Origin of the sequence: Amycolatopsis sp. NPDC049688, from assembly GCF_040674975.1 — a bacterium.
Classification (GTDB): Bacteria; Actinomycetota; Actinomycetes; order Mycobacteriales; family Pseudonocardiaceae; genus Amycolatopsis.
Genome location: NZ_JBFANY010000008.1, coordinates 204,174 through 261,844, shown reverse-complemented (window position 1 = coordinate 261,844; position 57,671 = coordinate 204,174). Strand labels below are relative to the sequence as shown.

Sequence of the window (57,671 nt, the reverse complement as noted above, 5' to 3'; positions counted from 1 at the left end):
CGTCGAGGGTGCGGGCTGCGGCCATCGCGGCCGGGCCGAGCACGGTGTTCTTGAGCACGAAGTCGTACGCCCAGACGGTCGCGGCCAGCGGCAAGGCGACGCGCAGCGCCCGCCGTCCCCCGGCCGCCGCGGCGATGCCCAGCCCGCCCGCGGTCAGCCCGGTGGCGACGCCGAGCGCCGTGCCCGGGGCGACCCGGCCGGACGGGATGGGCCGCTCGGGCCGCTCGATCGCGTCGAGCCGGCGGTCGGCGTAGTCGTTGAGCGCCATGCCTGCCCAGTAGATGCAGACGGACGCGCCGGTCAGGGCGAGCGTGCGGCGGCCGAACGGCCAGCCCGCCGCGGCGGCCCCGGCGACGGCGTCCCCGGGCACGGTCAGCGCGGCGGGCGCGCGGACGAGTTCGACGAGCGCCTTCACCGGTGCGCCCACTCGCGCAGGGCCGCGTACTGCGACGCCAGGTCGTGCGGGCCGTCGCCGACGGGGTCCTTGAAGAAGAACCCGAATTCGGCGACCGGGCCGGCCACGCCGTCGCGGCACGCCTTGGCGGTCAGCCGGGCCAGGTCGAGCACGAGCGGCGCGGCGAGTGCCGAGTCGCAGCCCTGCCAGGTCAGCTGCAGCGTCATGCGCGCGCCGAGGAACCCTTCGAACAGCACGTGGTCCCAGGCGGTCTTCCAGTCGCCGAGCGCCGGCACGTAGTCGATGTGCACCTCGCCGTCGACGTCCCGGCCGAGGTTGCGCGCGAGCACCTGCTGCTTCGACGCGTTCTTGCTCGACGCCGCCCCGGGGTCGGCCAGCGTGGCGCCGTCGCCGCCGCCGAGCAGGTTCGTGCCCGACCAGGCCAGCACGTTCAGCCCGCGCTGGGCGAACATCGGCGCGAGCACCGACCGCAGCAGCGTCTCGCCGGTCTTGCCGTCCCGGCCCGCGTACGGCTGCCCGGTGACGCGCGCCAGCTCGTCGAGCGCGGGCAGCCGAGCCCCCGTGGACGGCGTGAAGTCGACAAAGCCACAACCCGCGCGGAAGGCGGCGTAGGCGTACAACGCACTCGGCGGCAGCACGTCCAGCTCCTCCTCCAAGGCGGCCAGCGACGCGTGGGCCGGGTGCGGCTCGCACGGCGGCTCGGTCGACGAAACGTTGACCACGACGACGTGGTCCAGCCCCGCGCGGAACTCGGTCAGATCCGCGACGATCCGGTCGATCGCCGCGCGCCCGCCCCCGGACGGCGCCGGGCGCAGCCGGGACTCGGCCGCCTCCAGCTCGGCCGTCACCGGGCCGGGCAGCGCGGCGGGCAGCACCCCCGCCGCCGCCAGCTGCTCCGCCCGCTTGACCAGCGGTGTGTCCACGACGTCGTGGCCCCCGAAGACCAGGTCCCCCCAGCCGGGCAGTGCCGCCCCGGCGAAGTCCGGCAGCTCGGTCACGCAGCCCGTGCGCGCGGCGAGTCCCGCACGCAGGGCGGCGGCCCCGGCGATGGCCGTGGTGGCCACCGATCCCCGGGCGCCGGCCAGCCAGACACCGATCTTCCCCATGTTTCCCCTCCTGTTGGTTCAGCCCGTGCCGTGTGCTCCGACGCGGGTCCAGACACTGCTCGCCGCGGCGCTTTCCTCGACCGCGGCGAGCACCCGCTGCACCTGCAGCCCGTCCGCGAAGGACGGTTCCGGGTCCTCGCCCGCGGCCAGCGCGGCGAGCAGATCACGCACCTCGTGGGTGAACGTGTGCTCGTAGCCGAGCCCGTGCCCCGGCGGCCACCAGGCGCCGACGTACGGGTGTCCGGGCTCGGTGACCTGGATCCGGCGGAAGCCGCCGAGCTCCGGGTCCTCGGTGTGGTCGTGGAAGGCCAGCTCGTTCATCGCCTCGAAGTCGAACGCGAGGCTGCCCGCGGCGCCGTTGACCTCCAGGCGCAGCGCGTTCTTGCGGCCGCTCGCGAACCGCGTCGCCTCGAAGGTGCCGACGGCGCCATCGTCGAACCGGGCCAGGAACAACGCGGTGTCGTCGACCGTCACCGGGCCACGCCCGCCCCCGCCGGGCAGCGGCCGTTCGCCGACGAACGTTTCGGTCAGGCCCGAAACGCCGGTGATCGCCGATCCGGTGACGAACTGCGCGAGGTCGATCGCGTGCGCGCCGATGTCCCCCAGCGCGCCCGACCCCGCCTTGTCCTTGCGCAGCCGCCAGACCAGCGGGAACTCCGGGTCGGCGATCCAGTCCTGGAGGTACTGGGCGCGCACGTGCCGGATCTCCCCCAGCCTGCCCGCGGCGACGAGTTTCCGTGCCAAGGCGACCGCGGGCACCCGCCGGTAGTTGAAGCCGACCATCGACCCGACGCCACGGGTCGCCGCCTCGGCCGCCGCGGCGGCCATGGCCTCCGCTTCGGCCACGGTGTTGGCCAGCGGTTTCTCGCACAGCACGTGCTTGCCCGCGGCGAGCGCGGCCAGCGCTATCTCCGCGTGCGAGTCGCCGGGCGTGCAGATGTCCACCAGATCTACATCGCGGGACTCGATCAGGTGTTTCCACTCCGTCTCCACCGAAGCCCAGCCGAGCTTCGCCGCGGCGGCTTCCGCGGCCGCCCGGTCGCGGCCGCAGAGCACCGCCATCCGGGGCGTCAGCGGGAGGTCGAAGGCCCGGTGCACGGTCCGCCACGCCTGGGAGTGGGCCGCCCCCATGAAGGCGTACCCGACCATGCCGATCCCGATCGTCGCGCCGCTCATTCGAACGACACCGGCAGGTAGCGGTCCACGTTCTCCTTGGTGACGACGGCGGAGAACAGCGTCACGGTCGCCGGCACCTCCTGTTCGGCCAGGTCGCCGAGGCCCTTCGCCTGCCCGAGCAGCCGGGCCAGCTTGATCGCCGACGCGGCCATCGTCGGCGGGTAGAGCACCGTCGCCTTGAGCACCGAGGAGTCCGCCTTGATCTGGTCCATCGCCGCCTTCGACCCGGCGCCGCCGACCATCAGGAAGTCCGTCCGGCCCGCCTGCTTCACCGCCTGCAGCGCCCCGGTCCCCTGGTCGTCGTCGTGGTTCCAGATGGCGTCGAACTTCGGGTGGGCCTGCAGCAGCTCGGCCATCCGGGCCTGCCCGGTCGGCACGGTGAACTCCGCGGCCGCGCGGCCGATCTTCCGGATGCCGGGGAAGTTGGCGAGGGCGTCGTCGAATCCCTGCGTGCGCTGCCGCGTGAGTTCCAGGGTGTCGATCCCGGCCAGCTCCAGGACCGTGCCCTTCCCACCGAGTTTCTGCCCGATGAAGTTCCCGGCGTTGACGCCCATCCGGTAGTTGTCGCCGCCGATCCAGGTGCGGTAGCTCTGCGGCGAATCGAAGATCCGGTCCAGGTTGATCACCGGGATCCCGGCGTCCATCGCCTTGCGCCCGGCCGGGGTGAGCTGCTTGCCGTCGGCGGGCAGCACGACCAGGACGTCGACCTTGCGGTTGATCAGCGCGTCCACCTGCGCCGACTGGGTGGCCGCGTCGTTGGAGCCCTCGGCGACGACGAGCTCGACGTCCGGGTGGCGGCCGGCTTCGGCCTTGGCGTTGACGGTGATCGCGTTGAGCCAGCCGTGGTCGGCCTGCGGCCCGGCGAACCCGACCGTCACCTTCTTGCCCGGCGCGTCGGCCGCGCCCTGGGTGACGGTCGCGGCGGCGGGTTCGTCGGAGTTGCCCGTGCACGCGGCGAGCGCGCCGGCGCCGAGGGCCGAAGCGCCCGCCAGGAACGCGCGTCTCCGGAGGGTGCTGTCGGTGTTCTTCACTGGGAGTTCCTCTCGGTCGAATACCGGCGCTGGACGAGGACGGCGAGCACGATGAGCACGCCCTTGGCGAGCTGCTGCACCGCGGTGGGCAGGTTGTTGAGGGTGAACAGGACGCTGATGGTGGTGAAGACGAGGACTCCGAGGACCGAGCCGGCGAGCGTGCCGCGGCCGCCGGAGAGCAGCGTGCCGCCGATGATCACCGCGGCGATCGCGTCGAGTTCGTAGAGGTTGCCGTTGCCGCTGGTGCCCGAGCTGGTCAGGATGATCAGCAGGACGCTGGCGATGCCGCAGCACAGGCCGGACAGGACGTAGAGCAGGCAGGTGTGCAGCCGGACGTTGATCCCGGCCAGCCGCGCGGCTTCGAGGTTGCCGCCGATCGCGTAGGTGCGGCGGCCGAACGTCGTGCGGTTGAGCACGATCCAGCCGGCGACGGCGACCGCGGCGAAGACCAGCACCAGCGGCGGGATGCCGAGCACGTAGCTGTCCTGGTAGCCGAGGTCGACCAGGGCCTGGTTCTTCGGCGTCACCGTCTGCGTGCGGCCCTGGGAGATCTGGATCGCCAGCCCGCGCGCGGAGGCGAGCATGGCGAGGGTCCCGATGAACGCGACCAGCCGCCCGTAGGCGATGAGCAGCCCGGTCACCAGCCCGCAGCCGAGGCCGACGGCGAGGGCGCAGAACACGATCCCGCCGACGCCGAAGGACTGCGTGGCCTTCGTCGTCGCCCAGACCGTGGCGAGCGCGACCACCGCGCCCACCGACAGGTCGATGCCGCCGCCGATGATCACGAACGTCATGCCGACGGTGATCACGCCGATCACCGACGCCTGGGTCAGCAGCAGCACCAGGGTGCCGGTGGTGAGGAACTGCCCGGGCTGGGTGAGCGCGCCGACCACGACGAGGAGCACCAGGACCCCCACCAGGCCGAGGTTGCGGATTTCGGCGAGTCTTCGCCGCTCGGGTACCGCTCGGGGCACCACCTGTTCAGTCATGGACGGGCTCCTCCAGGATGAGATCCAGCACGCGGCGCTCGTCGAGCTCGCGGGCGTCGGCTTCGGCGACGACGTGGCCTTCGCGCAGCACCAGCACCCGGTCGGCCAGCCCGAGCACCTCCGGCAGTTCGCTGGAAACCAGCAGGATCGCGACGCCGGAATCGGCGAGCTCGCGGATCACGCGGTACAGCTCGGCCCGCGCGCCGACGTCGACACCGCGGGTGGGCTCGTCGAGCAGCAGCACCCGGCAGCCCTTGAGCAGCCAGCGCGCGAGGACGGCCTTCTGCTGGTTGCCGCCGGACAGCTTGCCGGCGACGCGGCGGACGTCGGCCGGGCGCAGGTCCAGGGCCTCGGTGTGCCGGCGCACGGCGGCCGTCTCGGCCTTGGCGCTGAACCAGCCGAAGCGCGCGTACCGCCGCAGCGACGGCAGGGACACGTTGCGGGCCACGGACTCGTGCAGCAGCAGCGCCTGGCTCTTGCGTTCCTCAGGCGCCAGGCCGAGCCCGCCGCGGACGGCGGCGCCGACGCCGGTTCCCAGCGGCTTCCCGGCGAGGCGGATCTCCCCGGCCGTCGCCTTGCGGGCGCCGTAGACGGTTTCCAGGATCTCCGACCGGCCCGAGCCGACCAGCCCGGCGAGGCCCAGGATCTCCCCTTCCCGCAGCGAGAACGTGACGTCCTCGAACGCGCCGGCCAGGCCGAGGCCGGTGACGCCGAGGATCTCCGACCTGCCTTCGTGGGCGTCGGTTTCCGGGCGCGGCGGGAACGGGAACTCGACGCGGCGGCCGGTCATCCGGGCCACCAGGTCGCCGGTCGGGGTGGTCCGGGCGGGCAGCCCGGCGGCGACGGTCCGGCCGTCCTTGAGCACGCTCACGCGGTCGCCGATTTCGCGGATTTCGGCCAGCCGGTGGGAGATGTAGAGCACCGCGACCCCGCGCGCGGTGAGGCCGCGGATGACCCGGAACAGGTTCGCCACCTCGTCGGCGGCGAGCGCCGCGGACGGTTCGTCGAGCACGATCAGCCGGGCCTCCAGCGAGAGCGCGCGGGCGAGGCTGACGATCTGCTTCCCCGCCGCCGGGAGCGTGCCGACCTCCCGTTCGACGCGGATTTCCCGGTGTCCCAGCCGGTCGAGGAGCCGGCGCGCCTCGGCCCGCATGGCCGAACGGCGGACGAAGCCGCCCCGGGCCTGTTCGTGGCCGAGGAAGACGTTCTCCGCCACGGAAAGGCCGTCGACGAGGTCGAGTTCCTGGTACAGCGTCGCGATGCCGTGACGGATCGCCGCGGTCGGGTTCGGCAGCCGCACCGGCGTGCCGTCGATCCGGATCTCGCCGGTGTCCGGCCGGTGCGCACCCGCCAGCACCTTGATCAGGGTGGACTTCCCGGCGCCGTTCTGCCCGAGCAGGCAGTGCACCTCGCCGGCCTCGACGCTCAGCTCGACGTCGTCGAGCGCGCGCACCCCCGGGAACCGCTTGCCGATCCCGGTCATCTCCACGAGCGTCATCCGCTGTCCCTTTCCGCCCGCACCGGCACCAGCGCCGGGTCGTCGAACACCGCCTGCAGGGCGACGTGCGCGCCGCCTCGGGAAGCCGCGGAGAACCCGAGCCAGGACAGCTCGACGCGGCAGCCGCCGATGCCCGGGGCGACCACCCTGGCCTCGAGCTCGGCCAGCATCGGGCCGAGCAGGTACGGGCCCAGCTGGGCGAAGTAGCCGCCCAGCAGCACCACCCGCGGGTTGAAGACGTTGACCAGCACCGCCGCGCCGACCCCGAGCGCGGCGCCGACCTGCGCGAGCGCGTCGAGCGTCCGTCTGTCCTTGAGCTGGGCGCGGCGGCGGACGATGTCGAGCCGCTGTTCGAGGTCGAGCGACGGGTCGTGCACCGGATCGGCGGGCGAGGCGGCCAGCCGCAGCATCCCGGCCAGCCCGACGAGCGTCTCCCAGCAGCCGCGGCGGCCGCAGCCGCAGACCCGCCCGGCCGGGTCGAGCTGGATGTGCCCGATCTCGCCGGAAAACCCCTCGGCGCCGCCGAGCAGCCTGCCGCCGGAGATCACCCCGCCGCCGACCCCGATTTCGCCGGTCAGGTACACGAGGTCGGCGGTGCCGGCGACGCTGCCCATCGCGTACTCGCCGAGCGCGCCGAGGTTGGCGTCGTTGGCCGTGCGCACCGGGAACGACGGCGGCCCGAGCCGCCGGGTCAGCCGGTCGGTGAGGCCGCGGACCACCGGGACGTCGGTCCAGTGCAGGTTCGGCGCGAGCGCGACGGTCCCGCTCGCGGCGTCGACGAGAGCCGGGACGCCGACGGTCACCCCGGCGGGCCGGACCCCGAGCCGTCGGCATTCGCGTAGCGCTCGCGCGGTGAGTTCCGCGCCGGCGTCGAGCACCTTGGCCACCGGCAGGGCCTGGACGTCGAGGGCCACGCGTTGTTCGAACAGCACGGTGCCGGTGAGGTCGAGGGCGAGCGCGGTCAGGTAGTCGACGTTGATCTCGACGCCGACCCCGCCGACGCCCCGCCCGTCCAGCTCGACGATCGTGCCCGGCCGCCCGACGGCGCCGGCGCGTTCCCGGTCGCCCTCGCGCGCCAGCCCGCGTCCGACGAGTTCGGCGACGAGGCTGGACACGGTCCCCTTGTTCAGCCCGGTGTCCGCGGCGATGCCGGCCCGCGACCGCGGCCCCGCGTCCCGCAGGTGCCGGAGCACCAGCGAAAGGTTGCTGCGCCGGACGGCCGCCTGGTCCGCCGGCTTGCGCGAGAAGGAGGAGTCCACACCGACACCGCCCCAGTTCGTCTGGTGGGACAACAAATTAGGTCCGGCGGAACGAACGGGTCAACGAAGTTGCGCGCGGGGCGAACCGGGACGAAAGCCACCGAAACCGACCTGACCAGCGAAACTGTCGAAGCTCGGCCCCGCGGCCGGTCCCACGGATGGAGCACGGGTTAGGGCGCGCGGCCGCCGTAATCCCGCCGCCGAACGAGACCTCCGGAAGCCCGTGTGGCGCAGCGGTTCCCGGCGGGGGGCGCGAAAGTTTCCGCCGCGCGCGGAAACTTTCGCCAGCTTGCGTCCGGTGCGGCGCAAGTCATGCGCACCCAACACCACATTGGGGCGCTTGGGGTCAGGCCGAGGCGCCGCGGAAGCTGAGCGTGCCGAGGGCGGCGACGAGCGGCGAGAGTTCCGGCAGGGTCTCCGCCTCGGCCAGGGCTTCCGCCAACGCGGTGTCGTGCGTCGGGCGGGCCGCCGTCAGGAGGGCCTGGCCCGCCGGCGTCACCTCCGTGTAGATGCCGCGGCGGTCGTCCGCGCACAGGTAGCGGGCCAGCAGCCCGCGGCCCTCCAGCCGGGTCACCAGGCGCGTGGTCGCCGACTGGCTGAGGACCACCGCGTTGGCGAGCTGGTTCATCCGGAGGTGGAAGCCGTCCTGGCGGGCCAGCACGTCCAGCACCGTGTACTCGCTCACCGACAGCTCGTGGTCGCGTTCGAGCGCGCGCTGCAGCCGGTCCTCGATCCGCGCGTGGAGCGCGGCCAGCGTCCGCCAGCCCTGCGCGCGGGCTTCGACGGCGTCGTCGTCCAGTGACACGGTTCACCCCTTCCCGGCTTGCGCGGGGAGCCCGCCAAGTCGCAAGCTTGTGCAATATACGGCGTCTGCAACTATCTCGGACGCTTGTAGTTGCTGACGCTCTTCAGTCTACCCCGGAAAGAAGGAACTCCATGCCCGCCGCTCTGCTCGCACTGGCGATCAGCGCTTTCGGGATCGGCACCACCGAGTTCGTGATCATGGGCCTGCTGCCCGAGGTCGCAGCCGGCTTCGGCGTGTCGATCCCGTCCGCAGGCCTGCTCATCTCCGGCTACGCGCTCGGTGTCGTCGTCGGTGCTCCCCTGCTCACCGCGCTCGCTTCGCGCGTGCCGCGCAAGACCGTCCTGGTCGCCCTGATGGGCCTGTTCATCGCCGGAAACGTGCTCTCGGCGCTGGCGCCGACCTACGGCCTGCTGATGACCGGCCGGGTCGTCGCCGCGCTGAGCCACGGCGCCTTCTTCGGCGTCGGCTCGGTCGTCGCCGCGTCGCTGGTCGCGCCGGCCAAGCAGGCCGGCGCGATCGCGCTGATGTTCACCGGCCTGACCGTGGCGAACGTCCTCGGCGTGCCCGCCGGCACCGCGCTCGGCCAGGCGTTCGGCTGGCGGTCGACGTTCTGGGTGGTCAGCGCGCTCGGGGTCGCCGGGGCGATCGGCATCCTCGCGCTGGTGCCGCACCAGGCCCCGGAGCCGGGCGCCGGCCTGCGCGGCGAGCTCGCCGTGTTCCGCCGCCCGCAGGTGTGGCTCGCGCTGGCCATGACCGCGCTCGGCTTCGCCGGCGTGTTCGCGTCCTTCACCTACATCGCGCCGATGATGACCGAGGTCGCCGGCTTCTCCGACGGCGCCGTCACCTGGCTGCTCGTGCTGTTCGGCGCCGGCCTGTTCGCCGGCAACCTGCTCGGCGGGAAGGCCGCGGACCGCAACCTTATGCCGAGCCTGTACGTCATCCTCGCCGCGCTGGCGCTCGTGCTGGTGGCGTTCGTGTTCACCGCGCACGCCCGCGTGCCGGCCGCGATCACCATCGCGCTGTTCGGCGCGGCCGGGTTCGCCACCGTGCCGCCGCTGCAGGCCCGCGTGCTGGCCAAGGCCGAAGGCGCGCCCGCGCTGGCGTCGGCGGCGAACATCGCCGCGTTCAACCTCGGCAACGCCGGCGGCGCGTGGCTCGGCGGCCAGGCGATCGACGCCGGCCTCGGCTACACCGCCCCCAACTGGATCGGCGCCGTGCTCGCCGCGGCCGGCCTCGCCGTGGCGCTCGTCTCCGGACTGCTCGACCGCAAGGCCCCGGCTAGTTTCGCAGCCGGGGAACGGGTACCCGCCCGATGAACCACCCACCGAAAGGAACCCTCGTGACCAGCGTGCCCGTGATCGAACTCAACAACGGCGTGCGGATGCCGCAACTCGGCTACGGCGTGTTCCAGGTCCCGGACGACGAGACCGCCACCGCCGTGAAGACCGCCATCGAAGCGGGTTACCGCAGCATCGACACCGCCGCCGTCTACGGCAACGAAAAGGGGGTCGGCCAGGCGATCGCCGAGTCCGGCGTCGCCCGCGACGAGCTGTTCGTCACGACCAAGCTGTGGAACTCCGCCCAGGGCTACGACTCGACGCTGAAGGCGTTCGACGACAGCATGGCCAGGCTCGGCTTGGAGCAGCTGGACCTCTACCTGATCCACTGGCCGACGCCGAAGCGCGACAAGTTCCTCGACACGTGGAAGGCGTTCGAGAAGCTGTACGCCGACGGCCGCGTCCGCGCGATCGGCGTGTCCAACTTCCAGCCCGCACACCTCGAACGGCTGATGGACGCGGCGAACGTCGTCCCGGCGGTCAACCAGGTCGAGCTGCACCCGTACCTGCAGCAGGCGGAGCTGCGCGAGTTCGACACGAAGAACGGCATCGCGACGGAGGCGTGGAGCCCGCTCGCCAAGGGCGGGAGCCTGCTCGGCGACCCGGTGGTCGCCGAGCTCGCGGTGAAGCACAGCCGCACGCCCGCGCAGATCGTCCTGCGCTGGCATTTGCAGCTGGGCAACGTCGTGATCCCGAAGTCGGTGACCCCGTCCCGGATCGAGGAAAACTTCGACCTGTTCGGGTTCACCCTCACGGAGGAGGAAGTGGACTCGCTGACGCCGCTGGACCGCGGCGAGCGCACCGGCCCCGACCCGGACACCTTCAACGCCGCCTGATCCCGGGCCTCGGCGGGGTCACTGCTTGCGGGCGACTCCGCCGAGGGTCAGGAAGTTCAGTTCACCCAGCTGGTGCAGGCGGGGGCCGTCCGGCCACCACTCGTGCAGGTACACCAGCCCCGGCCGCAGCAGCTCGGTGCCTTCGAAGAAGCCGGCGATCTGCTCGCGCGTGCGGTAGACGCTGCCCAGCCCGGTGCCTTGGAAGCTGGTCTCCAGCAGCCGCGCCAGCTCCTGGCGCGGGGAGTCCTCTTCCGGGTCGAAGTTGTGCGTGAGCAGCAGGTACGACCCGGGGGCGAGGGCCGCGACGTACTCCGCGACGATCGCCCGCGCGCGGTCGTAGTCGTCGATGTGGTGGACGATCGAGGTGAGGATCAGCGCCACCGGACGGGTGAAGTCGAGGTATTCCTTGACGACCTCGTCGGCGAGCGTCTCGGCCGGGCGTGTCAGGTCGGCGCCCGTCACGTGGGTCAAGTAGTTCTCCTCGAGCAGCGCCCGGCCGTGCACCTGCACCACCGGGTCGTTGTCGACGTACACGACCTGGGCGTCCGGGTTGTACCGCTGCGCCACCTCGTGGGTGTTTTCCGCGGTCGGCATGCCGGAACCGAGATCGAGGAACTGGTCGATGCCGCGTTTGCCGGCCAGGAACCGCACCGCGCGCACCAGCCAGTCGCGGTGTTCCTTCGCCATCGCGCGGGCGCCGGGCGCGATGGCCAGCAACCGCCGCATCGCTTCGCGGTCGACCTCGTAGTGGTCGTGGCCGCCGAGCAGTGCGTCGGACAGCCGCGCCAGGCTCGCCTTGCTGAAATCGAGAGCGGCCGCACCACCCTCGGTTCCGGACCGCAGGTCGCCAGGCGTCATCGGCTGTTCTCCCACTCGTCGGTGGCGGACGCCGCCCCTGCCCGGGCTCGCCCGCCTGTCCGGCAACGGACAGTGCTCAGCCTACGACATGCGGTGCACCAAGTGAACCGGGCCGAAGGGCCTTACCTGCCAGGGAGAACTACCTGAAACGCAGCTCCCGCCAGGTGTGTCCCCCATCCGTGGTCCGGTACACCGCGGAACCACCGTCGGCGTCCGGCTGACCGTCGACGACGACGCCGGTGTCCCGGCCGGGGAAGTCGAGATCGGTGAGCGCGAGGCCGCGGTCGGACAGCGCGAGCGTCGTCCAGGTGCGACCACCGTCGGCCGTGTGGTGCAGGAACCCGACGCCCCCGCCGACGGCCGCGACCGTCGCGGAGGACGGCGAGGCGGCGGCGAAGCCCTGGTTGATCCCGGTGAAGGGGGCGGCAGCGGTCCCGCTGAACGTCCCGCCGAGCTGCGGCGCGTGCCGCAGCTGCCGCTCGGTCGAGCCGGGCTGCGGCGTGCCGGGGCTGCTGCTGCACAGGGCCACGACCTGCCGGTCCCGGACGCCGGCGAGCGAGGCGACCTCCCCGCCGGGGCACGGCGGAGCGGCCGGGGTGAACCGGACGCCGTCGGGCGAGGTCCAGTACTTCTCGGTGCCGTAGTCGGCGCCGAGCGCAACCTGCAGGCCACCGCCGACGGCCAGGTCCCCGTAGGTGAGCCCACCGGTGGCGGCGAACCCGGGCACCGGCAGCAGCGCCGGCGAGCCGGCGGTCGCCGAGTACAGCCGCGTGGAGCCACGGCCCTCGCCGTAGGTGGTCAGCACGGCGAAGACGCGACCGCCGGTTTCGGCGATCTTGGAGAGGTAATACGGCTCCCGCGCACCGGCCAGGGTGACCGGGTACCAGGTGGCACCGCCGTCGCGGGTGGCACGCACGTGGACACCATCGCTGACGTAGGCGACCCGATCGCCGACGGCGGTCAGCGCGACGTGGTTGTGGTTGTCGGGCAGGGGCATGGACGGCGTCCCCAGCCGGCGCCAGTGCTGTCCGCCGTCGGTGGTGCCGAGCAGCGCGGGGCACCACGCCTTGGCACAGGGCCAATACCCGAGGACGTAGCCGGTGGCGGGGCCGGTCCAGCTGGTCGAGGCGGGCCGGAAGCCGGCCGGGACACCGGTACCGGCGGCCGCGGGCGAGGCGAACGCGGCCAGGAGGGCGAGGACGGACACCAGCAGCGCACAGCGCCGGGGAGTTGTCATGATCACCTGGACGTCCTGCCCGGGGCGGGGTTGCTGCGGTCCGCGGGAGTTGCCCCGCGTGGCTCAGCGCGGTGCGGCCGGCCGGGGCCGGGCTTCACCGGATCGGCCGCACCCAGGCGCGCACCAGCCCCGCCGGATCCGGACTCGGCCGAGCCGGCCGCCAACTCGGTGGGCGCGCCCACCCTCGCCAGGCGCACCCCGCGACTCAACCGACCCCGGACTTCGCCGACCGGCCACCGGCCAGGTGGGCTCGCCCAGCCCTCAACCAGGCGCCCCGCGACTCAACCGACCCCGGACTTCGCCGACCGGCCACCGGCCGGGTGGGCTCGCCCAGCCCTCAACCAGGCGCCCCGCGACTCAACCGACCCCGGACTCCGGCGGGCCGGCTACCAACTCGGCGGGCTCGTCCCCCACATGCGCACCCTCAGCCCTTCGGATCCGGACTTCGCCGACCGGCCACCAACCCGGCACCGGCTCCGATCGGGCCGTGGTCAGCTCAGGTTCTCGGCAACCGAGGCGACCCGGCGCAGCAGATCGGCTCCGGCGGCCAAATCGCCGAGCACGATGATCTTCATCGTCGCGCGCTCCCCGTCATGGATGGTCTCCACGCGCAACGGCCCGCTCGAACCCGCGACCATGGCCGCGAGCCGGTCGGCCGCCGGCCGGTCGATGCCCGCGATCTCGACCACCCCCGAGAGCTCAGCCGCGGGCCCTCCCGCGATCGGCAGGCCCGTGAACGCCTCGAAATCGGCCGCGGTGATCCGGTACTGCTTGCCGATCCGGACCGCCTGCAACCGCCCGTCCCGCACGTACTTCCGGACCGTCCGGACGTGCAAACCGAGCTTCGCGGCGACCTGCTCCACCGAGAACACGTCCTGCGCCATATTCCCCAAAATACCCCATAACGCCCCAGCTCAGGGAAGTTTACGGAACACCCGGTTCGCTCACCCGGGTGACGGGTATTCCCCGGCATTGCCCCTGTTCGCCCAGATACGTCCACATCGGACAGTCGAAAGGACGGCGCCGACGATGCCGTATCCCCCGCCCCCGGAGCCGTACGGCACGCCGTACGAGCCCGCACCCACCGAAGAGATCGTGGAGCGCACCCACCCGCGGATCCGGGTCGTGCGCACGATCAACGCCCTCATCCACCTCGTCTGCGCCGTGTTCGCGCTGGTCCTGGCCGTGCACATCGTGCTGGTGCTGGGCGGGGCGAACTCGGCGAACGGGTTCGCGCACCTGATTTCGGAGTGGTCGGCGGGCGTGTCGCTCGGCCTGCGGAACCTCTTCACGCCGGACTCGGCGGGGCTGCGGACGTTCCTCAACGACGGCCTCGCCGCCGTCCTGTGGCTCATCATCGGCGCCATCCTGACCGACGTCATCACGCGCATCGGCATCCCCGGCCCGCGGCGGGTCTGGTACCGGCGCAGCTACCGCTGACCCACGAAGAAGGCCTCCCCGGCGAACCGGGGAGGCCTTCTTCGTGGGTCTGTCAGAGCCGGGGCTGTTCGGCGACCGGCTGGACGGGCTCCGGCTCGGGTTCGGGCAGGGCCTGCTCGGCGGGCTCGCCGCCCCGGGGTGCCGGAACGCCCTCGGCGGCGATCGCGTCGAAGTGTTCACGGCACCAGCGGCCGTAGCGCCTTGCGTGCACAGTCATCGCGTCCACCTCCTCTCCACGGGCGATCCTGGTCACACCCTCAGCGTCCTCCGCGGCGACGCCGAACGCCAACAGATTTAAGCGGGACTTAAGACACGGACGAGTGAACGTCCACAGAGGACGCGGGGGTCAGCCCGCGAACTCCCGCACGACCGCCTGGCAGAAGGCAGGCAGGTCGTCCGGATTGCGGCTGGAAACCAGTCCGTTGTCCACTACCACCTCTTCGTCGACGACCGTGGCGCCGGCGTTACGCAGGTCCGTCCGGATGCTCGGGTACGACGTCAGCGTGCGGCCACGCACGACATCCGCCTCGACGAGCGTCCACGGACCGTGGCAGATCACCCCGACCGGCTTGCCGGCCCGCACGAAGTCGCCGGCGAACTTGACCGCGGCGGGGTCCGTGCGCAGGTTGTCGGGGTTCATCGTGCCGCCGGGCAGCAGCAGCGCGTCGAAGTCGCCGATTTCGACGTCGGCGACCTTCCGGTCCACCGGGAACCGGTCGCCCTTGTCGATGTCGCCGTTCATCGCCTGGATTTCGCCGGTGTCCAGGGACACCAGCTCGACCGTCGCGCCCTCGTCGAGGACGGCCTGGCGCGGCTTCTCCAGCTCGACCTGTTCGACGCCGTCCGCGGCCAGGATCGCGACCCGGCGTCCTTGCAGTGCGTTCGCCATGGGGCTCCTCCGTCGGAAAACCGATTGCACGGGGGTAATTACCCCCTCGGCCCGGCGTCAAACCAAGTCTACAAAGGACAGTCCACGAAGGCAGCGCGATTCGTTCCCGCCGTCGCCGGGAATGCAGTACCGGTGAGACCGGACGAGCCGGGGGTGACGCCGATGTTCCACCGTCGCGTGAGGCTGGACGAACTGGCCGAGGACCAGGATCCCGGCGCCTTCCCGTCGGAAGGCGCGAGACGCCGGGGCATCGTGCTCGACCGCTGGTCGGGCCGGCACCGGGTGCTGGTCACGGTGCTGACCGGAGTGCTGGCGGCCGCCGCGGCGTACTTCGCCTGGCGGCGCACCGGCAACGGGAGCATCGGCTGGCTCGTCGGCGACGAGCTGCTGATCGTGACGGCCTTCACGACCGGCTGCTGGCGGGTGTGCACGAAGGCACGGGAGCGGTACCGCCGGCGCTGACCGGTCATTCTCCACATTCCACGGCGAGCACGGCGATATCGTCGTGCGCCGAGCTGCCGAGCCAGTCGCGCACGGCCTGGCGCAGCCGCCGCACGATCTCCCGCGCCGGCTCCCCCGCGGCGGCGGTGAGCACGGCGCGCAACCGGTCGTCTCCGAAGAGTTCCGTCGGGTCGTGGCGGTTGCGGGCTTCGGTGATGCCGTCGGTGTACAGCAGGCAGACGTCACCGCGCTCGAGCCGCACCTCCGCCTCGGCGAACCGGGCCTGCGGCGAGATGCCGACCAGCGTGCCCGGCACCGTGACCTCCTCGACCACGCCCGACCGCCGGACGATCAGCGGCGCCGGGTGGCCGCCCGAAGCCAGCGTCAGGCCGACCCCGCCGTCCGACGGCCGGGCCGTGCCCAGGACGAGGGTGGCGAACCGGCTGCTGCCGCCGGCGATGAGCAGCTCGTTGAGCAGCCGCAGCAGCGTGCGGCCGTCGCGTTCGACCATGGCGAGCGCGGTCAGCGCGTGCCGGACCCGGCCGGTGAGCGCGGCGGCCTCGGGGCCCTTGCCGCAGACGTCGCCGAGCACCAGGAACGCGCTGCCGTCGTCGTGGGGCAGGACGTCGAAGAAGTCGCCGCCGACCGCGAGGACCCCGCCCGCCGGCTCGTACCAGGTCTCGAAGCGGGCCCCGTCGAGCTCCGGCGGGTCGGCCGGGCGCAGCGTCGTCTCCAGACCGCGGGTGGCCTCCTCCTGGCGGGCGTAGCGCTGGGCGTTGGCCAGCGCTACGCCGGCCGCGTGCGCGAACTCCGCCACCGCGCGCGCCTGCTCGGCGCCGAACTCCGGGTCGCCGCGGCGGCCCAGCAGCAGCGCACCGGTGACGCCGGCGCCCGCGCTCGGCCCGAGCGAGACGACCGAGACGTCGGCGTGCCCGGCGAACCGGTCGGCGACCACCGACGGCAGGGTGGCGACCTCGGCCGCGGGCACCGGGGCCAGCTGCGGCGGCCCGGCGGTGCCGAACGTCGCCGCCAGCACCGGCGCGACCTGGGCGGGTACCCGCCGGATCCGGCCGTGGCCCGGCGCGGCCGGGCGCTCGCAGCTCCACCACTCCCACCGGCCGCGGGTGGTCGGCAGCAGCACGAACACGGTCTCGGCCAGCGCGGACGCGGCCAGCTCGGCGATCACCCGCGCGGTGCCGTGCCGCCCGCGCGCGGCGGCCAGCCGGGGCCCGGCCTCGGCCAGGAAGTCGCCGACGCGCCGATGCGGGACGTCCTCCGCGGGGACGGTCCAGGCGTGCCAGCCGCCGGGCAGGGCGCGGATCCGCGCCGGATGGCGGTGGCCGGTCACCTCGACCTGGCCCGAAGTCTCCGACAAGGAGTGCAGCTGCGGCTCGGCGTCACCGGTCAGGGCCCGCGCCGCCGGGTTCGCCCAGCGCACCACCCCGGCGGCGTCCTGCAGGAACACCGCGTCCCGGACGTCTTCGAGGGCCGCCCGTGTGAAGGCGTCGATGCCCGGCGGCCCGCCGTCACCGGCCATCGGCGGCAGGGCCGTCGAGGCCGGGGCCGGACGTGACACCATGCACGGACCTCCTGCCTCCGGACTGCTGTCGCACGGCTACCGCGTGAGCGGGCGGGCTGGCTCGAAGTGTAGGGCGAAGCATGGCACGCTGGGTCGACGACCATGGCTGGCGCATGCGTGGTGGAGAGGGTCGGCACACATGACAACGGAATCCCAGAGCGAAGCGGCCGCGCTGGAGCGGGTGCTCGTGGCGGTGCGGGATCTCGGGGACGGCAACTTCCGCCGGCGGCTCGTCCCGCACGGCGACGGCATCTCGGCGCAGCTCGCCGTCGCCTTCAACGACATCGCCGAGCGCAACCAGCGGCTGGTCAGCGAGCTGCTGCGGGTCCGCGCGGCCGTCGGCCAGGAAGGCAGGCTCAGCGAACGCCTCGAAGGCCAGGTCGGCCCCGGGGGCTGGACCACCGCCGTCGACGCGGTGAACGGCCTGGTCGACGACCTCACGCGGCCGGCGATCGAGCTGGAGCGCGTGCTCGGCGGGGTCGCCGACGGCGACCTGTCCCAGCCGATGACGCTGACCTTGGACGGGCGCCCGCTGCAGGGCGCGTACGCCACGCTGGCGAAGACGGTCAACGGCCTCATCGCGCAGCTGTCGCGCTTCGCCGCCGAAGTGACGAGGCTCTCCCGCGAGATCGCGGGTGAGGGACGTCTCGGCGGCCAGGCGGTCGTCCCGGGCGTGTCGGGCACCTGGCGCGACCTGACCGACTCGGTCAATTTCATGGCCGACAACCTCACCGAGCAGGTCCGCAACATCGCCCAGGTCACCACGGCCGTCGCGCGCGGCGACCTGACCCAGAAGATCAACGTCGACGCCCGCGGCGAGATCCTCGAGCTCAAGAACACCATCAACACGATGGTCGACCAGCTCTCGGCGTTCGCCGACGAGGTCACCCGCGTCTCGCGCGAGGTCGGCTCGGACGGCAAGCTCGGCGGCCAGGCCCAGGTGCCGGGCGTCGCCGGGACGTGGCGCGACCTGACCGACTCGGTCAACCTGATGGCCGACAACCTGACCGACCAGGTCCGCGGGATTTCGCAGGTCGCGACGGCGGTGGCCAGCGGCGACCTGACGAAGAAGATCGACGTCGACGCCCGTGGTGAGATCCTGCAGCTGAAGAACACGCTGAACACGATGGTCGACCAGCTCTCGGCGTTCGCCGGCGAAGTCACCCGGGTGGCGCGCGAGGTCGGCAGCGAGGGCAAGCTGGGCGGGCAGGCCGAGGTGCCCGGCGCGGCGGGGACGTGGCGCAGCCTCACCGACTCGGTCAACCAGATGGCCGACAACCTCACCGACCAGGTCCGCAACATCTCGCACGTGACCACGGCCGTGGCGAAGGGCGACCTGACCCAGAAGATCACCGTCGACGCCCGCGGCGAGTTCTTCGAGCTCAAGACGACCATGAACACCATGGTGGACCAGCTTTCGGCGTTCGCCGACGAAGTCACCCGGGTGGCGCGCGAGGTGGGCACGGAGGGTCAGCTGGGTGGCCAGGCGCAGGTCCCCGGCGTCGCCGGCACCTGGCGCGACCTGACCGGGTCGGTGAACTTCATGGCGAACAACCTGACCACCCAGGTCCGCAACATCGCCCAGGTCGCGACGGCGGTCGCGCGCGGCGACCTGACCCAGAAGATCGCGGTCGACGCCCGCGGCGAGATCCTGGAACTCAAGACCACGCTGAACACGATGGTGGACCAGCTGTCCGCCTTCGCGGACGAGGTCACCCGAGTGGCACGCGAAGTCGGCACCGAAGGCAAGCTCGGCGGCCAGGCCACCGTGCCCGGCGTCGCCGGGACCTGGAAGGACCTCACCGACAACGTCAACTCGATGGCGAACAACCTGACCGACCAGGTCCGGAACATCGCCACGGTGACCGCGGCGGTCGCGAAGGGCGACCTGACCCAGAAGATCACCGTCGACGCCCGCGGCGAGATCCTGGAACTCAAGACCACGCTGAACACGATGGTGGACCAGCTGTCCGCCTTCGCGGACGAGGTCACCCGAGTGGCACGCGAAGTCGGCACCGAAGGCATCCTCGGCGGCCAGGCGCGCGTCCGCGGCGTCGCGGGCACCTGGAAGGACCTCACCGACAACGTCAACGTCATGGCCGACAACCTGACCGACCAGGTCCGGAACATCGCCACAGTGGCGAGCGCGGTGGCCAACGGCGACCTGTCGAAGAAGATCCGGATCGAGGCCCAGGGCGAGGTCGCGGCGCTGGCCGAGACGCTGAACGGGATGGTCGAGACGCTGCGCGCGTTCGCCGACGAGGTCACCCGCGTCGCCCGCGAGGTCGGCACCGAAGGCATCCTCGGCGGCCAGGCGCGCGTCCCCGGCGTCGCCGGGACCTGGAAGGACCTGACCGAGAACGTCAACTTCATGGCGCACAACCTGACCAGCCAGGTGCGCAACATCTCGCAGGTGACGACGGCGGTCGCGAAGGGCGATCTGACCAAGAAGATCGACGTCGACGCCCGGGGCGAGATCCTCGAGCTCAAGACCACGATGAACACGATGGTCGACCAGCTCTCGGCGTTCGCCTCCGAGGTCACCCGCGTCGCGCGCGAGGTCGGCACCGAGGGCAAGCTGGGCGGCCAGGCCGAGGTCGACGGCGTGTCGGGCACCTGGCAGCGGCTCACCGAAAGCGTGAACCAGCTGGCCGGGAACCTGACCACTCAGGTCCGCGCGATCGCACAGGTGGCGACCGCGGTGACGGCGGGCGACCTGACCCGGCACATCACGGTCGACGCGTCCGGCGAGGTCGCGGACCTCAAGGACAACATCAACCAGATGATCGCGAACCTCAAGGAGACGACGAGGACCAACCGCGAGCAGGACTGGCTGAAGACCAACCTCGCGCAGCTGTCGGGACGGATGCAGGGCCACCGCGACCTGGCGTCGGTCGCGGCGCTGATCCTGTCCGAGCTGGCTCCCCTGGTCCGGGCGCAGCAGGGCGCGTTCTTCCTGGCCCGCGACGACGACCGCGACGGCACGGTGCTGGAGTGCATCGCCGCGTACGGGCTCGCGCAGTCGCGCGCGGGGCTGCGGTTCGCGATGGGCGAGTCGCTGATCGGCCAGGCCGCCGTCGACCAGCGCACGATCCTGGTCCACAACGCGCCGCCGGAGTACGCGCTGATCTCGTCCGGGCTCGGCTCGGCCGCGCCGGTGAACCTGATCGTGCTGCCGGTGCTGTTCCAGGGCGAGGTGCTCGGGGTGCTGGAGCTGGCCTCGGTGAACGAGTTCAGCACCGTCCACCAGGACCTGCTGGAACAGCTGCGGCACACCATCGGCGTCAACGTGAACACGATCCTGTCGAACTCGCGGACGGAGGCGCTCCTCACGGAGTCGCAGCGGCTGGCCCAGGAGCTGCGGGCCCGGTCGGAGCAGCTGCAGGCTCAGCAGGGCGAGCTGCGGCGGTCCAACACCGAGCTGGCCGAGAAGGCGGCGCTGCTGGCCCAGCAGAACCGCGATATCGAGGTCAAGAACAGCGAGATCGAGCAGGCCCGCCAGGAGCTGGAGGAGCGCGCCGGGCAGCTGACGGTGGCGTCGCAGTACAAGACCGAGTTCATGGCGAACATGTCGCACGAGCTGCGGACGCCGCTGAACAGCGCGTTGATCCTGGCGAAGCTGCTGTCGGAGAACCCGGAAGGGAACCTGACGGAGAAGCAGATCCAGTTCGCGAAGACGATCTACGCGGCCGGGTCGGACCTGCAGCAGCTGATCAACGACATCCTCGACCTGGCGAAGGTCGAGGCGGGCCGGCTCGACCTGCAGATGACCGACATCACGCTGCCGGAGCTGGTGGACTACGTCGAGTCGCTGTGCCGGCCGCTGACCGCGGACAAGGGCCTGGAGTTCGCCGTCCACATCGACCCGCCGGTGCCCGGCAGCGTCCACACCGACGAGCACCGCCTGCAGCAGATCCTGCGCAACCTGCTGTCGAACGCGGCGAAGTTCACCGACGAGGGTGGCGTCCGCCTGCACATCCGGGCGGCGGACCCGGCGGAGGTCGAGCAGGAGGCGCTGCGGAACGCGCCGGGCATCATCGCCTTCGCGGTCGAGGACACCGGGATCGGCATCCCGGAGGAGAAGCTGGCGGTGATCTTCGAGGCGTTCCGCCAGGCGGACGGCACGACGAGCCGCAAGTACGGCGGCACGGGCCTGGGGCTGAACATCAGCCAGCAGCTCACCGAGCTCCTCGGGGGCGAGCTCCGGGTGGTGAGCGAGCCGGGCGTCGGCTCGACGTTCACGCTGTACCTGCCGGTGGCGGCGGCCAACCTGGTGGACCCGGCCCTGACGGCCCTGTCCTCCCCGCGGCTGCCCGCGGTGCCGAGCACGGTGCTGGTGGCAGCCCCGGACGTGACGCCGAAGCGCTTCCACGGCGAGAAGGTCCTGATCGTGGACGACGACCTTCGCAACGTGTTCGCCCTGGCGGCGGTCCTGGAACAGGCGGGCCTGGAGGTGATCTACGCGGAGACGGGCGTGGACGGAATCCGGGCCTTGGAGCGCAACGAGGACACGGCGCTGGTCCTGATGGACGTGATGATGCCGGAGCTGGACGGCAACGCCACGATCGCGGCGATCAGGGCGGAAGCGGCCAACGCGGACCTGCCGGTGATCGCGGTCACCGCCAAGGCGACGGCGGAGGACCGGGCCCGCACGCTGGCCAGCGGCGCTGACGACTACATCACGAAGCCGGTGGACACGGACAAGCTGCTGGACGTGATCGCGGCGAAGCTGGAGGCCGACGCCGCTTCGACGCGCGACGCCGCCTCTTCGGCCGGTTGAGGCGGCCCGGCGAGCGCCTGCTCACCGGGCCTGGGGTCCTTCTGGTCGGGATGACAGGATTTGAACCTGCGACCCTCCGCTCCCAAAGCGGATGCGCTACCAAGCTGCGCCACATCCCGGCACCCCCAGGGGGGTGTGTGACCAGCCTAGCGGGTCACGCTAAGCTAGCGACGCACCCGGGTACTTCCGGGGGCGCGCGGGTGTAGCTCAATGGTAGAGCCCTAGTCTTCCAAACTAGCTACGCGGGTTCGATTCCCGTCACCCGCTCCACAGTTCGGGCCCGGCGGCCAGGCGTGCGTATGGAATACGAGAACGCCGCCTGGCGCAGGCCGGGGACTACTTGGCCGAGCTGCGCTCGTCGTAGCTGCGCCGGGCCGCGTCGACCTTTTCGAGGTTGCCCGACCACTCGGAAAGGGACGCGAACAGCGGGCCCAGGCTGCGCCCCAGCTCGCTGATCTCGTACTCCACCCGCGGCGGCACCTCGGCGTGGTAGGTCCGCACGACCAGTCCGTCCCGCTCCAGCTGCCGCAGCCGCTGGGTGAGCACCTTCGGCGTGATCGTCGTGATGCGGCGCTGCAGCTCGACGAAGCGCTGGCGGCCGTACTCGTGGAGGGCCCACAGGATCGGCGTGGTCCAGCGGCTGAACACGATGTCCACCACCGGGGCGATCGGGCAGGCCTGCTCGGGTGTGGTCTCGGTCACTTTCCCGCCTCCAGCCAATACTTTCCTCTAGGTACCTACTATACCGCGGAAGGTACCGTCGATTCCATGATCATGGTTGTGGGAGCGACGGGGAACGTCGGAGCACCGCTGGTGCGAATGCTGGCCGAGGCGGGCGAAAAGGTGACGGCGGTGTCCCGCCGGATCACCGCGGCGCCGCCGGGAGTCGTTGTGCGGCAGGGAGATCTGTCTTCAGTGTCCTTTTCGGACGTCTCGTCGGTGTTCCTGATGGTGCCGCCGGGATTCGAGGGCTCCCTGGAGCCGGTGCTGGCCCGGGCGGCCGGGGCCGGACGGGTGGTGCTGTTGTCCTCGCAGGGCGTCGGAACGGGGCGTCACCCGGCGGCGCACGAAGCGGCGGTGCAGGCATCAGGTCTGAAGTGGACAGTGCTGCGCCCGGCGGGGTTCGCGTCGAACGCCTTCCAGTGGGCGGAAAGCGTGCGGACCCGGCGCGAGGTCGCGGCGCCGTTCGCGGACGTGGCCCTGCCGGTGATCGACCCGGAGGACATCGCTTCGGTTGCGGCCGCGGCGTTGCTGGACCCGTCGCACGAAGGCAGGACCTACGAGCTGACCGGCCCGGCGGCGATCTCACCGCGCGAGCAGGCCGCAGCGATCGGCGAGGCGGTGGGTGAGCCCGTGCGGTTCGTGCCGCAGACGCGGGAGGAGGCCCGCGCGGCGATGCTGGGCTTCATGCCGCCGCACGTGGCCGAAGCGACGCTGGACATCCTGGGCGCACCGACACCGGAAGAGCAACGGGTGAGCCCGGACGTCGAGCGGGTGCTCGGCCGCCCGCCGCGGCCGTTCGCGGAGTGGGCGTCGCGGTTCGCGGGGGCGTTCAAGTGACGACCCTCGCCTACCGTTCGGCCGGCAGCGGGCCGCCGGTGGTTCTGCTGCACGGCAACCCGACGTCGTCGGCCCTCTGGCGCAACGTGATGCCGTTCCTGCCGGGCCGCCTGCTGGCCCCGGACCTGATCGGCATGGGCGACTCGCCCAGGCCGGACATCGGGTACACCTTCGACGACCACGCGCGTCACCTCGACGAGTGGTTCGACACCCTCGGCCTGGACGACGTGGTCCTGATCGGCCACGACTGGGGTGGCGCCCTGGCGGCGGACTGGGCGTCCCGCCACCCGTCGCGGGTCCGCGCCCTGGCGTTCACGGAAGCGGTCCTGAAGCCGATGACGTGGGAGGAGTTCCCGCCGGCGGGGGCGGAGGTGTTCCGCGCGATCAAGGCAGCGGACGAGCTTCCGGCCGGGTTCCTCGCCGGGCTCCCGCCGGAGTACGCGACGACGTTCCACCGCCCGCTGCTGCAGTTCGCCCGCTCGCTGCCCCTGGGTGGCGAGCCGCCGGAGGTGGTGGCGCGGATCGAGGCGTCCGGCCGCTGGCTGGCGTCCTCGCCGGAGGTCCCGAAGTTGCTGGTGACGTTCGAGCCGGGCTTCGACACGATGCTGACGCCGTCGATGATCGACTGGTGCGCCGCGGAATTCGCCTCCCTGGAGGTGGTGCGGCGGCCGGAGAAGGCGGGCCACCACACACCGGAAGAGCAGCCTGAAGCGCTCGCGGAGGCGTTGGCGAACTGGCTGACGTCCATGGCCGGCGCGTAGGGGCCCCGGGGTGGGCATCGCCCTCATCTGCCCACCCCGGCGCCGCCTACGGGGAAACGTCCAGGTAGTCCAGGTTCGCCGGGCCGTCCGCCGTCGTCGCGGTGACGCGGACCGTGTGCGCTCCCGCCGCCAAGGCGAGGGGGCGGCTCACCGTGCTCCACGTCGTCCACGCGCCCGTGGCCGGGAACGGCACTGCCGCGGCCACCACCGTTCCGTCGACCGAGATGTCCACCGGGCGGTCGGCCGCCGTGCCGTTCGCGTAGCCGAACGCCAGCGACGTCGCCGGTCCCGTCACCTGCCACTCGACGTAGCTGCCGACCGCGTTGGCGCCGTTCGCGAAGCCGGTTCCGGAGAAGCCCGCGTGGTTCGAATCCACCGTGCCGCCCGCCGACAACGAGGCCGACTCGGCTTCGTAGCGCGTCGAGCCACCCGCGCGCGACACGCGGTACAGCACCGTCGCGTGCGAAGGCACCGACGCGCTGATCGTCCCCGAAGTGCTTCGGACGGCCTTGCTCCACAGGTCCTTCAGCGTGTACGACGACGCACTGCCGATCCCGGTCGCGGAGGCAGTGGTGCTGATCGTCGCCGTCGCGGCCGTTTCGTTGGACAAAGCCACCGCGCGGTCGCCGTTCGACAGCACCTTGCTGTACACCACCAGGCCCGAGTTCGCGCTCAGCACCGTGGCCTGCTTGCCCAGCGGGTCCTGGTCGAGCGCGATGACGTCGGTGTTCTTGAGGATCGCGAAGTTGTCGTCCGACACCTTGCGCAGGTCGCTGCCGATCAGCAGCGGGGCCGCCATCATCGCCCACAGGCTGAAGTGCGTGCGGTACTCCGCCGCCGTCATGCCGCCGTTGCCGACCTCCAGCATGTCCGGGTCGTTCCAGTGCCCCGGGCCCGCGTACTGGGCCAGGCCGCGGTTGGTCTGGGCCTTCGAGATCATGCTCGACCACTTGTCGGAGATGTCCCCGGTGGTGCGCCACAGGTTCCCGACCGGCGCGGCCCACGTCCACGGCTGGTTCTGGCCCCACTCGCAGATCGAGTACGCGATCGCGCGGCCGGACTTCGCGAGCGCGTCGCGCATCGCCTTGTAGCGCTGCTGCGCGTCGACACCCTGGTTGTTGCAGTTGTCGTACTTCAGGTAGTCGACCCCCCAGGAGGCGAACAGGTTCGCGTCCTGCTGCTCGTGGTTCAGCGCGCCGGGGAACCCGGCCTTGTTGCACGTCTTCGTGCCGGCGCTGGTGTAGATGCCGAACTTCAGGCCCTTCGAGTGCACGTAGTCGGCGAGTGCCTTGATCCCGTCGGGGAACCGCGCCGGGTCCGGCACCAGGTTGCCCGCCGAGTTGCGGGACGGCAGTGCCCAGCAGTCGTCGATGTTGACGTAGGTGTAGCCCGCGTCCTTCAGGCCCTTGCTGACGAAGATGTCCGCGATGCCCTTGATCATCGCCTCGTTGAACTCGGCACGGCACTGCGTCGAGTTCCAGTTGTTGAAGCCCATCGGCGGTGTGCGCAGCAGGCCGTTTTCGAGGGCCGACGCCGTGGGCGCACCCAGGACGAGACCGCTGGCCGCGATCGCGAACGCGGCGGCCGCGCTCGCGATGCGCCGGAGTGAGGACATGCGTGCTCCCGGAGGTGAGGTGGAGGACCTCCGGTTAGTAAAAGTTCCTTCCAATCGGGCCGTCAAGGTCTCGTGCACGAAACATCAGATATGACACCGGATCATCCCGGTCACCGGCACGCCGCGGGCAGCTCTTCGACCAGCCACGCGTGGATCTGCCGGGCCGCGTCCGCCACGTCCTCCCCCGTCTTCAGGGCCAGGACCGGCACCCGCGGCTCGCCGGCCGGCGTGCCGAACAGCCGCAGGTACGCGCCGACGGCCGTCAGCTCGGCGTCGCTCGCCGTCTCGGGCAGCTCGTCGAACTCCACCTCCGCCGGGTCGGCCAGCACGACGCCGGTCGCGCCGGCCGCGTCCGCCACCGCGGCGGCGAACAGCGCCCCCGAGCCGGCCCCGAGCACGACGAACGGCTCGCCGTCCGCCTGGGCGCGAACGGCCTCCGCCGCCGCCGCGACCAGCGTGTCCAGGTCGGCGGGCGGCGAGGTCTCGCCGTCGAACCCGGGGGCGGGCAGCAGCCACGTCTCGCGGACGCCGTCGAACCGCGTGGTGACGTCTTCGCACCACCGGGTCGAGCCGGCGAGCGTCCCGGCCGCGAACAGCAGCGGCCGGGACGCCCCCGTCGTCGCGCGCCGGAGCCGGGGCGTCCACGGGGACGCGGGCAGGAACTGTGCTGCCGTGCCGAGGAACGCCCGGAACTCGTCCGTGCGGCCGGTGGCCCTGGCCGTCCGGAGCAGCGTGCCCAGGGAACCGGCCGGAGCGGCCGCCGTCAGGGTGACGTTGGCCAGGACGTGCTCGGCGAGTTCGGCGACCGTCGGGTAGTCCCAGACGAGCGCCGCGGGCAGCTCGAGGCCGGTCGCCGCGCTGATCCGGTTGCGCAGTTCCACGACACCCAAGGACGTGAAGCCCAGATCGGCGAACGCGGATTCCGGCTCGACCGCGTCGGCGGACGGGTGCCCGAGCGTCGCCGCCACCTCCGCCCGGATCCACCCGAGGAGCCACGCGGGGCGGTCGGCGGCCGGGAGCTCCGCCAGGCGCCCGGTGATCGGCTCGGCCTCCGGCGCGTCGGCCGCTTCCGGGACCAGTGTCTCCGGCAGGACCATGTCCAGCCAGTAACGGCTGCGCTGGAAGGGGTAGGTGGGCAGGTCGACGCGGGTGGCTCCGGGGAAGAAGGGCGTCCAGCCGACGTCGGTGCCGTGGACGTGAGCAGTGCTCAACGCCGAGATCAGTGCTCTTTCTTCGGAGCGGTCTCGCCGCAAGGCCGGGACAGCGACGCAGCTCCCGCCGAGGGTTTCCCTGGTCATCGCGCTGAGCACGCCGTCCGGGCCCAGCTCCAAAAACGTCATCACGCCCTCGGCTTCGAGGGTCCGGACGGTGTCGGCGAACCGGACGGCCTCGCGCACGTGCCGCACCCAGTAGTCCGCGGTGAACGGCTCGGCGAGAGCACCGCTCACATTCGAGAGCACCGGTATCTGCGCTGGGTGGTAGGTGAGGGTCTCGGCCACTGCGCGGAACTGCTCCAGCATCGGATCCATCAACGGCGAGTGGAACGCGTGGCTCACTTTCAGGCGCTTGGTCTTGGGGAATTGCGCCGCGATGGCCAGCACCGCGGCTTCCTCACCCGAGATGACCACCGACGCCGGGCCGTTGACGGCCGCGATGGAGACCCCGTCGGTCAGCTCGATCTCGGACTCCGGGGCGGCGATGGACACCATCGCGCCCCCGGTGGGCAGGGCCTGCATCAGCGACGCGCGGGCGGCCACCAGACGGCAAGCGTCCTCAAGGGACAACACCCCAGCCACGTGCGCGGCCGAGAGCTCCCCGATCGAATGCCCGGCCACGAAATCCGGGCGCACACCGAACGCCTCGACCAGCCGGAACAACGCCACCTCGACCGCGAACAACGCAGGCTGGGTGAACTCGGTCCGGTCAAGGCGTTCGGCGTCGTCGAAGGCCTCCCGCAGCCCCGGGCCGAAATGCGCGCACACCTGGTCGAAAGCCGACGCGTACACCGGGAACCGCTCGTACAGCTCTCGGCCCATGCCCGCCCGCTGCGCGCCTTGGCCGGTGAACAACGCCGCGAGCCGGCCGGGCCGTTCGCGTCCGGTGAGGACGTTCGGCGCGGACCGGCCGTCCGCCACTGCCGAAACCCCGCTCAGCAGCTCGCCGGCGGTGGCGCCGTGGACCACTGCCCGGTGCGCGAACCGGCTCCGCGAAGAGACCAGCGACCAGCCGACGTCGGCCGGATGCTCCGTGACGGCCAGCAACTGCGCGGCCTGCGCGCGCAACGCGGCCTCGCTGCGTCCGGACAACACCCACGGCACCAGGCCGGTTTCACCGCGGTCCGGCACCACCGGCTGGAGAACGGGCGCCTGTTCGAGGATGGCGTGCGCGTTCGTCCCGCTGACCCCGAACGACGAGACACCGGCCCGCCGCGGCCGGTCCACGGCCCACTCCCGGGTCTCCGTCAGCAGTTCCACCGCTCCCGCGGACCAGTCCACATGGGACGACGGCCGGTCCACGTGCAGGGTCGGCGGCAGCACGCCGTGCCGCATCGCCATGATCATCTTGATCACGCCCGCCACCCCGGCCGCGGCCTGCGTGTGCCCGATGTTCGACTTCAGCGAGCCGAGCCACAGCGGCGTCGTGCGATCCTGGCCGTAGGTGGCCAGGATCGCCTGTGCCTCGATCGGGTCACCCAGCGTCGTGCCGGTGCCGTGGCCTTCCACGACGTCCACTTCGGACGGTTCCAGGCCCGCCCCGGCCAGCGCGGCACGGATGACCCGCTGTTGCGACGGGCCGTTGGGCGCGGTCAGGCCGTTGGAAGCGCCGTCGGAGTTGACCGCCGTGCCGCGGACCACCGCGAGCACCGGGTGGCCGAGCCGCCGGGCGTCGGAAAGCCGTTCCACGGCGAGGATCCCGGCGCCTTCGCCCCAGCCGGTGCCGTCGGCGGCGTCGGCGAACGACTTGCACCGGCCGTCGGCGGCAAGGCCGCGCTGCCGGCTGAAGTCGATGAACACCCCCGGTGTCGAAAGGACGGTCACCCCACCGGCAAGAGCAAGGTCGCACTCGCCCTGCCGCAGCGACTGGCACGCCAGGTGCAGCGCCACCAGCGACGACGAACACGCCGTGTCCACCGTGATCGCCGGGCCTTCGAAACCGAACGCGTACGCGACGCGCCCGGACGCCACGCTCGCCGAGCTGCCGGTGCCGAGGAACCCCTCGACACCCTCGGGCACGGCGAGCGGCCGGGACGCGTAGTCGGAGTACATCACGCCGGTGAAGACGCCGGTCCGGCTGCCGCGCAGCGATTCCGGGTCGATGCCCGCGCGTTCCAGGGCTTCCCACGACGTCTCCAGCAGCAGCCGCTGCTGCGGGTCCATGGCCAGGGCCTCGCGGGGCGAGATGCCGAAGAAGCCCGCGTCGAAGGCGGCGGCGTCGTAGAGGAACCCGCCTTCCTTGGCGTAGCTGGTGCCCGGGTGGTCCGGGTCGGGGTCGTAGAGCGCGCCGGTGTCCCAGCCGCGGTCGTCGGGGAGGCCGCCTACGGCGTCGCGGCCGGCGGCGACGAGGTCCCACAGGTCCTCCGGGCCGCGGACCCCGCCGGGGTAGCGGCAGCCGATGCCGACGACCACGACCGGGTCGCCGTCCACCCGCCGCTCCCGCGCCACCACCGGCGCCGCCGTCCCGGACACGCGCTCGACCACGTACCGGGTGAGGGCCTGCGGGGTCGGATGGTCGAAGACGAGCGTCGCCGGCAGCCGCAGGCCGGTCTCGGCCGCGAGGCGGTTGCGCAGTTCGAGGGCGGTCAGCGAGTCGAAACCGAGTTCCTTGAACGCCCGAGCCGGTTCGACGGCGGCCCCCGACGCGTACCCGAGGACGCCCGCGACCAGGCCGCGGACGAGGTCCAGGACCTGCCGGACGCGGTCGTCCGCGCCGAGACCGGCCAGGCGGCCGGCGAACGACGTCTGCGCGGCCGCCGCCGTCGCCTGCCGCCGGGGTGGCGGGAGCAGGCCGTGGAGCAGCGTGGGCGTCACCGGCTGCCGGCGCAGGGCCGCGAGTTCGAGCCGGACCGGCGCGAGCACGGCCCGGTCCGCGGCGACGGCCCGGTCGAACAGGGCCAGGCCGAGCTCGGTGTCCAGGGGGGTCATGCCGGCGCCGGCCATGCGGCGCCGGTCGCCGTCGGCGAGGTGGCCGGTCATCGAGCTGGCTTCGGCCCAGAGCCCCCAGGCCAGCGATACGGCGGGCAGGCCCTGGGCACGGCGGTGCTGCGCGAGGGCGTCGAGGAACGCGTTCGCGGCGGCGTAGCCGGCCTGTCCCGCGCCGCCCATGGTGGCCGCGAAGGAGGAGAACAGGACGAAGGCCGAGAGGTCCGAGGTGAGTTCGTGGAGGTTGAGGGCCGCCTCGGCCTTTGGCCGCAGGACCGCCGCCAGCCGATCCGGGGTGAGGGATTCGAGGACGCCGTCGTCGAGCACGCCCGCCGCGTGGACGACCGCCGACACGGGGTGCCCGGCCAGGACCTCGGCCAGCCGCGCGCGGTCGGCGACGTCGCAGGCGACGGCCGTCGCGGTGGCGCCCAGGCAGGCGAGTTCAGCGGCGAGCTCCGCGGGTTCGCGGCGGGACAGCAGCAGGAGCTGCCGGACGCCGTGGTGGGTGACCAGGTGCCGGGCGACCAGGCCGCCGAGCAGGCCGGACGCGCCGGTGACCAGGACCGCGCCGTCGCCCCAGTCCGGCGTGTTGTCCACAATGGATGCCCGGGCCAGCCGCGGGGCCCGCCATTTCCCGGCGCGCAACGCCAGCTGGGGTTCGCCGAGCGGCAGTTCCGCCGGAACCTCGGCGGCGTCCAGCAGCACGAACCGGCCGGGGTTCTCGGTCTGGGCCGACCGCACCAGGCCGGTCACGGCCGCGGCGGCGAGATCGGTGACGTCCTCGCCGTCGACGGAGACCGCGCCGGAGGTCGCGACGACCAGGAGCCCCTCGGAAGCGAGCCACTCCTGAAGCCGCGCGAGGACCGCCGCGGTCACTTCCCGCACCGGACCGCCCGGGACGCGGAACACCTCGAACTCGCTGGTCAGCTCGGTGCCGGCCACCTCGGGCCAGGTGACTTCGAAGAGCACGTCGGCCCGGGTGGCTTTCGCGGGAGTGCGCAGGGAAAGCGATTTCACGGCGCCGACCGGCGCGCCGGTCTCGTCGGTGAAGGTCAGCGCGACGGTGTCCGCGGACACGGGCGTCAGCGCGACCCGCAGCACGGTCGACCCGGACGCCGTCAGGGAGACGCCGCTCCACGCGAACGGCAGCCTCGGCCCGTCCCCCGCCGCCAGCGCGCCGAAGCCGGCCGCGTGCAGGGCCGCGTCCAGCAACGCCGGGTGCAGCCCGAACCGGGCCGCCTCCGCGCGCAGGGTTTCGGGCAGCTCGACCTCGGCGAAGACGTCGGTGCCGCGGGTCCACACCGCGCGCAGGCCCTGGAACGCCGGGCCGTAATCGACGCCGGTGGCCGCCATGGCCGGGTAGAAGCCGTCCAGCCCGGCTCGCGACGCTCCGACTGGCGGCCAAGTGTCGAGTGGCTCGGCGACCACGGCGTCCTCGGTCAGGAGGCCGGTCGCGTGGCGGGTCCACGGGGTGAACTCGTCGGGCCGGGAGAAGATCGCGAGCTCGCCGTCCTCCTCCACCGAGACCTGCAGGTGCACCCCGCCCTCGGCGGGCAGGACGAGCGGGGTCTCCAAGGTGAGTTCTTCGAGGGTGCGGCGGCCGGCCTGGTCGCCGGCGCGGAGGGCGAGCTCGACGAACGCCGTGCCCGGCAACAGGACTTCGCCGCCGACGCGGTGGTCGGCGAGCCACGGCTGGCTGTGCAGCGACAGTTTGCCGGTGAGCACCGCACCGCCCGAGCCCGCCAGCGCGACCACCGCGCCGAGCAGCGGGTGCTCTGCCGGCGTCAGGCCAAGGCCACCCGCGTCGACCCCGGAGACCAGCCGCGGCCAGTAGCGTTCGTGCTGGAACGCGTACGTGGGCAGCTCGGCGCGGCGGGCGCCGGGGAACGCGTCGTCCCACCGGACGTCGACGCCGTGCACCCAGGCTTCGGCCAGGGCGGTGTGGAAGCGGGCGAGGCCGCCGTCGTCGCGGCGCAGCGAGCCGAGCGCGGTCACCTCGTCGCCGCCGATCGCCATGGTGAGCACCGGGTGCGGCGAGGCTTCGACGAAGGTCCGGAACCCCTGGCCGGCCAGGGCTTCCACGGCAGTGTCGAGCCGGACCGGGCGGCGGAGGTTGGCGTACCAGTACTCGGCGGCCAGTTCGGGGCCGTCGAGCCAGGTGCCGGTGACCGTCGAGAAGAAACCCGTCTCGGCCTTTCCCGGCCGGATCGGGGCGAGGACGTCGAGGAGGCGGTCGCGGATGCGTTCCACCTGCGGTGAATGGGAGGCGTAGTCCACCGGAACCCGCTTCGCGCGGACATCGGTGCAGGCTTCCAGGAGCTCTTCCAGCGCGTCCGGCGTGCCGGAGACGACCACCGCGGACGGGCCGTTGATCGCGGCGATCGACAGCCGCTCGCCCCAGGGCGCGATCCGGGCCGCCACCGCGTCGGCAGGCTCGGCGATCGAGACCATGCCGCCTTCGCCCGCGAGTGCGAGGATCGCCTGGCTGCGCAACGCGACGACCCGGGCACCGTCCTCGAGGGACAGTGCACCCGCGACGACGGCGGCGGCGATCTCCCCTTGCGAATGCCCGACGACCGCGGCGGGCTCGACGCCGTACGAGCGCCACAGTTCCGCGAGCGAGACCATCACCGCGAACAACGCGGGCTGCACGACGTCGACACGCTCCAGCATCGCGGCGTCGCGGATCACTTCGGCGAGTGACCAGTCCACAAAGGACGACAGAGCGGCAGCGCATTCGGCCATCCGCGCGGCGAACACCGGGGACTCGGCGAGCAGGTCCACGGCCATCCCGGCCCACTGGGATCCCTGGCCGGGGAACACCATCGCGACCTTGCCCGCGACGGCCGTCCCCTTGACCACGGCGGGCGCGGGCACGTCCGCGGCGAGCGCCGCGACCCCGGCGATGAGACCGTCGCGGTCGCCGACGACCACGGCGCGGTGGTCGAACGAAGTCCGGGTCGTGGCCAGGGAAAAGCCGACGTCGCCGATCGGCCCGGTGACGTCGGCGAGGGCGGCGGCCTGCGCGCGCAGCGCCTCGGGTGACCGCGCCGAAAGCACCCAGGGGACGACCCGTCCCGGCTCGTCGGGACCGGTGGCCGGGAGGTCCTCGGCCTGCTCCAGGATAGTGTGCACGTTGGTGCCGCTCATGCCGAACGCCGAGACCGCCGCCCGCCGCGGCCGGTCCGACGGCCACTCGCGGCGCTCGGTGAGCAGTTCCACGGACCCCGCCGACCAGTCGATCCGCGACGACGGTTCGCCGGCGTGCAGGGTCGGCGGCAGGACGCCGTGGCGCATCGCCATGACCATCTTGATCACTCCAGCGACCCCGGCTGCGGCCTGCGTGTGCCCGATGTTGGACTTCACCGAACCCAGCCACAGCGGCGTTTCCCGGTCCTGGCCGTAGGTCGCCAGCAACGCCTGGGCCTCGATCGGGTCACCCAGCGTCGTCCCGGTACCGTGCGCTTCGACCACGTCGACGTCCGCAGTGGACAGTCCGGCGTCGGCCAGCGCTGCGCGGATCACCCGCTGCTGCGAAGGACCGTTCGGTGCGGTCAGGCCGTTGGACGCGCCGTCGGAGTTCACCGCCGAACCCCGGACGACGGCCAGGACCGGGTGGCCGTGGCGGCGCGCGTCGGACAGCCGTTCCACCACGACCACGCCGCAGCCCTCGCCCCACGAGGTGCCGTCGGCGGATTCGGCGAACGCCTTGCACCGGCCGTCCGGGGCCAGGCCGCGCAGCCGGCTGAACGCGATGAACGAGCCCGGCGTCGGCAGCACGGTGACCCCGCCGGCCAGCGCGAGGTCGCACTCCCCCTGCCGCAGCGCCTGCACCGCCAGGTGCAGCGCGACCAGCGACGACGAGCACGCCGTGTCGACCGTGAGCGTCGGTCCCTCCAGGCCGAACGCATAGGCGACGCGTCCGGAAAGGACACTCGCGGCGTTGCTCGTCGCGAGGTGGCCTTCGAGGGCCTCGGCGGAGCCGAGCATGAGGGTGCCGTAGTCCTGGCCGTTGGAGCCGACGAAGACGCCGGTGCGGCTGCCCTTCAGCGACGGTGGCCGGATCCCGCCGTGCTCCAGGGCTTCCCACGACGTCTCCAGCAGCAGCCGCTGCTGCGGGTCCATGGCCAGGGCTTCGCGCGGGGAGATGCCGAAGAACCCGGCGTCGAAGTCCGCGACGCCGTCGAGGAAGCCGCCTTCGCGCACGTAGGACGTCCCGGGCGTCTCCGGATCGGGGTCGTGGAGCGAGCCGAGTTCCCAGCCGCGGTCCTCGGGGAAGCCGGAGATCGCGTCGCGGCCGCCCTCGACCAGGTCCCACAGCTGCGCCGGGGTGCGGACGCCGCCCGGGAACCGGCAGCCGAGGCCGACGATCGCGACCGGCTCGGTGGTCTGCGCCTCCTGGAGCCGGCGGCGGGTGTCCTGCAGATCGGCCGTGACCCGCTTGAGGAAGTAGCGGAGCTTCTCCTCGTTGTCCATCGTCTTCTCACTCCGTAGGTCGCGGGCGCCGGGTCAGGAGATGCCGAACTCTTTGCCGAGGAGGTCGAACATCTCCTCGTCGCTGGCGGTTTCGAGGCTCGGGGCGGCCGGTTCGCCCGCCCAGCCCGCGGTGAGCTGCCGCAGCCGGTCCGCGACGCGGGCCCGGCCGGCTTCGTCGAGGGTGGCGCCGGCCCGGCCGAGCCGGTCGAGCAGGTCGTCGACCCCGGGCTCGTCCGCCCGCAGCTGCGCGGTCAGGTGCCGGGCCAGCGCCGACGGCGACGGGTGGTCGAAGACGAGCGTCGCGGGCAGGTTCAGGCCGGTGACGCGGTCCAGGCGGTTGCGGAGCTCGACCGCGGTCAGCGACGTGAAGCCGGTTTCGCTGAACGCCCGGTCGGGGGCGACGTCGGCCGCCCGGCCGTGGCCGAGGACCGCCGCGACGTGCTCGCGGACGACGTCGAGCACGAGGTCGCCCGCCTCGGCCGCGGACCGCCCGGCCAGGCGGTCGCCGAGGGTTTCGGGCGCCGTCGCGACCGGCGCCGCCGGGGCCAGCTCGGCGTAGAGCGGCCGGGCCGACGGGTAGGTGTCCCAGTCGATGTCGGCGACGACCTGCGACCGGGTGATCCGGCCGAGCGCCGCCGCGGCTTCCGCCGCGGGCAGCGGGGTGACCCCGGCGCGCCGCATCCGGCCGGCGTTCCCGGCGGCCATGCCGTCACCCGCCCACGGACCCCAGGCGATCGAGACGGCCGCGCGGCCCGACACGCGGCGGCGCTGGGCGATGGCGTCCAGCTCGGCGTTCGCGGCCGCGTAGTTCGCCTGTCCCGCCGCGCCGGCCGCGCCGGCCAGCGAGGAGAACAGGACGAAGGCGTCGAGGTCGCCGGTCAGCTCGTCGAGGATCCGCGCGCCGGTCACCTTGGCCCGCAGGACCCCGGCGAACCGGTCGCCGGTGAGGGTGTCGACGACGCCGTCGTCGAGGACGCCCGCCGCGTGCACCACCGCGGTCACCGGGTACCCGGCCAGCAGGGCCGCGACCGCGTCCCGGTCGGCGACGTCGCAGGCGACGACCGTCACGCGGTCGTCCGGCGCTTCGCCACCGCGGCGGCTCGCCAGGACGACGTGCTCGGCGCCGTGGTCCAGGAGCCAGCGGGTGACGTGCCCGCCGAGCGCCCCGGTGCCGCCGGTGACCAGCACGGTTCCGCGGGGCGTCCACTGTGGACTCGATCGGTGGTCGCGGACGAGCCGGCGGGTGAAGACACCGGCCGGCCGGACGGCGATTTCGTCCTCGCGGCCCGCGGCCAGGACCGCGCAGAGCCGCTCGCCGTCTTCGCCGCTCAGGACCTCCGGCAGGTCGACCAGGCCGCCCCAGCGGTTCGGGTGTTCCATCGCGACCGTCCGGCCGAAGCCCCAGAACTGAGCCTGGGCCGGATCGGCGACGGGCTCGTCGTCCGCCGTCGCCACGGCACCGCGGGTCGCGCACCACAGCGGTGCGGTGACGCCCGCGTCGCCGAGGCCCTGGACCAGGGCGAGAGTCTGCGGGAGCCCGGCGGCGACGGCCGACGCCCGGGTGCCGGCCGCGAAGGCCAGCAGCGACAGCGCACCGACCGGCGTGGCACCTTCTTCGGCCAGCTTGGCCTCGACCAGCTTCGCGACCGTGATGCGGTCGGCGTCCTCGGGCACCCGGACGACCAGGGGCCGTGCCCCGGCCGTCGCGAAGGCACCCGCCGCGGCCGTTGCCGCCGAGGGGTCGTCGAGGGTTTCCGGCAGGACGAACAGCCAGTCGCCGGACACCGCGCCCCCGGTGTCGCGCAGCTTGCGCCAGACGACCCGGTAGCGCCAGGCGTCGGAGTTCGCCCGCGTCTCGCGCCGCCAGCCGGACAGGGCCGGGAGCGCGGAGGCGACGGCGGCGCGCTGGTCGCCGTCCAGGCCGAGCAGGGCACCGAGGGAGTCCAGGTCTTCGCCTTCGACCGCCTTCCAGAACTCCGTGTCCACTTCGGACATCGGCGCGGCGGGTGCGGGCTCGGGCCAGAACCGCTGCCGCTGGAAGGGATAGGTGGGCAGGTCGACCGGGGGCGCCGGCGGGTAGAACGCCGCCCAGTCGACGTCGACGCCGTGGACGTGAACACTGCTCAACGCTGTGAGCAGTGCTCTCTCTTCAGAGCGGTCTCGCCGCAGCGCCGGGATCGCGGTGCCGTCGACCATCGCGCTGAGCACCGCATCCGGGCCCAGCTCCAGGAACACACCGACGCCTGCGGACTTCAGTGTCTCGACGCCGTCGGCGAATCGGACGGTTTCGCGCACGTGGCGGACCCAGTAGTCAGCGGTGAACGGCTCGGCGAGAGCACCGCTCACATTCGAGAGCACCGGTATCTCGGCCGGGTGGTACGTGAGGGTCTCGGCGACCGCACGGAACTCGTCGAGCATCGGGTCCATCAGCCGCGAGTGGAACGCGTGGCTCACCGTGAGCCGCTTCGTCTTGATGCCGCGCCCGGCGAACTCCGCGGCGATCGCCAGGACCGCGGTCTCGTCGCCGGAGACGACGACCGACTCGGGGCCGTTCACCGCCGCGATCGAAACGCCCTCGGTGAGGGTGATGGCGGACTCGGGCGCCGCGATGGAGACCATCGCGCCCTCGGCGGGCAGCGCCTGCATCAGCGACGCCCGGGCCGCGACCAGCGTGCAGGCGTCGGGCAGGGTCAGCACCCCGGCCACGTGGGCGGCGACGAGCTCGCCGATCGAGTGCCCGGCGACGAAGTCCGGGCGCACGCCCCACGCCGTGACGAGCCGGTGCAGCGCGACCTCGACGGCGAACAGGGCGGGCTGGGTGTAGCCGGTCCGGTCGAGCCGGTCGCCGCCGTCGAAGACGATCTCGCGCAGCGGCGCGTCGAGCAGGCGGTCGAACTCGGCGCAGACGGCGTCGAAAGCGTCGGCGAACACCGGGAACCGGCCGTACAGCTCGCGGCCCATCCCGGCGCGCTGGGCGCCCTGGCCGGTGAACAGCACGGCCAGGCGCGCACCGGGGACGGCGGTGCCGCGGACGGCGGTGTCCAGGTCCGCCAGCCCGGCCAGGAGCTGCTCGCGGTCCCCGAGGACGACGGCCCGGTGCTCCAGGGCCGCCCGGCCGGTCGCCAGGGTACGGCCGACCCCCGCCGCCGGAGCGTCCTCGCCGACCGTGGCGCGGAGGCGCCGGGCCTGATCGCGCAGGGCTTGCTCGTCCTTCGCCGACAGCGGCCAGACGGTGAGTCCGTCGTGGACCGGGGACGTGGGCTCGGGCTCGCCCGCTTCGAGGATCAGGTGGGCGTTGGTGCCGCTGACGCCGAACGCCGACACCCCCGCCCGCCGCGGGCCGGACCCCCACTCGCGCGGCTCGGTCAGCAGCTCGACCGACCCCGCCGACCAGTCCACATGGGACGACGGCGCGTCGACGTGCAGCGTTCGCGGGAGGACGCCGTGGCGCATCGCCATGACCATCTTGATGACCCCGGCGATGCCCGCCGCGGCCTGGGTGTGCCCGATGTTGGACTTCACCGAACCCAGCCACAGCGGCGTTTCCCGGTCCTGGCCGTAGGTCGCCAGCAGCGCCTGGGCCTCGATCGGGTCGCCCAGTTTCGTCCCGGTGCCGTGTGCTTCGACGGCGTCTACGTCCGAAGTGGACAGTCCGGCGTCGGCCAGTGCCGCGCGGATAACCCGCTGCTGCGAAGGACCATTGGGTGCGGTCAGCCCGTTGGACGCGCCATCGGAATTCACCGCCGAACCCCGGACGACCGCCAGGACCCGGTGACCGTGGCGGCGCGCGTCCGACAGCCGTTCCAGGAGCACCAGACCGGCGCCTTCGCCCCAGCCGGTGCCGTCGGCGGCGTCGGAGAACGCCTTGCAGCGGCCGTCGGAGGCGAGGCCGCGCTGGCGGCTGAACTCCACGAACGTCGCCGGGGTGGACATCACGGTCGCGCCACCGGCCAGCGCGAGGTCGCATTCGCCGCGGCGCAGCGCCTGCGCGGCCAGGTGGATGGCGACCAGGGACGACGAGCAGGCGGTGTCCACGGTGAGTGCCGGGCCTTCGAGGCCGAACGCGTAGGCCAGCCGGCCGGACACGACCGCGGCGGCGTTGCCGGTGCCGATGAAGCCGCCGACCTCCTCGCCGGCCGCGCCGAGCAGGCCCGCGTAGTCCTGGCCGTTGGTGCCCGCGAACACGCCGGTGCGGCTGCCGCGCAGGGACTGCGGGTCGATGCCGGCCCGTTCGAAGACCTCCCAGGTGATCTCCAGCAGCAGGCGCTGCTGCGGGTCCATGGCCAGGGCTTCGCGCGGTGAGATGCCGAAGAAGGCCGCGTCGAACTCGGCCGCGGAGTCGAGGAACCCGCCGTCGCGGACGTAGCTGTGGCCGCTCTTGCCCGGGTCCGGGTCGTAGAGCGCGCCGAGATCCCAGCCGCGGTCCTCGGGCAGGCCGGTCATCGCGTCGACGCCGTCCGCGACGAGCCGCCAGAGGTCCTCCGGCGTGGCGACCGCGCCGGGGAACCGGCAGCCCATGGCGACGAGCGCGATCGGCTCGTCCGCCCGGGCGGGCGCCGGGCCGGCGGCGGCCGGTTCCGGGTGACGGCCGAGCAGCTCGCGATGCAGGTGCCGGGCCAGCGCGGCCGGGGTCGGGTGGTCGAACACCAGCGTCGCGGGCAGGCTCAGCCCGGTCGCCGCGTCGAGGCGGTTGCGCAGCTCGACGGCGGTCAGCGAGGTGAAGCCGCTGTCGGAGAACGCGCGCCCGGCGTCGACGGCGGCCGCGTCGGGGTAGCCGAGCACCACCGCGACGTGCGTGCGGGTCAGGTCGAGGACCTCCACTTCGGACAGTCGCGTTGGTTCGGTCGCTTGGGGACTTTCCAGCGGCTCGCCGAATCCGGTGAACAGCGGCCGGGGGCGGACGGCCCGCAGCGCCGGGAGGTAGACGTCCCAGTCGAGGTCGGCCACCACGGTGTCGGCCGCGCCTTCGAGGAACAGCGCGTCGAGGGCGAGGGCGGGCTCCAGAGCGCCGACGCCCGCAGCGCGCAGCCGTCGCCGGGTTTCGGCGTCCCCCGCGGCCATGCCGTCACCCGCCCAGGGCCCCCAGGCGATCGAGACGGCGGGCAGCCCGGCGGCGCGCCGCTGCTGGGCGAGTGCGTCGAGGTGCGCGTTGGCGGCGGCGTAGCTGCCCTGGCCCGCGGCGCCGAACGCGCCGGCCATGGACGAGAAGAGGACGAACGCGTCGAGGCCGGAGGTGAGGGCGGACAGGTTCTCGGCCGCGGTCGCCTTCGCGCGCAACACGGTGTCGAAGCGTTCGGGGGTCAGGGAATCGATGACGCCGTCGTCGAGAACGCCGGCCGCGTGCACGACCGCGCGGACATCGGCGGGGATGACCGCGGCCAGGGCTTCGCGGTCGGCGGCGTCGCAGGCGACGATTTCGGTGGGGCAGCCGAGTTCGGTGAGTTCGCTGGCGAGGTTCGCGGCGCCTGGCGCGTCGGGGCCGCGCCGGCTGAGCAGCACCAGCCGTTCGGCACCACCGGCGGCCAGGCGCCGGGCGACCTGGGCGCCGAGCGCGCCCGTGCCCCCGGTGACGAGCACGGTCCCGCGCGGCTGCCATGCCCGGGCCGAGGACCGGCGTTCCAGCCGCCGCGCGAAGACCCCGGACGGCCGCAGGGCAACCTCGTCTTCGGTGCCGGTCAGCACGGCAGCGAGCCGGGCGCGGGCGCGCTCGTCGAGTTCGGCGGGGAGGTCGATCAGGCCACCCCAGCGCTGCGGATATTCCATGGCGGCAGTGCGGCCGAGGCCCCAGACCTGGGCTTGGACGGGGGCTTCGACGCGATCCGCGCGTACGGCGGCGACCGCGCCGCGGGTGAGACACCAGAGAGGGCCGCCGGTCTGGAGATCGCCGAGGGCCTGGAGGAGGGTGGCTGTCCCTGCGGCGGCTCCGGTTCCGCCTTCGGTGAGGGCGAGGAGGGAGAGCACACCGTCCACGGCCGCAAGCGCACGGGCGCCTCCGGCTTGCGGCGGGGAGGGAAACTCAGTGTTCACCGCCGCAACCCCGCTGCCTTCCCCAGCCTGAGGCGCGGCGGGAAGCAGCGCGTCCACTTCGGACGCCGCCAGGGCCGCGCGGAGGCGGGCGGCGAACTCTGCGCGAGGCAGCAGCGGGTCGAGCCGTACCGGGGTGATGCGGGCTCCGCGTTCGATCACCGTTTGGGCGATAGCCGCCGCCACTCCGGGTTCGGCCGTCTCCGGCACGACCAGCAGCCAGTGGCCGGTGAGGGCGGCCGGGTCCGCCGGCACCGGGCGCCAGGTGGTGCCGTAGCGCCAGGAATCCACTGTGGATTTCTCGGTGCGGCGCCGGTACCAGGCCGACAGGGCCGGGGTGACCGCCTCGGCAACATCCGAGGCCAGTTCGAGCTCGGCGGCCAGCTTGCCGCTGCGCACCACCTCCCAGAAGCCGGAGTCGCCGCCGGCTGCCGGGGTGGGTTCCGCCGCGAGCCAATAGTTCCGGTGTTGGAAGGCGTACGTGGGCAGGTCGGCGCGCCGACCGCCGTGGACGAGCTGCGTCCAGTCGACCTCGACCCCGTTTACGTGAGCAGTGCTCAACGCCGAGAGCAGTGCTCTCTCTTCGGAGCGGTCTCGTCGCAGTGCGGGGATGGCGGTGCCGTCGACCATCGCACTGAGCACCGCATCCGGGCCCAGCTCCAGGAACACGTCCGCACCCGCGGCCTTCAGTGTGGTGACGCCGTCGGCGAATCGGACGGTCTCCCGGACGTGCCGGACCCAGTAGTCCGCGGTGAACGGCTCAGCGAGAGCACCGCTCACATTCGAGAGCACGGGTATCCGAGCGAGGTGATAGGTCAGGGTTTCGGCCACCGCGCGGAACTCGTCCAGCATGGGGTCCATCAGGGGCGAGTGGAAGGCGTGGCTGACCGTGAGCCGCTTGGTTTTGGGGAACTGCGCCGCGATGGCCAGTACCGCGGCCTCGTCGCCGGAGATGACCACCGACTCGGGGCCGTTCACCGCCGCAATGGAAACACCCTCGGTCAACGTGATGGCCGATTCGGGCGCGGCGATGGAGACCATCGCTCCCCCGGCGGGCAGGGCTTGCATCAGTGAGGCCCGAGCCGAGACCAGACGGCATGCGTCCTCAAGGGACAGGACACCGGCAACGTGCGCAGCCGATATTTCACCGATCGAATGCCCGGCCACAAAATCCGGGCGGACACCGAACGACTCGACCAGCCGGAACAACGCCACCTCGACCGCGAACAACGCCGGCTGAGTGAACTCAGTTCGGTCGAGCAGCTCGGCATCGTCGAAAGCGGGCCGCAGGCCAGGGAAATGTGCAAGCACCGCATCAAAAGCCGAGGCATACACCGGGAACCGCTCGTAGAGCTCAAGCCCCATCCCGACCCGCTGGGCACCCTGGCCGGTGAACAACACCGCCAGCCGCCGCCCCAACCGCGCGACACCGGAAACCGGCGGGTTCTCCAACGCCGCCAGCAGTTCCTCACGACCACCACCGAACACGACCGCCCGGTGCTCGAGGGCCGCCCGCCCCATCAGGGAGTACGCGACGTCCACCGCCGCCAGCTCCGGCCGGGCCTCGACGTGCACGCGAAGGCGTTCTGCCTGCGCAGCGAGTGCATCGGCGTCGCGGGCCGACAGCAGCCACGGGACCACACCGGACGGCTCCGCGCGCGACGGCTCGGGAGACCCAGCCGGAGCCTGTTCGACGATCGTGTGCGCGTTGGTACCGGAAATGCCGAACGAGGAGACGCCGGCGCGCCGCGGCCGTCCGGTCTCGGGCCAGCGCCGGGCTTCGGTGAGCAGCTCGACCGCGCCGGACTCCCAGTCGATGCGCGATGACGGTGCGTCGACGTGCAGCGTCTTGGGCAACACGCCGTGCCGCAGCGCCATGACGACCTTGATGACCCCCGCGATCCCGGCCGCGGCCTGGGTGTGGCCGATGTTCGACTTCAGCGAGCCGAGCAGGAGCGGCTCCTCGCGGTCCTGGCCGTAAGTGTCCAAAAGGGCCTGGGCTTCGATCGGGTCGCCGAGGGTGGTGCCGGTGCCGTGGGCCTCGACCGCGTCCACTTCGGACGGTGACAGGCCCGCGCCGGCCAGTGCGGCGCGGATGACCCGTTGCTGGGCGGGGCCGTTCGGGGCGGTGAGGCCGTTGGACGCGCCGTCGGAGTTGACCGCGGAACCGCGGACGAGCGCCAGGACCTCGTGGCCGTGGCGGCGGGCGTCCGACAGCCGTTCCAGCAGGACCAGGCCGGCGCCTTCGCCCCAGCCGGTGCCGTCCGCCGCCTCCGCGAACGCCTTGCAGCGGCCGTCGGAGGCGAGGCCGCCCTGCCGGTCGAACTCGACGAACATGCCGGGTTGCGCCATCACCGCGACGCCGCCCGCGAGGGCCAGGTCGCACTCGCCGCGGCGCAGCGCCTGGACCGCCCAGTGCAGCGCGACCAGCGACGACGAGCACGCTGTGTCGACGCTGACGGCCGGTCCTTCGAAGCCGAAGGTGTAGGAGACGCGGCCGGAGACGACACTGGTCGCGTTGCCGGTCAGCAGGTGCCCTTCGACGCCGGCGGCCACCTCGGCCACGCCGCTGCCGTACGCCTGGTGCGCGGCGCCGACGAAGACGCCGGTGCTGCTGCCGCGCAGCGAACGCGGGTCGATCCCGGCGCGTTCCAAAGCCTCCCAGGAGATCTCCAGCAGCAGCCGCTGCTGGGGGTCCATGGCCAGGGCTTCGTGCGGGGAGATGCCGAAGAACTCCGCGTCGAAACCGCCGGCGTCGTGCACGAACCCGCCCTCGGCGGCGCCCAGGGCGGCCAGGTCCCAGCCGCGGCCGGCGGGCAGCGGCGTGAGGGCGTCGCGGCCGGTCTCGACCAGGCGCCACAGCTCCTCCGGCGACGTCACGTCACCCGGGTAGCGGCAGCTCATCGCGACGATCGCGATCGGGTCGCCGTCGACGACGGCGGTGACCGCCGCCGGAGCCGCCGGGCCGGGGTCGCCGGCGAGCTCGGCCTGCAGCAGCGCGGCCAGCGCCTGCGGGTTCGGGTGGTCGAAGACGACCGTCGCGGGCAGCCGCAGACCGGTCACCGCGGTGAGCCGGTTGCGCAGTTCGACGGCGGTCAGGGAGTCGAAACCCAGGTCCTTGAACGCTTTCTGCGGCTCGACGGCGTCGGCGCCGTCGTGGCCGAGGACCGCCGCAACGTGGGTGCGGACGAGGTCGAGCAGGAACCGGCGGACGTCGTCGCCGCCGAGCCCGGCCAGCCGGGCGGCGAGCCCGTCGGTGCCCGGTGCCGCCCCGGCCGCGCGGCGGGTGCGCACGCGGACCAGGCTGTGCCACAGGGCGGGCAGGTGCTCGGCCTGGGCGCGCAGGGCGGCGAGGTCGACGCGGACCGGGACCACGCACCCGGCGCCGGCGACCAGCGCCGCGTCGAAGAGCGCAAGCGCTTCCGCGGTGCCGAGCGCCCCGATGCCGGACCGGGCGATCCGGGACAGGTCCTCGTCGCCGAGTGCGCCCGTCATGCCGCTCGCCTCGGCCCACTGCCCCCAGGCGAGGGAGACGCCGGGCAGGCCCTCGGCACGGCGGCGGGTGGCGAGCGCGTCGAGGGCGGCGTTGGCGGCGGCGTAGTTGGCCTGGCCGGCGGCCCCGGCCACGCCGGCGAGCGAGGAGTACAGCGCGAACCAGGCGAGGTCCCGGTCGCGGGTCAGCTCGTGCAGGTTCAGCGCGGCGTCGACCTTCGGGCCGGTGACGGCGTCGATCCGGTCCGGGGTGAGCGACTCGAGGACGCCGTCGTCGAGCACACCCGCGGTGTGGACGACACCGGTGAGGTTCAGCGGGCCGAGCAGCGCTTCGAGGGCGGCGCGGTCGGTGACGTCGCAGCGCTCGACGCGCACGTTCGCGCCGCCGGCGGTCAGTTCGGCGACCAGCTCGGCCGCGCCCGGGGCGTCGAGGCCGCGCCGGCTGGTCAGCAGGAGGTTCTTGACGCCGTGCGCGGTCACGAGGTGGCGGGCCAGCAGGCCGCCGAGGGTGCCGGTGCCGCCGGTGACGAGGACGGTGCCGTCCGGGTCCGGGGTGGCCGGGACGGTCAGGACGTTCTTGCCGACGTGCTTGGCCTGGCTGATGAACCGGAACGCGTCGGGCGCGCGGACGACGTCCCAGACCCGGGCCGGGAGGGGGTGCAGCTCGTCGTCGGCGAACAGGGTGAGCAGGTCGCGGAGGATTTCCCGGATCCGGTCCGGGCCGGGGTCGCCGAGGTCGAACGGGAGGTAGGTGACGCCTTCGGGGTCGCGGAGGTCGGTCTTGCCCATCTCGAGGAACCGGCCGCCGGGCTTGAGGAGGCCGAGTGAGGCGTCGGTGAAGGGGCCGGTCAGGGAGTTCAGGACGACGTCGACGGGCTCGAACTGCTTCGCGAACTCGAGGTCTCGTGAGGAGGCGACGTGCGCTACGCCGAGCGCGCGGACGGCGTCCTGCTTCGCCGGGCTCGCGGTGGCGAACACTTCGGCGTTCTTCCAGCGGGCGAGTTGCACGGCGGCCATGCCGACGCCGCCGGCGGCCGCGTGGACGAGCACGGACTGGCCGGCTTCGAGGCCGCCGAGGTCGAAGAGGGCGTAGTAGGCGGTGACGAAGGCGACGGGGACGGCTGCGGCCCGGGCGAAGGTCCAGCCGTCGGGCATGGGGGCGAGGAGGCGGGCGTCGGTCACGGCTTCCGGGCCGAACGCCCCGGTGAAGAGGCCGAAGACGCGGTCGCCGACGGCGAGCCCGGTGACGTCCGGCGCGACTTCGGTGACGACCCCGGCGGCCTCCGACCCGAGGACGGCGGCCGGATCGGGGTACATGCCGAGGGCGATGAGGACGTCGCGGAAGTTGACCCCGGCCGCGCGCACGGCGACCCGGACCTGGCCGGTGGCCAGGGGTTCGGGGGGTGCCGGCCGGAGGGCGAGGCCGTCGAGGGTGCCGCCGGTGGTGGTCAGCCGCCAGTGCTCTCCCGGGATGGTCAGGGCACCGGAGCGGGCGCGGACGAGGCGCGGAGCGGCGAAGGCGCCTTCGCGGACGGCGACCTGGGGTTCGGCGGGGAGGGTGGCGAGGTCGGGTGGCGGGGTGCGGTCGAGATCGAGGAGCTGGAACCGGCCGGGGTGCTCGGACTGGGCGGACCGCACGAGCCCGCGGACGGCGGCGGCGGCGGGATCGGTCTCGGCATCGCGAGTGACGACGACGAGCCGGCCGGGCCGGTCGGCGGCGAGCCATTCCTGGACGAGGATGAGAGCTCGGTGGGTGCTCGTCCGGACGTCGGAGCTGTCGACGGCGGCGAAGACGAGGGGGGCTTCGGTGTCCACATTGGACACTGCGGGGAGGTTGAGGCCGAAGGGATCGGGGGCGAGAACGACGGCGTCGGTTCGCGGTCCGGCGGGGATCGGGGTGTGGTCGAGGCGGAAGAGGGAGCTGTCTTGGGCGGGGGTGGGGGTGGTGGCGATGGGGCGCAGGACGAGGGAGCCGATCGAGGCGACGGGGCCGCCGGTCTGATCGTGGACGGTGATGGTGACGGCGTTGTCCCCGGCTGGGGAGAGGCGGACGCGGAGGGCGGTGGCGCCCGTGGCGTGGAGGGAGACGCCGCTCCAGGAGAACGGCATGCCGCCGGTGGGTGGGGAGGCGGGGGTGCCGGGCGGGGTGGGTGCCGGAGCGGCGGAGGCGACCGCAACGGCGGTGGCGGGCTGAGGCGAACCTGCACCAGCCAGGGTGGGTGCCGAAGCCGCGGTGCCGACCGCAGCGGCGGTGGCGGGCTGGGGCGAACCTGCACCGGCCGGGCTGGCAGTGTCAGCCGGGGCGGCGGCACGGCCGGGATCGGCCGGCGACTCTGCGCCTTGGGAACCGGCGGCGCCTGGGGCGGCCGGGCGGGCTGGAGCCGCCGCCGCGGCAGCGGTGCCGGCGGCCCGGTTGCCTTCAGCCGCTGAGGCGGTGGCCGCCGGAGCCGCCAGGCCCAGGGGGTGCAGGGCCGCGTCCAGCAGGGCCGGGTGCAGGCCGAACCTCTCTGCCTCGCCGCGGAACTCCTCTGGCAGCACCACCTCCGCGAATGTCTCCTCGCCGCGGCGCCAGACCGACTGCAAGCCCCGGAAGGCCGGGCCGTACGTGAAGCCCATGCCGGCCAGCTGGTCGTACAACCCCTCGAACGGCACCCGCTCCGCGCCGGGCGGGGGCCACTCGGCCGGCTCTCCTACCTGCTCTCCGCCCGTTGCCACCAGCCCGCTGGCGTGGCGGGTCCACGAGTCCTCGCCGGGGGCTGCTCCGTCGTCCGGGCGGGCGTGGAGCGTCAGCTCGCGGCGGCCCGTGCCGTCCGGCGGGCCGACGAACACCTGGACCGCCACGCCTCCCCGCTCGGGCAGGACGAGCGGCGCCTCGAGGGTCAGCTCGTCCACCACATCACAGCCGACCTGGTCACCGGCCCGGATCGCCAGCTCCAGCAACGCCGTGCCCGGCACCAGAACCGCCCCGCCGAGCGCGTGCCCGGCGAGCCACGGCTGTGTTTCCAGCGACAGGCGGCCGGTGAAGACCACGCCGTCGTGGCCCGCCAGGCTGACCGCGGCGCCGAGCAGCGGGTGATCCAGCGCGCCCAGACCGAGCGAACCCGCGTCACCTCGGGCCGCGCCACCGCGCGGCCAGAAGCGTTCGCGCTGGAACGCGTACGGAGGCAGGTCGACGCGGCGGCCGCCGGGGAAGAACGCCGCCCAGTCGACGTCCACGCCGTTTTTGTGAACAGTGCTCAACGCTGTGAGCAGTGCTCTCTCTTCGGAGCGGTCGCGTCGCAACGCCGGGACCGCCGTGCCGCCGGCCAGCGCGCTGAGGACGCCGTCGGGGCCCAGCTCCAGGAAGATGCGGGCCCCTTCGGCTTCGAGGGTGGCCATACCGTCGGCGAAACGGACCGCCTCGCGGACGTGCCGGACCCAGTAATCCGCGGTGAACGGCCCTGCGAGAGCACCGCTCACATTCGAGATCACCGGTATCCGCGCCGGGTGGTAGGTCAACGACTCGGCCACGGCCCGGAAGCCGGCCAGCATCGGGTCCATCAGCGGTGAGTGGAAGGCGTGGCTCACCGGAAGCCGTTTCGTCTTGACGCCGCGCTCGGCGAACTCCGCGGCGACGGCCAGCACCGCGGCCTCGACGCCCGAGATCACCACCGACTCCGGGCCGTTCACCGCCGCGATCGAGACCCCCTCGGGCAAGTCCACAGTGGACTCGGGGGCCGCGATCGACACCATCGCGCCGCCGGCGGGCAACGCCTGCATCAACGAAGCCCGCGCGGAAACCAGACGGCAAGCGTCCTCAAGGGACAGGACACCGGCCACGTGCGCCGCCGAGATCTCCCCGATCGAATGCCCGGCCACGAAATCCGGCCGGATACCGAAGGACGACACCAGCCGGTACAGCGCCACCTCGAGCGCGAACAACGCGGGTTGCGTGAACTCGGTCCGGTCCAGCAACTCGGGGTCGTCGAACGCCGCACGGAGCGACGGCTCGAAATGCGCCAGTACCTCGTCGAAAGCCGAGGCGTACACCGGGAACCGCGCGTAGAGCTCAAGACCCATGCCCACGCGCTGCGCGCCCTGGCCGGTGAACAGCACCGCCAGCACCGCGTCCGGATCGGCGGTGCCGATGACGTCCTCGCCTTCCGCGAGGCGCGTCAGGCCGTCGCGCAGCGAGTCGCGGCCGGAACCGAGCACCACCGCCCGGTGGCCCAGCGCCGCACGGGTGACCGCCAGGGAATACCCACCGTCGACCGGGTCGGGGTCGGCGGCCAGCAGCCGCCGGGCTTGGGCCCGCACCGCGGCCGCGCTCGCCCCGGAGAGCACCCACGGCAGCAGCCCGGCCGCGGGCGCCGCCGGCGGAAGCGGCACGGTCGACGGTGCCGCCGGCGAGATCGGCGCCGCCTGCGGAAGCACCGGCGGGAGCGGCTCAGCCGCAGGCGCCTCCTCGACGATCACGTGCACGTTCGTCCCGCTCACCCCGAACGCCGAAACACCCGCCCGCCGCGGTGAATCCCCGGCCGGCCAGGGACGAGCCGACGTCAGCAGCTCCACCGCGCCCGCCGACCAGTCCACTTCGGACGATGGCGCGTCCACGTGCAGCGTTCGGGGCAACAGCTCGTGCCGCAGCGCCAGCACCATCTTGATGACACCCGCGACGCCGGACGCCGACTGCGTGTGCCCGATGTTCGACTTCAGCGCGCCGAGCCACAACGGGCGGTCCGCGGGGCGGTCCTGGCCGTAGGTCGCCAGGAGCGCCTGGGCCTCGATCGGGTCGCCCAGTGCCGTGCCGGTGCCGTGGGCCTCGACCGCGTCGACGTCCGAAGTGGACAATCCCGCGTCAGCCAGCGCCGCCCGGATGACCCGTTGCTGCGACGGCCCGTTCGGGGCGGTCAGGCCGTTGGACGCGCCGTCGGAGTTCACCGCGGAACCCCGGATCACGCCGAGGATCTCGTGCCCGTTGCGCCGCGCGTCCGACAGGCGTTCCAGCAGCACCATGCCGACGCCCTCGCCCCAGCCGGTGCCGTCGGCGGCGTCGGCGAAGGACTTGCAGCGGCCGTCCGAGGCCAGCCCGCGCTGGCGGCTGAACTCGGCGAACGCCAGCGGGCTCACCATCACCGTCACGCCGCCGGCCAGCGCGAGGCCGCATTCGTCCTGCCGCAGCGCCTGGCACGCCCAGTGCAGCGCGACCAGCGACGACGAACAGGCCGTGTCCACTGTGATCGACGGGCCCTCCAGCCCGAAGGTGTAGGACAACCGCCCCGACATGACGCTGGGCGCCTCGCCGGTGAGCAGGTAGCCCTCGGAACCCGCGGCCGCCTGCAGGGTGCTGCTGTAACCGGACGCGTTGGCGCCGATGAACACGCCGGTCCGGCTGCCCCGCAGCGAAAGCGGGTCGAGCCGGCCGCGTTCCAGCAGCTCCCACGACGTCTCCAGCAGCAGCCGCTGCTGTGGGTCCATCGCGAGCGCTTCGCGCGGCGAAATGCCGAAGAGCCCCGGGTCGAACGAAGCCGCGTCGTCGACGAAGCCGCCTTCGACCGCCCGCGCACCCTCCGCGCCGTACATGCGCTCGACGTCCCAGCCGCGGTCCTCCGGGAACGCCGACATCGCGTCGGTTCCGCCCGCGACGAGGTCCCACAGGTCCTCGGGCGAGGCCACCCCGCCCGGGTACCGGCAGGCCAGGGAGATGATGGCGATCGGCTCCTGCCCGGCCGCCTCCGCCGCCTGCAGCCGCTGCCGGGTCTGGTGCAGGTCGGCCGTCACGCGCTTGAGGTACTCGAGGAGCTTGTCCTGCTCTGACATCGCCAACCTCATCCGTTCGTCCAGTCAGGGCGTCACTGCGCCGGCGGCGGGGAAATTCCGAGCTCGTTGTCGATGAACGCGAACACCTCGGCCGCCGAGGCGCCGGCCAGCTGCGCCTGCGGAGCCGGTGCCGCCTCCGCGCTCCAGCGGTTCAGCAGCGACTTCAGCCGCATTTCGACGCGCATCCGGACGTTCTCGTCCGGCTCCGCGAGGTCCGTCAGCGACGCCTCCAGCCGGTCGAGGGCGCCGAACGCCGACTCCGCGGGTGTGCCGCCGATCTCCGCCGTGAGGAACCGGGCCAGCGCGACCGGGGTCGGGTGGTCGAAGACGGCGGTGGCCGCCAGCCGCAGGCCGGTGACCGCGCGCAGCCGGTTGCGCACCTCGACCGCGGTCACCGAGTCGAACCCGAGGTCGCGGAACGGCCGGGTGCTGCCGATCGCCTCGGCCCCGCGGTGGCCGAGCACGGCCGCGGCCTCGGTGCGGACCACGTCGAGCACGGCCCGGTCGCGTTCGGCTTCCGGCAGCCCGGCCAGCCGCTCGCGCCACCCGGCCGCGGCGCCTTCGCCGTGCCGCTGCTGTTCGGCTTCGAGCTGGTCCAGCACGTGCCGGACGGCCGACAGGTCCTCGATCAGCGGGCGCCGCCGCGACGCGGTGAAGGCGGGCACGAACCGGGCCCAGTCGACGTCGGCGACGGCGAGGAACGTCTCGTCGCGGTCGAGCGCACCCTGCAGCGCGGCCACGGCCCGCTCGGGCGCCATCGGCCGCAGGCCACGGCGGCGCAGCTGCTGCTCGCCTTCATCGGAGGCCATGCCGCCGCCGGCCCACAACCCCCAGGCCACCGAGGTCGCCTTCGCCCCGCGGGCGCGGCGCTGCTCGGCGAGCGCGTCCAGGTAGGCGTTCGCGGCGGCGTAGGCGCCCTGGCCCGCGCTGCCCCAGACGCCGGAGTTGGAGGAGAACAGCACGAACGCTTCGAGGTCGTCGCCGAGCAGCGCGTCCAGGTGCGCGGCGCCCGCGACCTTGGCCGCGAGGACGTTCTCGAACTCGTCCAGGCCGGTCTCGGCGAGGGTGCCCGACTGCGGCAGCCCGGCCGCGTGCACGACGGCCACCGGCGGGTGGCCGAGGCTGTCCAGCAGGGCTTCCACGGCTTTGCGCTCGGCGACGTCGCAGGCGGCGATGGTCACCACGCAGCCGTAGCCCCGCAGCTCCTCGGCCAGTTCGGCGGCGCCGGGGGCGGCTTCACCGCGGCGACTGGTGAGCACGAGGTGGTCGGCGCCGGACCGGCCCAGCCAGCGGGCGACGTGCGCGCCGAGCGCCCCGGTGCCGCCGGTGACCAGCACGGTTCCGCGCGGCCGCCACGGCTCGCCTGCCGGCGCCGGACGGGCCGGGCGCAGCCGCCGGGCCAGGACGCCCTGGTCCCGGATCGCGAGCTGGTCCTCGCCGCCGGGTTCGGCCAGCAGGCCGGCCAGCCGGTCCGCGGCCCGCTCGTCGAGCGCGGCGGGCAGGTCGATCAGCCCACCCCAGAGGCCGGGGTACTCGAGGCCGATCACCCGGCCGAGGCCCCAAAGCTGCGCCGGAACGCTCGACGCCGGGGCGTCGCCGGGTCCGGTGGCCACGGCTCCGCGGGTGAGCAGCCAGAGCGGGGCGTCGATCCCGGCGGCGGTCAAGGCCGGGGCGAGCGCGGCCGTCGCGGCGACGCCGGCCGCGATCAACGGGTGCCCGGGCAGCGGGGTTTCGTCCAGGCCCAGCAGGGAAACCACGCCGGTGTACTCCCCCGGCGGCAGTTCCTCCGGCGAGGCGGTGACGACGTCGGCGCCCCGCGAGGCGAGCGCGTCGGCGACCGATCCACTGTGGTCAGCCGGAGCCAGGACCAGCCAGCGGCCGGACAGCAGCGGCAGCGCGGGATCGGCGACCGGCGTCCAGCCGATCTTCAGGCACCAGGAGTCCTCTGTGGATTGCTGGGTGCGCCACCGGGTCAGGGCGGGCAGCACTTCGTCGAGCGCATGCCGGTCGACCCCGAGGACACCGGCGAGGTCTTCGGTCTCTTCGAGTGCCGTCCACAGCCCGTCGTCGGCCGGGGCCGCGGGCGCCGGGTCCAGCCAGTACCGCTGGTGGTCGAAGGCATATGTCGGCAACGGGACCTGCCGGGCGCCTTCACCGAACGCGGGCGTCCAGTCGACGTCGACGCCGTGCACCCAGGCCTCGGCGAACGAGGTGTACAGCCGGTCGAGACCGCCCTCGCCGCGGCGCAGCGTGCCGGTGACGACGGCTTCGTCCACAGTGTCCTCGACGCTCATCGTGAGCACCGGATGCGGGCTGCATTCGAGGAAGGTGCCGTAGCCGTCCTCGGCCAGCCGCCGCACGGCCGCGTCGAACAGCACCGGGTTGCGCAGATTGGTGTACCAATAGGGGCCGTCGAGCCCCGCGGTGTCGATCGGCCCGGCGGTCACCGTGGAGTAGAAGGCGATCTCCGACGACCGCGGCGAAACGGGAGCGAGCAGCTCGCGCAGCTCGGCCTCGATCGCTTCGACCTGGGCCGAGTGCGACGCGTAGTCCACCGGGACCCGCTTCGCGCGGATGCCATCGGCCTCGCAGGACGCGATCAGTTCGTCGAGAGCGTCAGGCGAGCCGGACACCACGACCGCGGCCGGGCCGTTGACGGCCGCGACCGACAGCTCCTCGGTGAGCCGTGGCTCGACGGTTTCGCGTGCTGCGGCCACCGAAACCATGCCGCCGCGCCCGGCCAGGGCCAGGATCGCCTTGCTGCGCAACGCGACCACGCGCGCAGCGTCCTCGAGGGACAGCGCGCCGGCGACCGCGGCCGCGGCGATCTCGCCCTGGGAGTGGCCGATCACGGCGTCCGGGGAAACCCCGTGGGCGCGCCAGACCTCGGCCAGCGACACCATCACGGCGAACAGCGCGGGCTGCACGACGTCGACGCGCTGCAGCAGCTCTTCGTCGCCGAGAACTTCGGACAGGGACCACTCGACGAACGGCGCCAGCGCGCGTTCGCAGTCCCGCATGCGGGCCGCGAACGCCGGCGACGTGTCCATCAGGTCCAAAGCCATCCCCACCCACTGCGAGCCCTGCCCGGGAAAGACGAAGGCGACCTTGCCCCCGTGGCGGGCGCTGCCCCGCACCAGGCCGGGGACGGCCCGGTCGTGGGCGAGCGCACCCAGCGGGTCGTGGCCGCCGGGCTCGCCGCCGGCCACGAGCACCGCCCGTTGCTCGAACGTAGACCGGGAGTTCGCCAGCGAGTACCCCACATCTGCGGCCCGGACCCCCTGTGCGGCCCCTACGTGCGCCTGCAGCCGCCGCGCCTGCGCGGCCAGCGAAGCGGGCGTTTTCGCGGACAGCACCCAGGGCACCGGGCCGGCCGCGACGGGCCCGGACGGCTCCGTCGCGACCGGCTCCGGTGCGGCTTCGAGGACCGCGTGCGCGTTGGTGCCGCTCATGCCGAACGACGACACGGCGGCCCGGCGCGGGCGGCCGGTTTCGGGCCAGGGCCGGTTTTCCGCCACCAGCCGGACGTTCCCGGCCGACCAGTCCACATGGGACGACGGCGTGCCGGCGTGCAGCGTGGCCGGGAGGACGCCGTGGCGCAGGGACTGGACCACCTTGATCACCCCGGCGACGCCGGAGGCAGCCTGGCTGTGCCCGATGTTGGACTTCACCGAGCCGAGCCACAGCGGGGTGGCGCGGTCACGGCCGTAGGTGGCAAGGAGGGCCTGCGCTTCGATCGGGTCGCCGAGGGTGGTGCCGGTGCCGTGGGCCTCGACGGCGTCGACGTCGGCGAAGGTCAGCCGGGCGTTGGCCACGGCCTGGCGGATGACCTGCTGCTGCGCGGGGCCGTTGGGCGCGGTCAGGCCGTTGGAGGCGCCGTCCTGGTTGACCGCCGAGCCGCGGATCACGGCGAGCACCTCGTGGCCGTGGCGCCGGGCGTCGGCGAGCCGTTCGACCAGCAGGACGCCGGCGCCTTCGGCCATGCCCATGCCGTCGGCGCCGTCGGAGAACGCCTTGCAGCGGCCGTCGGCGGCGAGGGCGCGCTGGCGGCTGAAGGCGACGAACGACGCCGGGGTCGACATCAGCGCCACCCCGCCGGCCAGCGCCATCGTGCATTCGCCGGTGCGCAGCGACTGGCAGGCCAGGTGCAGCGCGACCAGGGACGACGAGCAGGCCGTGTCGACCGTGACGGCCGGGCCGGTGAGCCCGAAGGTGTAGGAGATCCGGCCGGAGACGACGCTGGCCGCGCCGCCGGTGAGCAGGTGCCCGGCCGAACTGTCCGGCTGGGCCAGCCCGATGCCGTAGTCGGCGTAGTTGGTGCCGACGAACACGCCGACGGCGCTGCCCCGCAGGCTTTCCGGGTCGAGACCGGCGCGTTCCATCGCCTCCCACGACGTCTCCAGCAGCAGCCGCTGCTGCGGGTCCATGGTCAGCGCTTCGCGCGGCGAGATGCCGAAGAAGCCCGGGTCGAAGTCGCCCGCGTCGTGCAGGAAGCCGCCGTGGCGGGTGTAGCTGGTGCCGTCGTGGTCCGGGTCGGGGTCGAACAGCGCCTCGACGTCCCAGCCGCGGTCGGCCGGGAACCCGGTGATCGCGTCGCCGCCGGCGGTGATCAGCGCCCAGAGGTCCTCGGGGCTCTTGATGCCGCCCGGGTAGCGGCAGCTCATCGCGACGATGGCGATCGGCTCGTCGTCGGCGACCGCGACCACGGTTTCGGTGACCTTTTCCGTGGCACCGAGCAGGAATTCGGTGATCCGCTCGGCCGTGGGGTGGTCGAAGGCGAGGGTGGCGGGGAGGCTTTGGCCGGTTTCGGCGGCGAGGCGGTTGCGCAGCTCGACGGCGGTGAGCGAGTCGAAGCCGAGTTCGCGCAGGGCGACACCGGGGGCCACGGCGTCCGGGCCGTCGTGGCCGAGCACCGCGGCCGCCGTGGCGCGGACCAGGTCGAGCACGGCTCGGCGGCGGTCGGCCGGGGAGAGCCCGGCGAGCCGGTCGCTCTTGACCGGGGGCGCTTCCACCGTCAGCGCGCGGCGGACCTCGGGCAGTTCGTCGAGGAGCGGACGCGGCCGCAGGGCGGTGAACACCGGCGCGAACCGGGCCCAGTCGACGTCGGCGACGGCGAGGAACGTCTCGTCGTCGGCGAGGACCTGGCGCAGCCCCGCGAAGGCGAGGTCGGGGTCGAGGAACGGCAGGCCCTGGCGCAGCAGGCGGCTCGCGTCGAAGTCCTGGTTCGCTTTGGCGGGATTGGCGGCGTTCCAGACACCCCAGGCCAGCGAGGTGGCGCGGAGGCCGCGGGCGCGGCGGCGCCGGGCGAGGGCGTCGAGGTGGGCGTTGGCGGCGGCGTAGGCGGCGTGGTCGCCGCTGCCCCAGACTCCGGCGATGGAGGAGAACAGCACGAAGGCGTCGAGGTCGTGGTCGAAGACGGCGTCCAGGTTCTCGGCGCCCAGCACCTTGGCGCGGGCGACGGCGGCGAATCCGGCGACGTCGGTGGCGTCGAGGGAGGCGAGTTCGATCAAGGCCGCCGCGTGGACGACGGCCCGGATGTCGTGGGTGCGGGCGAGGGCCTCGACCTCGGCACGGTTCGCGACATCGCAGGTGGCGAAGGTGATCCCCGGTTCGGCGGGGACTTGGCCGCCGCGGCGGCTGGCCAGGATGACCTGCTCGGCGCCGGCGCTGAGGAGCCAGCGGGCGATCCGCGGGCCGAGGGCGCCGGTGCCGCCGGTGACCAGGACGGTGCCGGTGACGGACCACGAGCCGGGTGCGGTCCGCGGCGGGGCCGCGTGGACCAGGCGGCGGACGAGGACACCGGAGGGCCGGATGGCGAACTGGTCCTCGTCGCCCGGGGTGGCCAGGACGGCGGCGAGCCGCTCCCCGGCCCGGGCGTCGAGCTGGGCGGGCAGGTCGATCAGGCCGCCCCAGCGGTCCGGGTGTTCCAGGCCGATCACGCGGCCGAGGCCCCAGATCTGGGCTTGGGCGGGCGACGGCGAGTCCGTGTGCACCGCACCGGACGTCAGCAGCCACAGCGGCGCGTCGATCCCGGCGTCGCCGAGGGCTTGGGCGAGCAGCAGCGTTCCCGCGACCCCGGACGGCAGCTCGGGGAACTCCGGGTGCGGGTCCTCGTCGAAGCCCAGCAACGACACCACGCCCGCCACCGGCCCGGCCTCGCGCAGGCGGGCGGCCAGGCTCTCGCGGTCGCCGGTCACCGGCACGACCTCGGCGCCGAGGGTGTCCACGATGGACGTGTCCTGGCCGGGGGTGACCACGGCGAGCCAGCGTCCCGACAGCGTGCCGGCCGGCTCCGGCGCCGGACGCCAGCGGATGTCGTACCGCCAGGAGTCCACAGTGGACTTGTCGCGGGCGGTCCGGCGCCAGTCGCTCAGCGCGGGCACCAGCTCGCTGAGGGGTACCTCGGGGTCGACGCCGAGTGTCTCCGCGAGAGCCCCGCTTTCGACCGCCTCCCAGAAGCCCGGATCGGCGGCCGCCGGGGCCGGTGCGCCGGGCTTCAGCCAGTACTGGCGCTGCTGGAAAGCGTAGGTGGGCAGGTCGACTCGCGTGGCACCGGCGAAGTACGGCGTCCAATCGACCTTCACCCCGCGCACGTACGCTTCGGCCACCGACAACGCGAAGCGGTCCAGGCCGCCGTCGTCGCGACGCAGCGAGCCCAGCGCGACGACGTCGTCCCCGATCGCCGGAGTCAGTACCGGGTGCGGCGACGCCTCCACGAACGTGCCGAACCCCTCGCTCTTCAGCCGCTCGACGGCGATGTCCAGCCGGACCGTGCTGCGCAGGTTCGTGTACCAGTACTCCGCGTCCAGTTCCGTGCCGTCGATCCAGTCGCCGGTGACGGTCGAGAAGAACCCGGTCCGGGCTGCGCGCGGGGTGATCGGGGCCAGGACGTCCAGGAGTTCGCCGCGCAGCTGCTCCACCTGCACGGAGTGGGACGCGTAGTCCACCGGGATCCGGCGCGTGCGCACGTCCGGGCACGCGGCCGTGAACTCGTCGAGCGCGCCCGGCTCGCCGGAGACGACCGTCGCCCCGGGACCGTTCACCGCGGCGATGCCGATCCGGTCACCCCAGGGGGCGATGAGCTCTTCAGCCCGGTCCCGGGAGGCGGCGACGGAGACCATGCCGCCCGCGCCCGCCAGAGCGAGGATGGCCTTGCTGCGCAACGCGACCACGCGGGCACCGTCCTCGAGGGACAGTGCGCCCGCGACCACCGCGGCCGCGATCTCGCCCTGGGAGTGACCGATCACCGCGTCCGGCCGCACCCCGTGGGCGGCCCACAGCGAAGCCAGCGACACCATCATCGCGAACAGCGCGGGCTGCACGACGTCGACGCGGTCCAGTTCGGGTTCGTCGAGCAGCGAGAAGCCGGTGTGCGGTTCGAGCGCCCGCGCGCACTCGGCGAACCGGGCCGCGAACACCTCCGAGGTGGCCAGGAGCCCGGCCGCCATCCCCGTCCACTGTGCCCCCTGGCCGGGGAAGACCATGGCGACCTTGCCGCTTCCGGCGACCCCCGAGACGACGTGCGGCGCAGGCGTGCCGTCGGCCAGCGCGCGGACCCCGGCCAGGAGCCGCTCCCGGTCCGCACCGACCACCACGGCACGATGGGCGAACGCCGACCGGGTCGTCGCCAGCGAAAAGGCGACGTCGGCCGGGTCACCGTCCACAACCGACAGCCGGGCGGCCTGCTCGCGCAGTGCCTCGGCGGACTTGGCCGAGAGCACCCACGGCACCAGCCTCGAGCGCCCCAATGTGGGTGCGTCAGAGGCAACCAACGCCACATTGGGGCGCTCGGGTTCCTCCAGGATGATGTGCGCGTTGGTGCCCGAGATGCCGAACGACGACACCGCGCCCCGCCGCGGGCGGTCGGCGGTCCAGTCCCGGCCTTCCTGGAGCAGTTCGACCGCACCGGCGGTCCAGTCGATCTTCGCCGACGGCGTGCCCGCGTGCAGGGTCGGCGGCATCCGGCGGTTCCGCAGGGCCTGCACGAGCTTGATGACCCCGCTGACCCCGGCCGCCGCCTGCGTGTGCCCGATGTTGGACTTCACCGAGCCCAGCCACAGCGGCGTTTCCCGCTCCTGGCCGTAGGTCGCCAGCAGCGCCTGCGCCTCGATCGGGTCGCCCAGCGCCGT

The 57,671-nt window shown here is 73.2% G+C and carries 26 protein-coding genes and 2 tRNA genes (2 of these 28 cut by a window edge); 8 read left to right on the top strand and 20 right to left on the bottom strand.

Going from position 1 to position 57,671, the window contains the following annotated elements; genetic code table 11:
* From AB0J55_RS26020 to AB0J55_RS25985, 8 genes are all read right to left on the bottom strand, one after another.
* Positions 1-415: the 5' portion of an SCO3242 family prenyltransferase gene (locus tag AB0J55_RS26020; RefSeq protein ID WP_364253831.1), read on the bottom strand. 413 nt of this gene lie to the left of the window's left edge; 415 of the gene's 828 nt are visible here — the first part of the coding sequence; its start codon is at positions 413-415; its stop codon lies beyond the left edge, outside the window.
* Positions 412-1,521 (bottom strand): inositol-3-phosphate synthase, encoded by a 1,110-nt coding sequence (locus AB0J55_RS26015; protein WP_364253482.1) that lies wholly within the window; start codon positions 1,519-1,521, stop codon positions 412-414. The genes AB0J55_RS26020 and AB0J55_RS26015 overlap by 4 nt, the downstream gene beginning before the upstream one ends.
* 18 nt (positions 1,522-1,539) lie before the next feature.
* Positions 1,540-2,697 (bottom strand): Gfo/Idh/MocA family oxidoreductase, encoded by a 1,158-nt coding sequence (locus tag AB0J55_RS26010; RefSeq protein WP_364253480.1) that lies wholly within the window; start codon positions 2,695-2,697, stop codon positions 1,540-1,542.
* On the bottom strand, positions 2,694-3,728 hold the full coding sequence (locus tag AB0J55_RS26005) for a substrate-binding domain-containing protein (protein WP_364253477.1): 1,035 nt from the start codon (positions 3,726-3,728) through the stop codon (positions 2,694-2,696). Before AB0J55_RS26005 ends, AB0J55_RS26010 begins: the two co-directional genes overlap by 4 nt.
* Entirely contained in the window at positions 3,725-4,717 is a 993-nt protein-coding gene (locus AB0J55_RS26000; protein WP_364253474.1) for an ABC transporter permease, read from the bottom strand. The genes AB0J55_RS26005 and AB0J55_RS26000 overlap by 4 nt, the downstream gene beginning before the upstream one ends.
* Entirely contained in the window at positions 4,710-6,215 is a 1,506-nt protein-coding gene (locus AB0J55_RS25995; protein WP_364253471.1) for a sugar ABC transporter ATP-binding protein, read from the bottom strand. The genes AB0J55_RS26000 and AB0J55_RS25995 overlap by 8 nt, the downstream gene beginning before the upstream one ends.
* Positions 6,212-7,474: an ROK family transcriptional regulator gene (locus AB0J55_RS25990; RefSeq protein ID WP_364253468.1), complete on the bottom strand. Its 1,263-nt coding sequence runs from the start codon at positions 7,472-7,474 to the stop codon at positions 6,212-6,214. Before AB0J55_RS25990 ends, AB0J55_RS25995 begins: the two co-directional genes overlap by 4 nt.
* A 346-nt stretch (positions 7,475-7,820) precedes the next feature.
* Positions 7,821-8,279 (bottom strand): MarR family transcriptional regulator, encoded by a 459-nt coding sequence (locus tag AB0J55_RS25985; RefSeq protein WP_033261151.1) that lies wholly within the window; start codon positions 8,277-8,279, stop codon positions 7,821-7,823.
* Between the two features lie 131 nt (positions 8,280-8,410).
* On the opposite strand from AB0J55_RS25985, the gene AB0J55_RS25980 reads away from it, so the two are divergent.
* Both AB0J55_RS25980 and AB0J55_RS25975 read left to right on the top strand, forming a co-directional pair.
* The gene (locus tag AB0J55_RS25980) at positions 8,411-9,595 is read left to right on the top strand and encodes an MFS transporter (protein ID WP_364253465.1); all 1,185 of its coding nucleotides are present in this window, start codon (positions 8,411-8,413) and stop codon (positions 9,593-9,595) included.
* A gap of 23 nt (positions 9,596-9,618) precedes the next feature.
* The gene (locus tag AB0J55_RS25975; RefSeq protein ID WP_364253462.1) at positions 9,619-10,452 is read left to right on the top strand and encodes an aldo/keto reductase; all 834 of its coding nucleotides are present in this window, start codon (positions 9,619-9,621) and stop codon (positions 10,450-10,452) included.
* 18 nt (positions 10,453-10,470) lie between these two features.
* Here AB0J55_RS25975 and AB0J55_RS25970 read toward each other — a convergent pair whose 3' ends face one another.
* The 3 genes from AB0J55_RS25970 to AB0J55_RS25960 all read right to left on the bottom strand — a co-directional run bounded on the left by AB0J55_RS25970 (position 10,471) and on the right by AB0J55_RS25960 (position 13,431).
* Positions 10,471-11,310, bottom strand: coding sequence for an SAM-dependent methyltransferase (locus AB0J55_RS25970; protein WP_364253459.1), 840 nt, complete (start codon positions 11,308-11,310; stop codon positions 10,471-10,473).
* Positions 11,311-11,449: 139 nt separating this feature from the next.
* Complete coding sequence (locus AB0J55_RS25965; protein ID WP_364253456.1) at positions 11,450-12,547, bottom strand: hypothetical protein; 1,098 nt, start codon at positions 12,545-12,547, stop codon at positions 11,450-11,452.
* Positions 12,548-13,038: 491 nt separating this feature from the next.
* The gene (locus AB0J55_RS25960; RefSeq protein WP_364253453.1) at positions 13,039-13,431 is read right to left on the bottom strand and encodes a helix-turn-helix domain-containing protein; all 393 of its coding nucleotides are present in this window, start codon (positions 13,429-13,431) and stop codon (positions 13,039-13,041) included.
* Positions 13,432-13,576: 145 nt separating this feature from the next.
* Here AB0J55_RS25960 and AB0J55_RS25955 point away from each other — a divergent pair, with 145 nt between their 5' ends.
* The gene (locus AB0J55_RS25955) at positions 13,577-13,987 is read left to right on the top strand and encodes a hypothetical protein (protein WP_364253450.1); all 411 of its coding nucleotides are present in this window, start codon (positions 13,577-13,579) and stop codon (positions 13,985-13,987) included.
* A gap of 52 nt (positions 13,988-14,039) precedes the next feature.
* Here AB0J55_RS25955 and AB0J55_RS25950 read toward each other — a convergent pair whose 3' ends face one another.
* Both AB0J55_RS25950 and AB0J55_RS25945 read right to left on the bottom strand, forming a co-directional pair.
* The gene (locus AB0J55_RS25950) at positions 14,040-14,204 is read right to left on the bottom strand and encodes a hypothetical protein (RefSeq protein ID WP_364253447.1); all 165 of its coding nucleotides are present in this window, start codon (positions 14,202-14,204) and stop codon (positions 14,040-14,042) included.
* Between the two features lie 129 nt (positions 14,205-14,333).
* Complete coding sequence (locus tag AB0J55_RS25945; protein ID WP_364253444.1) at positions 14,334-14,876, bottom strand: type 1 glutamine amidotransferase domain-containing protein; 543 nt, start codon at positions 14,874-14,876, stop codon at positions 14,334-14,336.
* Positions 14,877-15,053: 177 nt separating this feature from the next.
* On the opposite strand from AB0J55_RS25945, the gene AB0J55_RS25940 reads away from it, so the two are divergent.
* Positions 15,054-15,338, top strand: a complete 285-nt coding sequence (locus AB0J55_RS25940; RefSeq protein ID WP_364253442.1) for a hypothetical protein — start codon at positions 15,054-15,056, stop codon at positions 15,336-15,338.
* A 4-nt stretch (positions 15,339-15,342) separates the two neighbouring features.
* Here the strand turns inward: AB0J55_RS25940 and AB0J55_RS25935 are convergent, their stop codons facing one another.
* The gene (locus AB0J55_RS25935; RefSeq protein WP_364253439.1) at positions 15,343-16,896 is read right to left on the bottom strand and encodes a SpoIIE family protein phosphatase; all 1,554 of its coding nucleotides are present in this window, start codon (positions 16,894-16,896) and stop codon (positions 15,343-15,345) included.
* Between the two features lie 139 nt (positions 16,897-17,035).
* On the opposite strand from AB0J55_RS25935, the gene AB0J55_RS25930 reads away from it, so the two are divergent.
* Positions 17,036-21,676, top strand: coding sequence for a HAMP domain-containing protein (locus AB0J55_RS25930; protein ID WP_364253436.1), 4,641 nt, complete (start codon positions 17,036-17,038; stop codon positions 21,674-21,676).
* Positions 21,677-21,718: 42 nt separating this feature from the next.
* Here AB0J55_RS25930 and AB0J55_RS25925 read toward each other — a convergent pair.
* Positions 21,719-21,795: transfer RNA gene (locus AB0J55_RS25925), tRNA-Pro, on the bottom strand.
* A gap of 77 nt (positions 21,796-21,872) precedes the next feature.
* Here AB0J55_RS25925 and AB0J55_RS25920 point away from each other — a divergent pair.
* Positions 21,873-21,946, top strand: a tRNA-Gly gene (locus AB0J55_RS25920).
* A 66-nt stretch (positions 21,947-22,012) separates the two neighbouring features.
* Here the strand turns inward: AB0J55_RS25920 and AB0J55_RS25915 are convergent.
* The gene (locus AB0J55_RS25915; protein ID WP_364253433.1) at positions 22,013-22,378 is read right to left on the bottom strand and encodes a helix-turn-helix domain-containing protein; all 366 of its coding nucleotides are present in this window, start codon (positions 22,376-22,378) and stop codon (positions 22,013-22,015) included.
* Positions 22,379-22,444: 66 nt separating this feature from the next.
* Between AB0J55_RS25915 and AB0J55_RS25910 the strand changes: the two genes are divergently transcribed.
* Positions 22,445-23,236 carry an NAD(P)H-binding protein gene (locus tag AB0J55_RS25910; protein WP_364253430.1) on the top strand — a complete coding sequence of 264 codons (792 nt, stop codon included), beginning with the start codon at positions 22,445-22,447 and terminating at the stop codon, positions 23,234-23,236.
* Complete coding sequence (locus AB0J55_RS25905; RefSeq protein ID WP_364253427.1) at positions 23,233-23,997, top strand: alpha/beta fold hydrolase; 765 nt, start codon at positions 23,233-23,235, stop codon at positions 23,995-23,997. Before AB0J55_RS25910 ends, AB0J55_RS25905 begins: the two co-directional genes overlap by 4 nt.
* Before the next feature lie 46 nt (positions 23,998-24,043).
* On the opposite strand, the gene AB0J55_RS25900 is transcribed toward AB0J55_RS25905, so the two are convergent.
* From AB0J55_RS25900 to AB0J55_RS25885, 4 genes are all read right to left on the bottom strand, one after another.
* A complete protein-coding gene (locus AB0J55_RS25900) occupies positions 24,044-25,612 on the bottom strand; it encodes a carbohydrate-binding protein (protein ID WP_364253424.1) in 1,569 nt (522 codons plus the stop codon).
* Positions 25,613-25,722: 110 nt separating this feature from the next.
* Entirely contained in the window at positions 25,723-34,227 is an 8,505-nt protein-coding gene (locus AB0J55_RS25895; protein ID WP_364253421.1) for an SDR family NAD(P)-dependent oxidoreductase, read from the bottom strand.
* A 33-nt stretch (positions 34,228-34,260) separates the two neighbouring features.
* On the bottom strand, positions 34,261-49,542 hold the full coding sequence (locus AB0J55_RS25890) for a type I polyketide synthase (RefSeq protein WP_364253418.1): 15,282 nt from the start codon (positions 49,540-49,542) through the stop codon (positions 34,261-34,263).
* A gap of 32 nt (positions 49,543-49,574) precedes the next feature.
* A protein-coding gene (locus tag AB0J55_RS25885) for a type I polyketide synthase (protein ID WP_364253415.1) crosses the window boundary here: on the bottom strand, positions 49,575-57,671 show its 3' portion. It continues 1,005 nt past the right edge of the window; only the last 8,097 of its 9,102 coding nucleotides appear in the window; its start codon lies off the right edge, out of view; it ends in the stop codon at positions 49,575-49,577.

Bases quoted from the DNA above. Each gene is read 5' to 3' on its own strand.
- AB0J55_RS26015 (WP_364253482.1), bottom strand. From the start codon at position 1,521: ATGGGGAAGATCGGTGTCTGGCTGGCCGGCGCCCGGGGATCGGTGGCC.
- AB0J55_RS26010 (WP_364253480.1), bottom strand. From the start codon at position 2,697: ATGAGCGGCGCGACGATCGGGATCGGCATGGTCGGGTACGCCTTCATG.
- AB0J55_RS26000 (WP_364253474.1), bottom strand. From the start codon at position 4,717: ATGACTGAACAGGTGGTGCCCCGAGCGGTACCCGAGCGGCGAAGACTC.
- AB0J55_RS25995 (WP_364253471.1), bottom strand. From the start codon at position 6,215: ATGACGCTCGTGGAGATGACCGGGATCGGCAAGCGGTTCCCGGGGGTG.
- AB0J55_RS25980 (WP_364253465.1), top strand. From the start codon at position 8,411: ATGCCCGCCGCTCTGCTCGCACTGGCGATCAGCGCTTTCGGGATCGGC.
- AB0J55_RS25970 (WP_364253459.1), bottom strand. From the start codon at position 11,310: ATGACGCCTGGCGACCTGCGGTCCGGAACCGAGGGTGGTGCGGCCGCT.
- AB0J55_RS25965 (WP_364253456.1), bottom strand. From the start codon at position 12,547: ATGACAACTCCCCGGCGCTGTGCGCTGCTGGTGTCCGTCCTCGCCCTC.
- AB0J55_RS25960 (WP_364253453.1), bottom strand. From the start codon at position 13,431: ATGGCGCAGGACGTGTTCTCGGTGGAGCAGGTCGCCGCGAAGCTCGGT.
- AB0J55_RS25955 (WP_364253450.1), top strand. From the start codon at position 13,577: ATGCCGTATCCCCCGCCCCCGGAGCCGTACGGCACGCCGTACGAGCCC.
- AB0J55_RS25950 (WP_364253447.1), bottom strand. From the start codon at position 14,204: ATGACTGTGCACGCAAGGCGCTACGGCCGCTGGTGCCGTGAACACTTC.
- AB0J55_RS25945 (WP_364253444.1), bottom strand. From the start codon at position 14,876: ATGGCGAACGCACTGCAAGGACGCCGGGTCGCGATCCTGGCCGCGGAC.
- AB0J55_RS25935 (WP_364253439.1), bottom strand. From the start codon at position 16,896: ATGGTGTCACGTCCGGCCCCGGCCTCGACGGCCCTGCCGCCGATGGCC.
- AB0J55_RS25930 (WP_364253436.1), top strand. From the start codon at position 17,036: ATGACAACGGAATCCCAGAGCGAAGCGGCCGCGCTGGAGCGGGTGCTC.
- AB0J55_RS25910 (WP_364253430.1), top strand. From the start codon at position 22,445: ATGATCATGGTTGTGGGAGCGACGGGGAACGTCGGAGCACCGCTGGTG.
- AB0J55_RS25900 (WP_364253424.1), bottom strand. From the start codon at position 25,612: ATGTCCTCACTCCGGCGCATCGCGAGCGCGGCCGCCGCGTTCGCGATC.
- AB0J55_RS25895 (WP_364253421.1), bottom strand. From the start codon at position 34,227: ATGGACAACGAGGAGAAGCTCCGCTACTTCCTCAAGCGGGTCACGGCC.
- AB0J55_RS25890 (WP_364253418.1), bottom strand. From the start codon at position 49,542: ATGTCAGAGCAGGACAAGCTCCTCGAGTACCTCAAGCGCGTGACGGCC.